The 57,671-nt window shown below is 60.1% G+C and carries 41 protein-coding genes and 2 riboswitches (2 of these 43 running past the window's edge); of the genes, 22 read left to right on the top strand and 19 right to left on the bottom strand.

Going from position 1 to position 57,671, the window contains the following annotated elements:
* The 4 genes in view from PspR84_RS16835 to PspR84_RS16820 are tightly spaced (at most 2 nt apart) and all read right to left on the bottom strand, a layout consistent with a single transcriptional unit that may run on beyond the window.
* Positions 1-90 carry the 5' end (the start) of an ATP-binding protein gene (locus tag PspR84_RS16835; RefSeq protein ID WP_160060108.1) on the bottom strand. 921 nt of this gene lie to the left of the window's left edge, so the window shows 90 of its 1,011 coding nt (coding positions 1-90); it begins with the start codon at positions 88-90; its stop codon lies beyond the left edge, outside the window.
* Complete coding sequence (locus PspR84_RS16830) at positions 87-491, bottom strand: anti-sigma regulatory factor (RefSeq protein ID WP_008084828.1); 405 nt, start codon at positions 489-491, stop codon at positions 87-89. The genes PspR84_RS16835 and PspR84_RS16830 overlap by 4 nt, the downstream gene beginning before the upstream one ends.
* Positions 488-850 (bottom strand): STAS domain-containing protein, encoded by a 363-nt coding sequence (locus tag PspR84_RS16825; RefSeq protein ID WP_160058309.1) that lies wholly within the window; start codon positions 848-850, stop codon positions 488-490. The genes PspR84_RS16830 and PspR84_RS16825 overlap by 4 nt, the downstream gene beginning before the upstream one ends.
* Positions 851-852: 2 nt before the next feature.
* Positions 853-1,704 carry an STAS domain-containing protein gene (locus tag PspR84_RS16820; RefSeq protein ID WP_160058307.1) on the bottom strand — a complete coding sequence of 284 codons (852 nt, stop codon included), beginning with the start codon at positions 1,702-1,704 and terminating at the stop codon, positions 853-855.
* A 249-nt stretch (positions 1,705-1,953) separates the two neighbouring features.
* On the opposite strand from PspR84_RS16820, the gene PspR84_RS16815 reads away from it, so the two are divergent.
* A complete protein-coding gene (locus tag PspR84_RS16815; RefSeq protein ID WP_160058305.1) occupies positions 1,954-2,217 on the top strand; it encodes a hypothetical protein in 264 nt (87 codons plus the stop codon).
* Between the two features lie 265 nt (positions 2,218-2,482).
* Here the strand turns inward: PspR84_RS16815 and PspR84_RS16810 are convergent, their stop codons facing one another.
* On the bottom strand, positions 2,483-3,004 hold the full coding sequence (locus tag PspR84_RS16810; protein ID WP_016983387.1) for a DUF4142 domain-containing protein: 522 nt from the start codon (positions 3,002-3,004) through the stop codon (positions 2,483-2,485).
* Positions 3,005-3,208: 204 nt separating this feature from the next.
* Between PspR84_RS16810 and PspR84_RS16805 the strand changes: the two genes are divergently transcribed.
* Positions 3,209-3,451: a DUF465 domain-containing protein gene (locus PspR84_RS16805; protein ID WP_038368920.1), complete on the top strand. Its 243-nt coding sequence runs from the start codon at positions 3,209-3,211 to the stop codon at positions 3,449-3,451.
* Positions 3,452-3,560: 109 nt separating this feature from the next.
* On the top strand, positions 3,561-3,725 hold the full coding sequence (locus PspR84_RS29490; protein ID WP_007912545.1) for a hypothetical protein: 165 nt from the start codon (positions 3,561-3,563) through the stop codon (positions 3,723-3,725).
* Between the two features lie 149 nt (positions 3,726-3,874).
* On the opposite strand, the gene PspR84_RS16800 is transcribed toward PspR84_RS29490, so the two are convergent.
* From PspR84_RS16800 to PspR84_RS16785, 4 genes are all read right to left on the bottom strand, one after another.
* Positions 3,875-4,951 (bottom strand): SMP-30/gluconolactonase/LRE family protein, encoded by a 1,077-nt coding sequence (locus PspR84_RS16800; RefSeq protein WP_160058303.1) that lies wholly within the window; start codon positions 4,949-4,951, stop codon positions 3,875-3,877.
* Complete coding sequence (locus tag PspR84_RS16795) at positions 4,948-6,093, bottom strand: SRPBCC family protein (protein ID WP_160058301.1); 1,146 nt, start codon at positions 6,091-6,093, stop codon at positions 4,948-4,950. Before PspR84_RS16795 ends, PspR84_RS16800 begins: the two co-directional genes overlap by 4 nt.
* Positions 6,094-6,204: 111 nt before the next feature.
* A complete protein-coding gene (locus PspR84_RS16790; RefSeq protein ID WP_077573167.1) occupies positions 6,205-7,068 on the bottom strand; it encodes a LysR family transcriptional regulator in 864 nt (287 codons plus the stop codon).
* A gap of 245 nt (positions 7,069-7,313) precedes the next feature.
* Positions 7,314-9,032, bottom strand: a complete 1,719-nt coding sequence (locus PspR84_RS16785) for a hydrogenase maturation protein (protein WP_160058300.1) — start codon at positions 9,030-9,032, stop codon at positions 7,314-7,316.
* 296 nt (positions 9,033-9,328) lie between these two features.
* Here PspR84_RS16785 and PspR84_RS16780 point away from each other — a divergent pair, with 296 nt between their 5' ends.
* From PspR84_RS16780 to PspR84_RS16735, 10 genes are all read left to right on the top strand, one after another.
* Complete coding sequence (locus PspR84_RS16780; RefSeq protein ID WP_034152323.1) at positions 9,329-9,835, top strand: sigma-70 family RNA polymerase sigma factor; 507 nt, start codon at positions 9,329-9,331, stop codon at positions 9,833-9,835.
* Entirely contained in the window at positions 9,832-10,779 is a 948-nt protein-coding gene (locus tag PspR84_RS16775; RefSeq protein WP_160058298.1) for a FecR family protein, read from the top strand. The genes PspR84_RS16780 and PspR84_RS16775 overlap by 4 nt, the downstream gene beginning before the upstream one ends.
* Positions 10,780-10,870: 91 nt before the next feature.
* Positions 10,871-13,780: a TonB-dependent receptor gene (locus PspR84_RS16770; RefSeq protein ID WP_160058296.1), complete on the top strand. Its 2,910-nt coding sequence runs from the start codon at positions 10,871-10,873 to the stop codon at positions 13,778-13,780.
* A gap of 270 nt (positions 13,781-14,050) precedes the next feature.
* Complete coding sequence (locus PspR84_RS16765; protein WP_174244514.1) at positions 14,051-14,527, top strand: antitoxin Xre/MbcA/ParS toxin-binding domain-containing protein; 477 nt, start codon at positions 14,051-14,053, stop codon at positions 14,525-14,527.
* Positions 14,524-15,027: an RES family NAD+ phosphorylase gene (locus PspR84_RS16760; protein WP_160058294.1), complete on the top strand. Its 504-nt coding sequence runs from the start codon at positions 14,524-14,526 to the stop codon at positions 15,025-15,027. The genes PspR84_RS16765 and PspR84_RS16760 overlap by 4 nt, the downstream gene beginning before the upstream one ends.
* A gap of 118 nt (positions 15,028-15,145) precedes the next feature.
* The gene (locus PspR84_RS16755; protein WP_160058292.1) at positions 15,146-17,800 is read left to right on the top strand and encodes a TonB-dependent receptor; all 2,655 of its coding nucleotides are present in this window, start codon (positions 15,146-15,148) and stop codon (positions 17,798-17,800) included.
* A gap of 225 nt (positions 17,801-18,025) precedes the next feature.
* Entirely contained in the window at positions 18,026-19,867 is a 1,842-nt protein-coding gene (locus PspR84_RS16750) for an extracellular solute-binding protein (RefSeq protein WP_160058290.1), read from the top strand.
* Entirely contained in the window at positions 19,854-20,918 is a 1,065-nt protein-coding gene (locus PspR84_RS16745) for a microcin C ABC transporter permease YejB (RefSeq protein ID WP_160058288.1), read from the top strand. The genes PspR84_RS16750 and PspR84_RS16745 overlap by 14 nt, the downstream gene beginning before the upstream one ends.
* Positions 20,918-21,940, top strand: coding sequence for an ABC transporter permease (locus PspR84_RS16740; protein WP_160058286.1), 1,023 nt, complete (start codon positions 20,918-20,920; stop codon positions 21,938-21,940). Before PspR84_RS16745 ends, PspR84_RS16740 begins: the two co-directional genes overlap by 1 nt.
* 1 nt (position 21,941) lies before the next feature.
* Positions 21,942-23,516: an ABC transporter ATP-binding protein gene (locus PspR84_RS16735; protein ID WP_160058284.1), complete on the top strand. Its 1,575-nt coding sequence runs from the start codon at positions 21,942-21,944 to the stop codon at positions 23,514-23,516.
* A gap of 159 nt (positions 23,517-23,675) precedes the next feature.
* Here the strand turns inward: PspR84_RS16735 and PspR84_RS16730 are convergent, their stop codons facing one another.
* Both PspR84_RS16730 and PspR84_RS16725 read right to left on the bottom strand, forming a co-directional pair.
* Positions 23,676-23,993 (bottom strand): SCP2 sterol-binding domain-containing protein, encoded by a 318-nt coding sequence (locus PspR84_RS16730; protein ID WP_053120860.1) that lies wholly within the window; start codon positions 23,991-23,993, stop codon positions 23,676-23,678.
* A 50-nt stretch (positions 23,994-24,043) separates the two neighbouring features.
* A complete protein-coding gene (locus PspR84_RS16725; RefSeq protein WP_160058282.1) occupies positions 24,044-24,754 on the bottom strand; it encodes a histidine phosphatase family protein in 711 nt (236 codons plus the stop codon).
* Between the two features lie 204 nt (positions 24,755-24,958).
* Between PspR84_RS16725 and sohB the strand changes: the two genes are divergently transcribed.
* Entirely contained in the window at positions 24,959-25,990 is a 1,032-nt protein-coding gene (gene sohB, locus PspR84_RS16720) for a protease SohB (RefSeq protein WP_160058281.1), read from the top strand.
* 68 nt (positions 25,991-26,058) lie between these two features.
* Here the strand turns inward: sohB and PspR84_RS16715 are convergent, their stop codons facing one another.
* Together PspR84_RS16715 and PspR84_RS16710 are read right to left on the bottom strand one after the other, a co-directional pair.
* Positions 26,059-26,553 (bottom strand): DUF934 domain-containing protein, encoded by a 495-nt coding sequence (locus PspR84_RS16715; protein ID WP_160058279.1) that lies wholly within the window; start codon positions 26,551-26,553, stop codon positions 26,059-26,061.
* Positions 26,537-28,195, bottom strand: a complete 1,659-nt coding sequence (locus tag PspR84_RS16710) for a nitrite/sulfite reductase (RefSeq protein ID WP_034152311.1) — start codon at positions 28,193-28,195, stop codon at positions 26,537-26,539. Before PspR84_RS16710 ends, PspR84_RS16715 begins: the two co-directional genes overlap by 17 nt.
* A gap of 524 nt (positions 28,196-28,719) precedes the next feature.
* Here PspR84_RS16710 and PspR84_RS16705 point away from each other — a divergent pair.
* Entirely contained in the window at positions 28,720-29,793 is a 1,074-nt protein-coding gene (locus PspR84_RS16705) for an ABC transporter substrate-binding protein (RefSeq protein ID WP_160058277.1), read from the top strand.
* Positions 29,794-29,798: 5 nt separating this feature from the next.
* Here PspR84_RS16705 and PspR84_RS16700 read toward each other — a convergent pair whose 3' ends face one another.
* Positions 29,799-30,017, bottom strand: coding sequence for a DUF2970 domain-containing protein (locus tag PspR84_RS16700; protein WP_016983294.1), 219 nt, complete (start codon positions 30,015-30,017; stop codon positions 29,799-29,801).
* A 168-nt stretch (positions 30,018-30,185) separates the two neighbouring features.
* On the opposite strand from PspR84_RS16700, the gene PspR84_RS29675 reads away from it, so the two are divergent.
* The 3 genes from PspR84_RS29675 to PspR84_RS16690 all read left to right on the top strand — a co-directional run bounded on the left by PspR84_RS29675 (position 30,186) and on the right by PspR84_RS16690 (position 44,945).
* Positions 30,186-31,445, top strand: coding sequence for a DUF6543 domain-containing protein (locus tag PspR84_RS29675; RefSeq protein WP_238785130.1), 1,260 nt, complete (start codon positions 30,186-30,188; stop codon positions 31,443-31,445).
* The gene (locus PspR84_RS16695) at positions 31,406-37,423 is read left to right on the top strand and encodes an NEL-type E3 ubiquitin ligase domain-containing protein (RefSeq protein ID WP_238785129.1); all 6,018 of its coding nucleotides are present in this window, start codon (positions 31,406-31,408) and stop codon (positions 37,421-37,423) included. The genes PspR84_RS29675 and PspR84_RS16695 overlap by 40 nt, the downstream gene beginning before the upstream one ends.
* 145 nt (positions 37,424-37,568) lie before the next feature.
* Positions 37,569-44,945: an NEL-type E3 ubiquitin ligase domain-containing protein gene (locus PspR84_RS16690; protein WP_160058275.1), complete on the top strand. Its 7,377-nt coding sequence runs from the start codon at positions 37,569-37,571 to the stop codon at positions 44,943-44,945.
* 53 nt (positions 44,946-44,998) lie between these two features.
* Here PspR84_RS16690 and metH read toward each other — a convergent pair whose 3' ends face one another.
* Complete coding sequence (metH, locus tag PspR84_RS16685; protein ID WP_160058273.1) at positions 44,999-48,709, bottom strand: methionine synthase; 3,711 nt, start codon at positions 48,707-48,709, stop codon at positions 44,999-45,001.
* A 154-nt stretch (positions 48,710-48,863) separates the two neighbouring features.
* Here metH and PspR84_RS16680 point away from each other — a divergent pair, with 154 nt between their 5' ends.
* From PspR84_RS16680 to nfuA, 3 genes are all read left to right on the top strand, one after another.
* On the top strand, positions 48,864-51,170 hold the full coding sequence (locus PspR84_RS16680) for a fatty acid cis/trans isomerase (protein ID WP_160058271.1): 2,307 nt from the start codon (positions 48,864-48,866) through the stop codon (positions 51,168-51,170).
* A gap of 185 nt (positions 51,171-51,355) precedes the next feature.
* Positions 51,356-52,378: an acyltransferase gene (locus tag PspR84_RS16675; RefSeq protein WP_160058269.1), complete on the top strand. Its 1,023-nt coding sequence runs from the start codon at positions 51,356-51,358 to the stop codon at positions 52,376-52,378.
* A 57-nt stretch (positions 52,379-52,435) separates the two neighbouring features.
* Positions 52,436-53,020: a Fe-S biogenesis protein NfuA gene (gene nfuA / locus PspR84_RS16670; protein WP_007912592.1), complete on the top strand. Its 585-nt coding sequence runs from the start codon at positions 52,436-52,438 to the stop codon at positions 53,018-53,020.
* Positions 53,021-53,183: 163 nt separating this feature from the next.
* Here nfuA and cobM read toward each other — a convergent pair whose 3' ends face one another.
* The 4 genes from cobM to PspR84_RS16650 all read right to left on the bottom strand — a co-directional run bounded on the left by cobM (position 53,184) and on the right by PspR84_RS16650 (position 55,332).
* Positions 53,184-53,930, bottom strand: a complete 747-nt coding sequence (cobM, locus tag PspR84_RS16665; RefSeq protein ID WP_160058267.1) for a precorrin-4 C(11)-methyltransferase — start codon at positions 53,928-53,930, stop codon at positions 53,184-53,186.
* 81 nt (positions 53,931-54,011) lie between these two features.
* Positions 54,012-54,425, bottom strand: a complete 414-nt coding sequence (locus PspR84_RS16660; protein WP_137219332.1) for a cobalamin biosynthesis protein — start codon at positions 54,423-54,425, stop codon at positions 54,012-54,014.
* Positions 54,422-55,123 (bottom strand): CbtA family protein, encoded by a 702-nt coding sequence (locus tag PspR84_RS16655; RefSeq protein WP_160058265.1) that lies wholly within the window; start codon positions 55,121-55,123, stop codon positions 54,422-54,424. The genes PspR84_RS16660 and PspR84_RS16655 overlap by 4 nt, the downstream gene beginning before the upstream one ends.
* A gap of 11 nt (positions 55,124-55,134) precedes the next feature.
* Entirely contained in the window at positions 55,135-55,332 is a 198-nt protein-coding gene (locus PspR84_RS16650; protein WP_160058263.1) for a CbtB domain-containing protein, read from the bottom strand.
* A gap of 123 nt (positions 55,333-55,455) precedes the next feature.
* Positions 55,456-55,678: riboswitch (cobalamin riboswitch) on the bottom strand.
* 1,019 nt (positions 55,679-56,697) lie between these two features.
* Positions 56,698-56,910: riboswitch (cobalamin riboswitch) on the top strand.
* A gap of 98 nt (positions 56,911-57,008) precedes the next feature.
* Here PspR84_RS16650 and cobW point away from each other — a divergent pair.
* A protein-coding gene (gene cobW, locus PspR84_RS16645) for a cobalamin biosynthesis protein CobW (protein WP_034154301.1) crosses the window boundary here: on the top strand, positions 57,009-57,671 show its 5' portion. The gene runs 411 nt beyond the window's last position; 663 of the gene's 1,074 nt are visible here — the first part of the coding sequence; its start codon is at positions 57,009-57,011; its stop codon lies off the right edge, out of view.

The raw sequence follows: 57,671 nt of genomic DNA, 5'->3' as shown, positions 1-57,671 counted from the left end.
AGCGAGTTGCTGCGCGGTGCGCCGGGCATGACCGATCTGACTGCTGTCCTCGACCAACAGAACCTGGGTCAGCGACCCGACGATATTCATGTCCATCGGGTAATCGTTATGCGCGTGCCTTTGCCGGGCTCGGTGTCCAGTTCGAACTCTTCGACCAGACGTTTGGCGCCGGTCAAGCCCAGGCCCATGCCGCTGCCCGAGGTCCAGCCGTCGGTCATCGCCAGTTTCAGGTCGGGAATGCCCGGGCCTTCGTCGCGAAAGGTCAAGCGCAGACCGACTTTGTGATCCTCATCGAGAATCTGCCAGTCCATGTCGCCGCCGCCACCGTAAACCATGGTGTTGCGCGCCAGTTCGCTGACCGCCGTGACCATTTTGGTCAGGTCGATCAGACGCATGCCGCACTCCGTCGCCAACTTGCGCGCGGTCTGGCGCGCGAGCACGACATCCTGCTCGATGTGGATGGGTTGAGTACCGCTGCTGCGTACGGTCATTGCAGCGCTACTCGTTCCCGGAGCAGCTTCATCCCGCGCTCGACATTCAGTGCGGTACTGACGCCGGGCAACGTCATGCCAAGTTCCACCAAAGTAATCGCCACTGCCGGTTGCATGCCCACCAGTACAGTTTCGGCGTCCATGATTTTCGACAGGCCGGAAATCGTGCCGATCATCCGGCCAATGAACGAGTCGACCATGTCCAGCGCGGAGATGTCGATCAGCACGCCCCGCGCCGAGGTCTTGCTGATGCGCTCGGACAAGTCATCTTGCAGGGTGAGGGCGAGTTGGTCATGCATGTCGACCTGAATGGTCACCAGCAGAAATTCGCCCATTTGCAGAATCGGGATACGTTCCATGTTTAAACCGTCTTGACGAGGCTGACACCCAGACGGGTCAGGGCCAGTTTCAATGCATCGGCCAGATTGGCTTTGGTCACCACGCCTTGCAGGTCGAGGCCGAGGTGGACGATGGTTTGTGCGATTTGCGGACGTACGCCGCTGATGATGCAGTCGGCGCCCATCAGGCGGATCGCGGTGACAGTCTTCAGCAGGTGCTGGGCAACCAGAGTGTCGACGGTCGGCACGCCGGTGATGTCGATGATGGCGATTTCCGAACCGGTGTCGACGATGCGTTGCAGCAGCGATTCCATCACCACTTGCGTGCGTTGCGAGTCGAGGGTGCCGATCATCGGTAGCGCCAGCACGCCGTCCCACAGCTTGACCACCGGGGTCGACAGCTCCAGCAGTTCTTCCTGTTGACGCTTGATCACCGCTTCGCGGGATTTCTGAAAGGTGCGGATGGTGTGCATGCCGAACGCGTCGAGCAGCTCGGACACTTCCCAGAGTTGTTCGGCCAGCAGCGCCGGTTGGTCTTTGTAATGACTTTGGAGCAGGTTAAACAGCGGGCCTTTGAGGGCGAAGATGAAACTCGCGGTCTGCTGCGAGTCCTGGCCGAGCAGGGCGCGGCTGTGGGAGAGCTTTTCGAGGAACTGGCGGGTGGTTTCCCAACCCGGCGCGGCCACATTGGTGCCGTTGTCGTTTTGCAGACCATTGATCACCAGTTGCAGGAATTCGCCGGTTTGTTGCTGTATGTCGTGGCCTTTCAGATTACGCGTGGCACCGCTGGTTTCCAGTCCGTTGACCCATTCACTCAGCAGTTGTGCTTGTTTGTTTTTCATCGCATCGAGTGTGCTGTTCTGCAGTGCTGCCATGTGCCTGTTGCTCCGTCGCGAATTGGGGGGCGATCGCTATAAATGAACGCCGCGGAATGATCGACATTTGCCGTTCGAAATAGTTGTTCGTTCACGCACGTATATTTTTGATCTGGCGCAAGGAACGTCCCGGTAACTCTAGTCGGCGTGGCCGGGTGCGGTGAAGTTTTGAACGTTGACGCAGGGCAGGCTTCGAATCTTTGACACCCGGCGGATGTGTGCCGGGGGTGTTTGACCAACGAGGTGGCCATGAACGAGCAAACGAAGCAGAGCCAATCTGGCGAACCGATCAATCGCAATGATCCGGCCATTGACCCGCAGGTGCCGGGGCAACCGGCTCCGACGCAGCAGCAGGGCGAGGATGATCAGGCGCAGAGTGCCGATCCGGCGGTGGATCAGAAGAACCAGCATACGGACAACGACAACGAGTTCAGCCCGGGCTTCAAACCGCAGCCGGATCGGGCGAAGCCGGGGGAGGAGACGGATGCCGATATTGATACCGATGGCGGTTGATTTCGGCGGATATGACAAGGCCGCATCTATTTGGATGCGGCCTTTTTTACGCTTGAGTCTGGTGGTGTGGCTGATATCGATCCCCCTCACCCCAGCCCTCTCCCCCAAGGGGGCGAGGGGAAAGGGAGCCGATTGGGGAATGTTCAAAACCTGCGTTCAACTCGAGACTGTCAGGTCGGCGTAACTCGAACATCCACCTCGGTCGGCTCCCACTCCCTCGGGGCGGTCCGACGTTTCGGGAGGGCTGGGGTGAGGGTAAGGCTTTTTACTTGCTCGGATGCTTGGCCTGCAATTCTTTTGCGGCGGCCAAATGTTTTTCCAGCCCCGGCAGCATTTTCTGCGCAAACGCTTTCAGTTCAGTAGCGCCTTTAACCTTGTCATCGGTCACGGTATTGGCCTGTTTCTTGAACAGTTCGATGGTCTCTTCGTGCGCCTTCACCTGATTGTTGGCGTAAGCGGCATCAAAGGACTCATCGCGCACTTCGAGGATTTTTTCCTTGGCCTGTTTGACCAGGGTTGTGGTGTCCGGGACTTCGATGTCATTGGCCTTGGCAATGGTCGCCAGTTCGTCATTGGCCTTGCCGTGATCGGTGATCATCATGTTGGCGAACGCCTTGATGTCTGCCGATTGGCTTTTTTCCAGGGCCAGACGGCTGGTTTCGATTTCGGCGATGCCACCGGCTGCGGCGTTATCGACGAAGTCATTGTCCGTCGCGGCGAAAGCACTGCCCATGCCGCTGCTCAAAGCGACAGCCAAAACCAGATGACGCAGGTTGAATCCGTCCATTGGTGTATCTCCACGCAGTTTTTGTTGGGGTTATCCAATGGAGGCAACGCGGCGAGTAAAGGTTTTATCGCATTTGCGACAGGGCGACGAACGGGCACCGCTGGTCTGACAGGTGGTCGACAGAACCGTGCAACCAAGGCCATTCTGATAACTGGCAGCGCAATCGGTCGCGTTGGCCAGCCGATCAACTGACGGAGGTGTTCCATGCCGGTTCCCCATGACCTGTTTCAGGACTTGAGTTGCACGAAGGAAGAGATCCAGCAAAAACGCACCCAGGATCCACGACTGGATTCACTGATCAACAAGTATTCCCAAGCCGACGCCGAAGTGGTCAAGGCCGAAACGGCCACTTCAGATGCTCCCACCGACGACGCATTGAAAAAGCTCAAAGAAAAGCGCTTGAAGGTCAAAGACGAAATCGTCAGCCATTTGCAGGCCCCGTCCTGACTCGACAATGATCCGCCGACCTGCGGTTGCGGATTGACGGGAACGACAGCCACGACCGGCACCTCGAATGTACAGAGTCTTCCATCAGCGACTCTTTGCGAGGTGCCTTATGAACGATCCGAAATTCCCCAGTGAAGAGCAGGGCGCATTCGACCCGGTTCCCACCCATCCTGAACCCAACAGCCCGGCGCATACCACCGCTAACCCCGAAGAGCCGGATGAGGATCTGCCTGAAGACGAAGATCCGGACAAGTTCGACAAGTCCAGCAACTGACAGACCGTCTTCGCGAGCAGGCTCGCTCCCACAGTGGATTGTGTTGACCACTAATGCTGTGGTCAGCAAAGAACCCCTGTGGGAGCGAGCCTGCTCCGGGCGGCGTTCCGACGAAGGCGTAAGTCCATGCAACACAAAAAACATCAGGCTCACTTCAGGGCCGCATCCAACGGCATCCGCGCCATATGTGTGGCCTTCAACGAGCCAAAATACAACCACGGCCCATACTCGCGCACCGTGGTAATCGGCGAGTAATTGCCACTGCTCGCATCCTGCAGATTGGCAATCACCTTGCCATCCAGGTCCAGGCCCAGCACAAACCCGCGTTTCTCCACCGGTTTCGGTAAAACCCTCAGCGCCCGCACGATCATCTTGCGCACGAACGGATGCCCCGCAGTGCCATCCAGCAGAGCATTGCGCGGCGCATACAACGCCACCCAGAACCGGTTGCTGCCATTGAATGCCAGGTTGTCCGGCAGCCCAGGCAGATTGTCGATGAACAGGTCGTGAGTGCCGGCTTTCGGACCGGTCAGCCAGTAACGGCTGATGCGATAAGCGCCGGTTTCGTTGACCAGCACATAGGCGTCATCGGGGCCGAGGGTCACGCCGTTGGCGAACTCCAGTCTGTCCAGCAGCACACTGGTTTTACCGCTCTGGAAGTCATAGCGCAGCAGACGTCCGTCGCCGCCGTGCTCGATGATTGCCTCGCCGTCATGGCCATAACCCCAGCGACTGGATGCATCGCTGAAATAGGCGTAATGCCCGGACTTGTCGATGGCCACATCATCGGTGAAACCGAAGCCCAGACCATTGGCCTCCGTGGTCAAAGGAATCAACTGACCTTGCGCATCAAGGGACAGCAAGCCCTTGACCCCATCAGCGATCACCAGCATGCCGTTCGGATGTCGGGCCAATCCGAGCGGACGGCCACCGGTGTCGGCGAGTACTTTGCGTTGCTGGCCGTCGAGGCTGGTACGGATCAGTCGGCCGTCGTGCAGTCCGGTGATCAAGAAGTCACTTTCCAGCAGCAACGCTTCCGGCCCTTCGATGTCGCTCGGCCCGACCTGCGCTGCGCCTTTGAGTTTCTGATTCTCGGCGTAAATGCCTTCTTTCAGCGATGGCGCAGGCGACGGCGTCCAGGCCACGGGTTCGACTTTGGTTGGCATCAACAATAAGAACGCGATGACGATAAGGATCAGCAGCAACAACAGATGCCGTAGCTTCACGCGCTGGCCCTCGCCGATGACAGGTACTGGGCGGCCATGTCGCGCAGCGCCAGCATCGACGCGGCAGATTCGCGCTCGATGCGGCGCTTGAGCAGCAGGTGATTGGCGATGCGCATGCCCAGACCGGCGAAGCGATAATCCAGTGTGCGCACAAATCGCGCGCCGCTGCCTTCGGCGCTGCATTCATAGGTCAGCAGCAACGACAATCCATGATCACCTTGCGCCCGCGCGCACCAGCGCCGACCGGGCAAGTACTCGGTGACTTCCCAACTCAAATGGCCTTCACGGCCGCCGGCATGAATGTCTTCTTCAAAGCGCGCGCCGGCATGCAGCGGGCCGTGTGGGCCGTCGATTTTCAGCGACGAGGGGTGCCACTCAGGCCAGCGACCGACACTGGCGGCGTAGGCCAGTACGGCAATGGGATCGCCAGCGATATCGATGCTGTGCTGCATGCGGGTCATGGGCATTTTCGAATAGCTCAAAGGGGTGGTTTCCGGCTCCCAGTACAGGGTGCCGAACAGGTAGTCCATCAGCGGCAGGACGATGTTGAAATTGCGCTCCTGCATGCGTTCGCGGCGGTGATGCAGCTCATGCAAACGGCGCATCTGGCGGATCCATGGCAGGCGTGCCAAAGGGTTGTCTGCCGGCAAATGCTCGCAGGCATGAAACACTTCGTAAGTCAGATAACCCAGCACCATGCAACCGCCGAACAACCCGGCAACGTTGGCGTTTACCGGTGCCAACAGCCACCACAACGGTACGGTGATCACCAGCGTATGCAGCACAATCAGCCAGGCGGGGAACAGAATCACCCGCCAGTCACGCGCACTGTCGTAGGTCATATGGCCGGGAGTGAAGAAGCTGTGATGATCGCCCGCGTGCCGGGCGTAGAACATTTTCGCGAAGGTTTTTTTGTGGTGGCCGAGATGGCGATGGACCATGTACACACCGAAATTGAACAACAGCAGGGTCAACGGCACCGTCAGCCATTCCAGCAGACTGACCTGCTGCACGCTGGCCGAGAACGCAGCGATGGCCAGCACACCGAACAGCAGCACGAAGGCACCGTGCAGCCATGGGTTGTACAACGGGTGAATGGCCGCACGGTAGCGACTGCGGAATGCCTCGGTGGTCTGCCTCACTGCATCACCTGCGGGGATTGTTGTTATACCCGGCAGATTAGCCGATCCGGCCGTTTGTGCAGGCCGGACCTCGGTGTCACTTGCGCCATGCTCCGGTGCAAAGCCGCCGCTTCAGCTCAGCGGGTTCCAGCGTTGCGACCAGTCGTCATCGGTGCGGATCACTTCGCGCAGCAGATGGAAGGCTTGTTGCAGCGTTGCCGAATCGCGGTCGCGTGAGTAGACAAGATAAGTCGGGTAGCCGAATTCCGGGGCTTTGGTCACTGCTTCCAGGGCGCCGCTTTCCAGATACGTGCGTACCACACGGGTGCGGAAGTAGCCGCTGCCGCCGTGTTCGAGGATGTATTGCAGGGCTAGCGGGCCGAGGTTGAAACTCAGCGCCGCTTTGGCTTTTTCCGGCAGGGCGGCGTCATGCTGGCGGCGAAAGTCCGGGCCCCAGTCGATGTAGACGTAGGGATCGGGGCGCTCGGGCGCACGCACCAGAATCAGTTTTTCTTCCAGCACTTGCTCGACCTGCAATCCCGGCCAGTATTCCGGCTGATAGACCAGCGCCGCGTCGAGCACGCCGAGTTCCAGTTGGCGCAGCAGGTTTTCGCCATCGCGGATTTCCATGCGCAGGGCGTGCCCGGGAATCTTCTCGCGCAGCTCCGCCGCCCAACTCAGCATCAACGGGTTGCACAGGCTGACTTCGCCGCCGATGTGCAGCACGTTGTGATAGCCCTCGGGCAGCGGCAGATCACGGCGCGCGGCTTCCCAGGTCTGCACCAGTTGATTGGCGTAGATCACAAAGGCCTCGCCATTGGGCGTCAGCTTTGCCCCGGCACGGTTGCGCACGAACAGTGTGCTGCCCAGTTGGCTTTCGAGCTTCTGCACCCGGGCGGTGATCGCCGTTTGTGTGACGAACAACTTCTGCGCGGCAGCGGCGAGGCTGCCGTGACGGACGATTTCCAGAAAGGTGCGAGCGAGATCGATGTCCATGGGCGGGCCGGTGTTTGAGGTGTCGGGCATTGTAAAGGCAAAAGCCCCTCACCCTCACCCTAACCCTCTCCCGGAGGGAGAGGGGACTGATTGGGGGATATTGAAGAAATGCACTGACTTGAACGATCAGCGTTGAATCCATAATCGACACGTTTTTTCAGGTCGATGCAGGGCGCCAGACACCTCGGTCAGTTCCCTCTCCTTGGGGAGAGGGCTAGGGTGAGGGGAAAGCAGCCACCGCTAAATCAACTGGCCAACTCGGTCAAACGCACCCGCGCCCACTCCTCAATCAACCGCGCCGGCGTGCCACAGACCTTGCGCTTGTACACGAAGTTCCGGCACTTCTCGGCAAACTGATTGCGGTTGTAAAGCATGTCCTCCTGCATCTCCTGCAGCTCGGTTTCGCGGCATTGCTGGATCAACACCTGATCAAACCGCGCCTTGCGCTCACGCACCGCGGCATAGGTCGGATCGCTCACCGCACCGTTGGCCCGTTGCAGCAACCACAACGAAAACTCGTCCGGGCAGCGCGGGCCGATTTCCTGGACCATGCCCAGTTGCCACGCCTGTACCGCGCTCACCGGCAGACACGCCTGGGTCAATTGCTCGGCCATGGCCGGGCCGACCGCGCGGGGCAGGCTGTAGGTCCAGTATTCGGAACCATACAAACCCATGCTCTTGTAATGCGGGTTGAGCACGATATCGGTGCGGGCAAACACAATATCGGCCGCCAGTGCGAGCATCACACCGCCGGCGCCGGCATTGCCGGTGACACCGCTGACCACCAGTTGCCGGGCCGTCAGCAGTTCTGCGCAGACATCGTCGATCGCCTGAATATTCGCCCAGGCTTCAGCTCCGGGATCCTGCGCGGCTTGAATCACGTTCAAATGCACGCCGTTGGAAAAGCTGCCGCGTCCGCCCTTGATCAACAGCACTTGAGTATCACGGGACTTGGCCCAGCGCAGCGCGGCGACCATGCGCTGGCATTGCTCGGTGCTCATGGCGCCGTTGTAGAACTCGAAGGTCAGCTCACCGACGTTGCCGGATTCGCGATACCGCAGCGGTTGATAGGCTTCGTCACTGAACGGCTGTGTGGCGATCGACCAGTCGAGCACCGGCACGTCGGCCAATTGCTCGGCCAACAGGTGCCGCGCCGGTTGCTTGAAGGTTTCTTCGCCGGGTTGCGGTTTGCGTCGCAACGAACCAAGCCACAAACTCTGATCACCAGCCGCGACCAGCACCGCATCGTCATGCACCGCGAGAATCTCGCCGGGCATGCCGCTGCGCGAATCGAGGTGCGCGTCGTACACGTAATACTGACCGCCGGCCAGGCTCGCCAGCACGCCGGGCTGGCCATCGGCGGCATCGATGCAGCGTTTGATGAAGCGCGCGCAGTCGTGCCAGCTGAAGCTGCGGTCGACCTGTTTCATGTTCGGTTGCAAACGCCCACGTACTCGCGCATCGGCATAGTCCAGAGCCACTGGCGCGAAGCCTTCGATGAATTTCTCCACCACTTCGCGAATGCAGCGAATCGCCGCGTCACTGACCCGACCGTTGTACAGCTCGGATTTGCGCAGGCCCGCCGGCAGGTTGAATTCGCAGGTGGCCCACACCGGGCCGGCGTCCATCTCCTCAACGGCCTGCAACGCGGTAACGCCCCAACTCGGCAACTCATTGGTAATCGCCCAATCGAGGGCGCTGGCGCCGCGATCGCCGACGATGCCGGGATGAATGATCACCACCGGACGCTGGGTATTGCTCCACAGTGCTTCGGGCACACGGTCCTTGAGGAACGGGCAGATCACCAGATCGGCGCCGCTGTGTTCGATCTGCTCGCACACCACTTGTTCATCGGTAAACAACACGACGCTCGGCGAGTGCCCGGCCTCACGCAGTTCCAGCCAGGCGCGTTGGGTCAGGCCATTGAACGCTGACGACAGCAGAATGATGTTGAGTGGTCGCATGCTTGCTCTTCCTTGAGTGGGTTCGCCGTGGGCTCTCGGTGAGCCGTCCCTGGCTTTCGATGGAGCCGCGAGATTAATCAGTGGCCGGCCACGCGCCAGTGATCGAGGTCAACGTTCTGTCAGCCAGTGTTTCTGCGGCGACCAAGTGCCTTATGCTTAATGGTTTGCTTGTGCTGATTTTTTATTACTTCAAATGTCTTCGAGGCTATTGCACAGTCGCGCCTGATCAGAGCCGGACGATCCCGGCAGAACGATGGTTTTTCGCAGCGGGTGGGACCCGTTTCAGGGAGCAAGGCATGGGTGGGTACAACCCGCATTACCAGATCATCGGGCAGATGTTCCAAAAGGACTATCGCTGGCTGTGCGCTGCCGTTGGCCGCACGCTGGGTTGCCCGCACAGTGCGCAGGACATCGCCTCGGAAACCTTTCTGCGGGTGCTGGCATTGCCGGACCCGACGGCCATTCGCGAGCCACGCGCGCTGCTCACTACCATCGCCCGGCGGCTGGTCTATGAAGGCTGGCGTCGCCAGGACCTGGAACGCGCCTATCTGGAAAGCCTGGCGCTGGCGCCAGAACCGGTGCATCCGTCTCCGGAAGAGCGGGCGCTGGTGATCGAAGCGCTGCTGGCGGTCGATCGTTTGCTCAACGGGTTGTCGGCCAAAGCCAAAGCGGCGTTTCTCTACCACCAGCTCGACGGCTTGACCTACAGCGAGATCGGCGAGCGCCTCGGGGTGTCCACCAGCCGCGTGCAGCAATACATGGTCGAAGCGTTCAAGCGTTGCTATCAGGCGATGCAGGCATGAGGCCGGACGAAGCGGTGATCGATGAGGCCGCGCAATGGCTGGCGTTGTTGCAGTCGGGCGAGGCGGGCATGGCTGAGCGGGCCGCATTCGAGGCTTGGCGCGTTGCCGACCCACGGCATCAGCAGGTCATCGAGCAAATGGGCGGCGGCCTCAATCTGCTACGCAACCCGACCCTGCGCACCTTGCCGCGCAGCAGTCTGCTGCACAGCCTTAACGCGCCATCGAGTCGGCGACGCTTTATCAGCGGCAGTCTGAGTGTGCTCGGCATCGGGCTGTTGGCCGGGCTGCTCGGGCGGCGTTACGGCTGGCTGCCGGAGGCGGGGGAGTTGTCGACCGGGACCGGCGAGCGACGTGACTTCACCCTGGCCGACGGCAGTGCGCTGACCCTCAACGCGCGCAGTCGTGTGGTGCCTTTGTTCGATAGCCAACAGCGCCTGCTCGCCTTGCGCAGCGGTGAGTTGTTGGTGGATGTGGCGAAAGAGCCGGCGCGGCCCTTTGTGGTCGAGACCGAGCACGGTCGCCTGCGCGCGCTGGGGACGAAGTTTCTCGTGCAGTACCGCGAGGAGGCGACGCGTTTGGTGATGCTCCATTCGCAGGTCGAAGTGGTCACCGCCGGCGGTGCGCGGCAAGTGGTGCAGGCCGGCGAAAGTCTGTTGTTCAACGGCGCTGGAGTGCTGTCGCTGGAACGTAGCAACGGCCAGGAAAGTGCATGGGTGCAAGGTCGCCTGGAAGTCCGCGACCGGCCTTTGTACGAAGTCATCGACAGCTTGCGCCGCTACCGTCGCGGCATCTTGCATCTAAGCCCGGAAGTCGCCGACCTGCGCCTCAGCGGCCTCTATCCGCTTGACGACAGCGATCGCACGTTGCAACTGCTGGAACGCTCGCTGCCGATCCGCATCACCTGGCACAACCCGTACTGGGTCAGCATCGACGCGCGGTTATAAACCCATAACTTCTTGGCCTAATCGCCGCCCTATAAAAAGCGCCGGCCCGCTGCTCATTCCCTGCAGATGCCTCCAACAGGGAAACCCTTCGATGTTCTCAATCAAACAAAAATTACCTCGATTGACTCTTGCTGCTGCATTGGCGATGGGCATCAGTCCATGGGCGGCGGTGGCCCAGGAATCGGCAGCGGCGGTGTTCACCTTCGACATCGCCAGCGGACCGCTCGACGAAGTGTTGCTGGACATCTCGCGGCAGAGCGGTGTACCGATTTCTTTCAGCCAAGAACTGGTGAAAGGCAAACACAGCGCGGCGGTGCGTGGGGCATTGGGCGGTCGTCAGGCGGTGGAAAAGGCCTTGCTTGGCAGCGGTCTGCAAGTCGAACAAAGCACCCAGGGTTTAACGGTTCGCGCGGCTGATGTGCCGGCGAAAGTCACCGCTGTGGCGCCGGTCACCAGCGCCGATTACCGTATGGAAAAAGTCACCGTGACCGGTTCGCGCATTGCCCGCGCGCAGAGCGATGGCGCCACACCGGTCAACGTCATTACCCACGAAGAAATGGAAGCGCGCGGCTACAAAAACGTCTACGACGCCCTGGCGACGCAGACGCAAAACACCGGAATGACCCAAGGCGAAGATTACGGCAACACCTGGCAACCGGCGGCCAGCGCACTCAACCTGCGCGGCCTCGGCCCGAACCATACGCTGGTGTTGATCAATGGCCGTCGCGTCGCCGACTACCCAACGCCGTACGACGGCAAGGTCAATTTCACCAACCTGGCGAACATTCCGTCGGCGGTCATCGAACGCATCGAAATCCTCAGCAGCGGCGCCTCGGCGATTTACGGCTCGGACGCGATCGCCGGGGTGGTCAACATCATCCTCAAGGACAAGATCAACGGTGTCGACGTCAATCTCAAGGGCGGCACCAGCGAGCGCGGCGGCGGTGACAACCAGCGCTTGCAGATCAGCGGCGGCGGCAGTTGGGGGGATTTTGACGGCTTGTTCGGTCTGGAGCTGACTAACCGCGATCCGATCTGGGCCGATGACCGTGGCTTTATGCAAAACGGCCCGCTGGCAGATGTCGGTTACCGCCGCGACCTGAGCAACAATCGTTATCGGGGACCGGGTTGCGGTGCTTATCAGGGCACCTTCGACAACAAACTGGTCAACAGCGGCGGGCGCTGCCGCACCGATCAGATGTACAACGATTACTGGACCGTGCAGACCCAGAAGGAAAACTACGACGGCTATACCCGTGGCACCTGGCATTTCAGCGACAGCGGCCAGGTCTTCGCCGATTTGATGTACGGCCTCGACCATATCCAGAACAACACGCGCGGGCCGACCTTCACCTCACCGGATTTCATCAACCAGAACAGCGGCAATCTGGAGCGCTGGTATCGACGCTTCGGCGAAGAGGAAATCGGTGGTCGCACCAGCAACAACAGCAAGTGGCGCGACACCTCATGGACCGGCACCCTGGGGCTCTCGGACAAGATCGCCGACACCGGCTGGAGTTACGATCTGGCAGCCAATCGCTCGGAATATCGCAGCGTCAGGACCACGCGCTACACGCCACTGTCATCGATTCAGGATTTCTACCTTGGCCCGCAACTCGGTGTCAGCGGCGGTTATCCAGTATTCGCCCCGGATGCTTCACGGCTCGACCGGCCGCTGACGCCGCAGGAGTGGCAGCAGTTTCGCGGCAACCTCACCCAGAGCAGCAAGTCGGTGTCGACCAGTTACAACGCCTCGGTCAATGGTGACCTGTTCGACTTGCCGGCGGGTCCGGTGGGCTTCGCCGGGGTGCTGGAAGCGGGCAAGCAGGAATACCGCGTTGACCCGGACGATGGCCTCAATGACGGCATTTTTTACGGCGTGAGCCCACAGCAGAGTTCCGGTGGCTCGCGCAAACGCTACGCGGCGGGTGGCGAGTTCAGCATTCCGCTGACTGACACGCTGCTGGCGACCGCCGCCGGACGCTGGGATCAATACAAATTCAGCGGCCGCACCGAACAGCAGAAAACCTACAACCTGGGACTGGAATGGCGCCCGGTCACCAGCCTGTTGCTGCGCGGCAGTTACGGCACCAGTTTCCGCGCGCCGGATCTGAATTACATCTATCAGTCCGACAGCAACGGCTACTACCCGGCGCAGATCGATTACTACGGTTGCAGCCAGGGCGTGGAGGGTGCCTGTGATCGTGGGCGGGTCGATTACACCCAGAGCGGTACAGCGAATCTGGAGTCCGAACGTGGCAAATCGTGGACGTACGGGTTTGTCTGGTCGCCGTCGCGCAACTTCGATTTCTCCACCGATTTCTGGCGTGTCGAGATCGACGATCTGCTGACCACTGTCGATGAAAACCGACTGCTACAGCAGGAAAACGAATGCCGCAATGGCACGCAGGACATCAACTCGGCCAATTGCCAATCGACCCTGGCGCGCATCGATCGCAACGCCGGCAATGCGGCGGTCGATCCGAACCAGTTGAACCGCGTGCGGGTCAATGCGATCAACGCCGCCAGCGAGCGGGTCAGTGGTCTGGATTTCAAGAGCAACATTCGCTGGGGCGCCGGGCAGTACGGCGCGTTCAGTTCTGCGCTGGGTTACACCCTGGTGTTGTCGCATTACTACAAGGAGTCGGAAGAGGCACCCACGCAAGACTGGCGCACCTCACGCACCAACTACGACTGGCGCAGCAAGGTCAACGCCAGCCTGACCTGGGATTACCAGAAAGCCACGGCGACTCTGATGGGCATTCGTTACGGTTCGGTCACCAACGGCGCGGGGGACGGTCGCCTGTCACCGTGGACGGTGTTCAACGCCAGCGCGCGTTACAAGCTCAATGACCGGGCGAGTGTCGGGCTGACCGTGAACAACGTGCTCAATCAGGTCAAACACGATGACTCGGCGGGGTGGCCGTATTACCCGACCGGCAACTATGACCCGTACGGACGGCAGTGGTGGCTGGATGTGAGTTATCACTTCGGCGGCTGAGGGCAGGAATCTCGCGTTTACGTCCTACGGAAAATGGCAGGTTTTGCGGCAAGCAGCGGATATTTCCGACGACTTTTTCAGGTTGGTCGTCGGAAGCGCGATCTATAGCATCGGACCTGACATTGAAGTCGCTGAGTGGCTTGAACGCTCAGGCTCCCAGATAAAGGATCGATTATGCGTACCCCACACATCGAGCATGAAACCTCTGTTTATTCCCTGCGCAACTTCTGGATCGACGATCGCGCCAGATGCCCCATGGAGGATGTCGCGATGCCCACAGCAAAAGTGCCCCGGCTGACGGGGCTGAAGAAGGTCGCGGGCAAGCCTGTCGATTTGCTCGTGCATGGCCAGGACCTCGGTGACGACGCCATGCTGATTGTCCGCCTTACCGAGGAGGGCTTTGAGCTGAGCGACGTCGTCAACATGCTTTCAACTTCCGAAATGTACCTGTGCGAGGACATGGTCAAACGCATCACCGGCAAATCTGTCAGAACCGTGCAGCGGCTGTTGAAGGAAGGCAAATCGGTGCGGCTTGACTCGCAACAGAGTGTCGTCGCCTACCAATATGCGCTGGTGCTGGAGATGGCCACTCGGGCGTTCGGGGGGCTGCCACAGGCGGAAATATGGATGCAGAAGTCCACCCCTTACCTGAACGGCTACGTACCGTTGGAATTGACCCGTCATCCACTGGGCTTCCAGATGGTCGAGCAATACTTGTGTCGGCTCCTGTACGGGGGTTACCCATGAATCCCTTGCCCTGGGAAGGACACTGGTATGGCTGGCGCCTGGATCAGGAGGCCTACGGAGATACGTGGGACAGCGGGATGGGTCCAAAACTGAAGGGCGGTCGATGGAATGCGCCTGGCCGGCGAGTCGTCTATGCATCTGTCGACCCGTCCTCGGCCATTCTGGAGGTGGCCGCCAATAATAGTTTCGATGTACTGGACAGAGAACCTTATGTGCTGACGTGCTTTGAGGTCATCGGCGATGCACGGGTCAAAGTCGTTCAGCCCGAAGAGGTCCCGAATCCTTACTGGTTGAGTCCCGCTTGGCCGTCGCCCAATCAACAGCGGTTTGCCGACGCTTTACTGGATGAGCATCCGTTTGTCCTGATCCCCTCGGCGGCAACCCGCCACTCGTGGAATCTGCTGGTGAGCTGCGACCTGGCACAGGGGCAGTTCAAAATGGTTTCTCAAGAACGTTTTGGCCTGGATACAAGGTTGCTGAGGGAGATGGCATCGGGTTGATATCGAGGCATGGATTTTTTTGCATAACCTCAGCACCCAACAGTCTAAATCGGCCTCTATAAATCCTGATTCGTCATCGCACATCCCTGCATAAACCAAAACGCAGGGATGGCTGTTCATGATTCAGTTTTCACCCGTCAAATCACCTTTGAGCCTGGCCTTGCTGCTGGCAATCAACACACTGCCGGCGATCGCCGCCGATAGCACGGCAACCGAACCGACCACTCAACTGCAGCGTGTCGAAGTCACGGGGACGGCAATCCGCCGGGTCGATGCGGAAACCGCAGTGCCGGTCACCATCCTGCGCGTCGAAGAGCTGCGCGAGCAGGGTGTTACTACCACCGAGGAGCTGGTCAGCCGTATTTCCGCTAACCAGTCTTCGGTTGGCTCCGGGCGTTCGGTGGGCTCGAGCAGTGGCGGTGCGTCTTATGCGGATCTGCGCGGCATCGGCGCCAACAAAACCTTGGTGCTTCTCAATGGTCGGCGCCTGAGTAACAACGCCACCAATGCGATCAACGGCTCCGGTGTCGACCTCAACACCATCCCGTTCGCGGCCATCGATCGTGTGGAGGTGCTGCGCGATGGCGCCTCGGCGCTGTACGGCACCGATGCGATTGGCGGGGTGATCAACTTCATCACCAAAACCAGTCTCACCGAAGGGCAGATCAGCACGAGTTACGACACGCCGACGCATTCGGGTGGCGGTGAAAGCCGTAACTTCAGCGGCAGTTGGGGTTTCGGTGATTTGCAGGAGGATCGCTTCAACGTGTTCGGCGTGGTCAGCTACGACAAGCAGCAACGCCTGGCCGCCGAAGATCGCGGCTACACCTACAACTATCAGCCGAACCGCGGACTCGATTACACCTCCGGCACCGCCTCGCCGGCCAACTGGAGTCAGGGCAGCAACGCCACCAACCCTTTGGCCGGTTCCGGCTGCAACGCACCGGGTTTGCTGGCACGCAACGGCATCTGCCGGCAGAGCCTGTGGAACTACCTTGATCTGGTGCCGGAAACCGAAAAGACCTCGGCCTTCGCCAAAGCCACCGGCAAGCTGTCGGACGATCACAACGTCAGCCTCGAATACTTTTGGGCACGCAACGAAAACCGCACGCAAATCGGCCCCGGCACATTGATGGGCAATCAGGTCAATCCCGGCACGGCGTTCTATCCGGGTAACGGCATCACGCCAGGGCCGAACGGCTTCGCCCTCGACCCGACGCAAGCGGTTGACGTCAACTGGCGTGAAACCGCCGTCGGTGCGCGGCAGCATGAGGACGACAACACCAGTCAGCGCTTGCTCTTGAGTTTCGATGGCACGCTCGCCGGCTGGGATTACAACCTCGGCGCTTCGTACAACCAGAACAAAGTGATCAACAGCATTCAGGACGGCTACGTCAACGATCGTGCGGTCAGCGCCGGCATTGCCAACGGTGTGATCAACCCGTTCGGTCCGCAGACGGCTGCCGGTTCCGCGCTGTTGGCGGCCAACGCGGTGGACGGTGATTACGCCACGGCGGTCGGGCGGGTGAAGGCCATCGACGGGCGCATCAGTCGTGAAATCGGCGACTGGTTCGGCGCCGGCCCTTCAGCATTGGCACTGGGCGGCGAGTATCGCAAGGAAGACTTCCATCAGGATTTCGCCGCATTTGCCGGAGACGTGCAAAGCCTCGGTGTTGATCCGAACGGCAGTGTTGCCGGGGATCGCAGCGTCTCGGCCGAATACGCCGAGGTCAATGTGCCGGTGCTCGACAGCCTCGAACTGTCCGCCGCCGTACGCCACGACAAGTACAGCGACTTCGGCAGCACCACTAACCCGAAATACTCGTTCCGCTTCCAGCCATTCAAGGAACTGGTGGTGCGCGGCGCCTACAGCGAAGGATTCCGTGCGCCGTCGTTGTATGAGTTGTACAACCCGACGTTCAGCAGTTTCACCAACGCCAACTACAACGACCCGCGTTTGTGCGCAGGCGGTAATCCGAGCAATGGCGGCATCGCCAACCGCGATTGCGCGCAGCAGTTCAATCGCACCAGCGGCGGCAATACTGACCTGAGCCCGGAAACCGCGCGCAACGTCACCCTCGGGTTTGTTTATCAGCCGTTCGAGCGCCTGAGCGCCGGGTTGGATTTCTGGTGGATCGACATCGCCAACCAGATTGCCGAGTTCCCCGAATCGGCGGTGTTCGAGAATCCTGAGCTGTACCCGGATCGCCTGATCCGCAAGCCGGATGGCTCCATCGATCACATCGTCACCGGGTTGGCCAACCTCGGCAAGATCAAGACCAATGGCGTCGACGTCAGCTTCGATTACCGTTTGCCGAGCACACCGTACGGCAACTTCGGCATCGGCCTGCAAGGCACCTACGTCACTCGTTATGACTACCAGCAACAGCTCAAGGGCGACTACATCGACAAGCTCGGCGATTTCCGTGGCGGTGATTTTGCGTCGGCGGGTGCCGTGGCGCGCTGGCGCCACAGCCTGACTGGCAGCTGGAATTACGGCCCGTTCGGCGCCGCGCTCACCAACCGCTACACCAGCGGTTACCACGACTCCGATCGCGACACCCACGATTACGTCGGCTCGTACAACGTCTGGGATCTGGCCGGCACCTACACCTGGCGCAAGACCCTGAGCGTGACCCTCGGCGCAAAAAACCTGTTCGACCGCGAACCGCCGTTCAGCAACCAGACCTACACGTTCCAGAGCGGCTACGACCCGAAATATGGCGATCCGTTCGGGCGGACGCTGTACACGCGGGTCAGTTACAAGTTTTGAAAATGCTCAGAGATGGCGGGTTTTAGTCACCTATTGATCTAAAGCACGCCCTATAAAAATCGCCGGCCTGTTGCACATCACAGGTAGGCAGGATGTGTGGTGACTGGCCCGGCGTTATCGCGAGCAGGCTCACTCCTACATTGGATTTGTGTTCACCGCAGTCCCGGTAGGAGTGAGCCTGCTCGCGAAGAGGCCAGTAGCAGCACCGTGTAAAAGGATCTGCCCATGTTCTCAAGGCTCATTTTATTCAGCGCTTTCGCGCTTCTAACACCGCTCAGTTGGGCCGCCCCGCAACCGGCGTTAACGGTTTACGGCGAACCCGCCAAATACGCTCCCGACTTCCAGCATCTGGCCTACGCCAACCCCGACGCGCCGAAGGGCGGCAGCCTGCGCCGTTCTTCGCTGGAAAGCGGCCCGTTCGACCACCTGATTCCCTACACCGACAAAGGCACCGGCGTGGCCGATATCGATGGCTGGCTCTACGCGCCACTGGCCTATCGCAGCAAGGACGAACCCTATAGCGTCTACGGTCTGGTGGCGCAGCAGATGGAGCTGGATCCGGATCGTCGCTGGATACGCTTCTACCTGAACCCGAAGGCGCGTTTCGACGATGGCACGCCGATCACCGCCGAAGACGTGCGCTACACCTTCAACCTGTTCACCACTCAGGGCAGTCTCAAATACCGCCAGCAGTTTCGCGATGTCGCCGAGGTCGTCGTCGAGTCGCCGACGCAGGTGCGCTTTCTCTTCAAGAACAACGACAGCCGCACCTTGCCGCTGGACCTGGCGACACTGCCGGTGCTGCCCGAACATTGGTGGCGTACGCGGGACTTCGCCGAGGGCGGCGGTTTCGAGATTCCGCCGGGCAGCGGCCCGTACCGCATCAGCGCGGTGGATGCCGGGCGTAGCGTGCAATTTCAACGGGTGCAGGACTGGTGGGCCAAGGACCTGCCGATCACGCGCGGCCTCTACAACTTCGATCAACTGAGCGTGGAGTTCTTCGCCGACACCGACGTGTCGCGGCAGGTGCTCAAGGCCGGCGGCTTCGATTACAACCGCGAGTTCTCCGCCACCAGTTTCACCATCGGCTACGCGGGCGCTGCACTCGAGCAAGGCAAATTGCTCCGTGAGCACCTCGCGCCCGGTGCTGCGCAAGGTGCGCAGGGTTTTGTGTTCAACCTGCAAAAACCACTGTTTCAGGATCGTCGCGTGCGTCAGGCGATCGCCATGCTTTGGGATTTCGAATGGAGCAACCGGCAGATGATGCGCAGCATGTACCTGCGTCAGCGCAGCTACTTCTCCCACAGCGCACTGGCGGCCACTGCGTTGCCGGATGCCGAAGAGCTGAAGATTCTTGAGCCGTTGCGCGGGCAGATTCCCGAGGAAGTGTTCACTACGGTGTTTGAACCACCGAAAACCGACGGCAGTGGCAACATCCGCGCCGAACAATTGCAGGCACTGAAACTGCTCGAAGCCGCTGGCTGGAAACCTCAGGGCGATCAGTTGGTGAATGCCGGTGGCGAGCTGCTGCACTTCACGTTTCTCAATGGCCAGAAAGGTTTCGAACGGCTGTTGTTACCGTTCAAACGCAACCTGGCGCAGATCGGCATCGGCTTCGATATTCGCCAGGTCGACACCGCGCAATACACCAACCGCGTGCGCAATCGCGACTACGACATGATCGTCGCCGGTTACCCGGTGAGTCAGGCACCGGGGCGCGAGATGTTCAATTACTTTGGCTCCGACGGCGCCGCTGATCCCGGCTCGAACAATTACATGGTCCTGCGTGATCCGGCTGTCGATGCACTGCTCGAAGGGCTGGTGCAGGCCGACAATCGCCAGAGTCTGCTGCGTCATGCTCATGCGTTGGATCGGGTGTTGCAGTGGGGCTATTACTGGGTGCCCAACTATTACCCGCCGGGGATTTCCACGGTGTGGTGGAACCGCTTCGGCCGACCGGCGATTGCGCCGTTATACGACGCTGGCCTCGACACCTGGTGGGAAATCAGCCCGACCGCACTGACCACAACTCAGAAGCCCAAGGAGTACAGCCATGTGGGGTTATAGCCTGCGCCGCCTGCTGCTGATCGTGCCGACGTTGCTGGCGATCCTGCTGGTCAATTTCGTTATCGTGCAAGCCGCGCCCGGTGGCCCGGTCGAGCAGGCCATCGCGCGCTTGCAGGGGATTGGCGTGGGCGCGGCGGTGGGTTCCAGCCATGTCGAAACCGTTGGAGGTGAGTCCCGCGCGACCCGAGGGCTGGACCCGAAACTGGTGGCCGATATCGAGCGCCAGTACGGCTTCGATAAACCGGCCAGCGAGCGCTTGTGGCTGATGCTCAAAAGGTATGCGCAACTGGACTTTGGCCAGAGTTTCTTTCGCGGTGCCAGCGTCACCGAATTGATCTGGCAGAAACTGCCGGTGACCTTGTCGCTGGGCCTGTGGGCGACACTGATCACCTATCTGGTGTCGATTCCGCTGGGCATTCGCAAAGCGGTGCACAACGGCTCGGCGTTCGATGTCTGGAGCAGCGTGGCGATCATCATCGGTTATGCGCTGCCGGGATTTCTCTTTGCGCTGCTGCTGATCGTGGTGTTTGCCGGTGGCATGGCGCTGGACTGGTTTCCGGTGCGCGGGCTGGTCTCGGACAACTTCGCCGAACTGTCACCATGGGGCAAGGTGGCCGACTATTTCTGGCACTTGGTGCTGCCGGTGATCGCCTTGGTCATTGGCGGTTTTGCCACATTGACCATCCTGACCAAGAACAGCTTTCTCAACGAGATCTCGCGCCTGTATGTGGTGACGGCGCGCGCCAAGGGCCTGAGTGAAAAACAGGTGTTGTACGGCCATGTGTTTCGCAATGCGATGCTGCTGGTCGTCGCCGGATTGCCGCAAGCATTGGTGACGGTGTTCTTCGGCGGTTCGCTGCTGATCGAAGTGATCTTCTCGCTGGATGGCCTCGGCCGCCTCAGTTATGAAGCGGCGGTGGCGCGCGACTATCCGGTGGTGTTCGGTTCGCTGTTCATCTTCACCTTGTTCGGCCTGCTGATAAAACTGCTCGGCGACCTTTGCTACACACTGGTCGACCCGCGCATCGACTTCACCGCGAGGGCTGCCTGATGCTGACGTTATCTCCAATCGGCCAGCGCCGCTGGGCGCGCTTCAAGGCACATCGGCGCGGCTGGTGGTCGCTGTGGCTGTTTCTCTTGTTGTTTGGCGCGAGCCTCGGCGGTGAGTTGGTAGCCAATGACAAACCGCTGCTGGTGACGTATCAGGGCGACTGGTATTTCCCGGCGTTCAAGCGCTACACCGAGCAGGACTTCGGCGGCGAGTTGCCGTTTCAACCGGACTATCGCAGCGCGCAGGTGCGGCAGTTGATCGAGGGGCAGGGCGGGCGGCTGTGGTTTGCGCCGATTCCGTTCGCTTTCGACACGGTCAATTACGACCTCACGGAGCCGGCACCGAGTCCGCCCAGTGGCGACAACTGGCTGGGCACCGATGATCAGGCACGCGACGTGCTGGCACGGGTGATTTTCGGCACGCGCGTTTCGCTGCTGTTTGCCTTGGCGCTGACGGCGGCGAGTGCGCTGATCGGCATCGCCGCCGGCGCATTGCAGGGTTACTACGGCGGTTGGGTCGACCTGATCGGTCAGCGCGTGCTGGAGGTCTGGTCGGGACTGCCGGTGTTGTACCTGCTGATCATTCTGTCCGGGTTTGTCGAGCCGAATTTCTGGTGGTTGCTGGGGATCATGGCGCTGTTTTCCTGGTTGAGCCTGGTCGATGTGGTGCGGGCCGAGTTCCTGCGCAGTCGCGGTCTGGAGTACGTGAAAGCCGCCCGGGCACTGGGGGTTGGCGATGCGCAAGTGATCTTTCGGCACATCCTGCCCAATGCCATGAGCGCGACGCTGACTTATCTGCCGTTCATTCTCACCGGAGCGATCGCGACCTTGTCGGCGCTGGATTTTCTCGGTTTCGGCATGCCGGCCGGCAGCGCTTCGCTGGGTGAGTTGATCGGCCAGGGCAAGAGCAACCTGCAAGCGCCGTGGCTCGGTTTGACCGCGTTCTTTGCTTTGGCGCTGATTCTTTCGCTGCTGGTATTCATCGGCGAAGCCTGCCGCGATGCGTTTGATCCGAGGACTTGATATGCCTGAACATCTGATCGAAATACGCGACCTGCGTGTCGCCTTCAATGGCCAGCCTGTGGTGCATGGCATCGACCTCGATATCCGCCCCGGCGAGTGTCTGGCGCTGGTCGGCGAATCCGGCTCGGGTAAATCGGTGACGGCGCACAGTATTCTGCAATTGCTTGACCCGGCCATCACCCGGATCGACGGCAGCATCCGTTATGCCGGCGAGGAGTTGCTGGGCGTACATGAACGCTATCTGCGGCAACTGCGCGGTCACCGCATCGCGATGATTTTTCAGGAGCCGATGAGCTCGCTGAACCCTTTGCACACGATTGAGCGACAACTGGGTGAAAGCCTCGCCCTGCACAAAGGTCTGGCCGGCGCGGCGGCGCGCCAACGGATTCTGCAGTTGCTCGAACTGGTCGGCATTCAACGCCCGCGCGAACGGCTCAAGGCCTATCCGCATCAGCTCTCGGGCGGTCAGCGACAACGGGTGATGATCGCCATGGCGCTGGCCTGCGAGCCGCAATTGCTGATCGCCGACGAGCCGACCACCGCGCTGGACGTGACCGTGCAACGCAAGATTCTGCTGTTGCTCAAAGAACTGCAGGAGCGGCTGGGCATGGCGCTGTTGATCATCAGTCATGATCTGAATCTGGTGCGAAACATCGCTCAGCGGGTGGCGGTCATGCGCGGCGGGGTGATTGTCGAACAGGCGTCGTGTGAACAGTTGTTCAACGCACCGCAACATCCTTACAGCATCGAGTTGCTCAACGCCGAACCGGGTGGCGAAGCGTTGTGCCGGGAGCCTGCGGAGGATTTGCTGGAGGTGCGCGATCTCAATGTGCGCTTCCGTTTGGGCGGTGGTTGGCTGCGCGCGAAGTCGTACTTGCACGCGGTCAACGGCATTGACTTGAAGCTTCAGCGCGGCAAGACCTTGGGGATTGTCGGTGAATCCGGTTCCGGCAAGTCGACGCTGGGCCAGGCGATTCTGCGTTTGCTCGATGCGCAAGGCAGTATTCGCTTTCAAGGCGAGGCGCTGGAGCACTTGAGCGGCAAACAACTCCGGCCGCTACGCAAACGCCTGCAAGTGGTGTTTCAGGATCCGTTTGGCAGCCTCAGTCCGCGCCTGTGTGTGGAGCAGATCATCGCCGAAGGACTACAGGTGCACAGCGATTTGGATGCCGCTGAGCGCGAACGGGCGGTGATCGATGTGTTGCGTGAAGTCGGTCTCGACCCTGCCACACGGCATCGCTATCCCCACGAGTTTTCCGGTGGTCAGCGGCAACGCATCGCGATTGCCCGGGCGCTGGTGCTCAAGCCCGACTTGATCCTGCTGGATGAGCCGACGTCGGCACTGGATCGCACGGTGCAAAAGCAGATCGTGGCTTTGCTGCGGCGTTTGCAGGCGGAGCACGGCCTGACCTATCTGTTCATCAGCCACGATCTGGCGGTGGTGCGAGCACTGGCGCATGACTTGATCGTGATGAAGGACGGTGAAGTGGTGGAGCGTGGCGAGACGAATGCGCTGTTTGATGCGGCGCAGCATCCGTATACCCGAGAGTTGCTGGCGGCTTCGTTCACTGGGTAACCCTGTAGGAACTGTCGAGTGAAACGAGGCTGCGATCTTTTGACTTTGCGTTCTAAAAAAAACAGATCAAAAGATCGCAGCGTGCCGCAGCTCCTACAGGGCCGAAACGCAAAAATCCCGCCACTGGGGGCGGGATTCTTGTGTCACTGAACGTCGCTATTACGCCGGGAACAGCTCGGACAGTTTCATCGACAGCATCATGTCGCCTTCAACGCGCAGCTTGCCGCCCATGAAAGCCTGCATGCCGTCGGTTTCGCCGCTGACGATACCTTTCAGGGTTTCGCTATCCAGTACCAGCGTGCAGTTGGCGTCCGGGTTTTCGCCTTCCTGGATGTCGCAGGTGCCGTCTTTGACAATCAGCGAGTACTGCTTGTCTTCGTCGGTGATGTTGAAACCGAAAACCAGATCCAGACCGGCAGCAGCGGCTGGGTTGAACTTGGCTTGCATTGCTTTTACGGCATCGGCTACGGAGGTCATGGTTCGATCCTTATGAGGTTGATTACAGCAAGGTTCACAGTTAACCGGACTCAACGGAAAGTGATGAGTTCCGGAGCCTTCAACAACTGCAAATGTGCATGACTGTTGAAGGAGGCCAAAGCCACCTCGCGACCGCGGAACTTCAGCTGGTTGAGCGAGGTGTTGACGATTTGCCAGTTCAATTCAAAGGCCTGTCTGGCAGGCATTTGCGTAATGAGGTGGAGCAGGGCGGTGATGGTGCCGCCGGAGGTGAACACGGCGATTTTCTGGTTTTTATCGGCCAGATCAAGAATGCGGTGCAGCCCGGCCTGGACGCGTTCGACGAAACCCAGCCAGCTTTCCAGCCCCGGTGTGTCGTAAGTGCCGGCCAGCCAGCGCTCGATGATCAGGGCGAAAATGCGTTGGAATTCGCCACGGTTCTGCGCGGCGTTGCGCAGGATGTCGAGGGCTTCCGGCTCGTCTGCCAGCATGTCCGGGAGCAGCGCGCGAATGACCGCGTCGGCATCGAATTCGTTGAACGCAGAATCGGTTTCCAGCGTCGGCACCGGCAGGCCTTTGGCGGCGTACTGCGCCAGCGCGCTGGTGGCCGTGTGCTGTTGGCGACGCAGGTCACCGGCGAGGCAGCGATCGAAGCTGATACCCAGTTCAGCGAGGTGCTGACCGAGGATTTCTGCCTGGCGCACACCGGTCGGCGACAGGACGTCATAGTCGTCTGCACCAAAGGAGGCCTGGCCATGTCGAATCAAGTAGATACTGCCCACGTCCGCGTCATCCCGGTACGTTGAAGGTTTGGCGAGGTTATGAGGATGGCGGGGAGCTGTCAATGAAAAAACATACGCTTGTTTGAAATGCCCGTTACAGGGGTGTTGCCAGAGGTTTCACGGCTGGCCGATGAGCCGGCGCATGGGTATGCTGGAGCCATCCCGCGTGTGTTTCACATCCACGCACTGTTCTAAGGAGTCTCTGTGGAGTTTTTCACCGAATACGCCAGCTTCCTGGCCAAGACCGTCACTCTGGTGATCGCCATTCTGGTGGTGCTCGCCAGTTTTGCCGCATTGCGCAGCAAGGGCCGGCGCAAGTCGGCCGGTCAGTTGCAGGTCAGCAAGCTCAATGATTTCTACAAGGGCCTGCGTGAGCGCCTGGAGCAGACCTTGCTCGACAAGGATCAGCTCAAGGCTTTGCGCAAGGGCGAAGCCAAGTCCGAGAAAAGCGAGAAGAAGCAGAAGAACAAGCCCGAGGCCAAACCTCGTGTGTTCGTGCTGGATTTCGACGGCGACATCAAGGCCTCGGCCACCGAAAGCCTGCGCCATGAAATCACCGCGCTGCTGACCCTCGCTACAGCCAAGGACGAAGTGGTCCTGCGTCTGGAAAGTGGCGGCGGCATGGTCCACAGCTACGGCCTGGCGTCGTCGCAACTGGCGCGTATTCGCGAGGCCGGTGTGCCGTTGACCGTTTGCATCGACAAGGTCGCGGCCAGCGGCGGCTACATGATGGCGTGCATCGGCGAGAAGATCATCAGTGCGCCGTTCGCGATCCTCGGTTCGATCGGTGTTGTGGCGCAGTTGCCTAACGTCAATCGCTTGCTGAAGAAGCACGATATCGACTTCGAAGTGCTGACGGCTGGCGAATACAAACGCACTCTGACGGTGTTCGGCGAAAACACCGAAAAGGGCCGGGAGAAGTTCCAGGAAGACCTCGACATCACTCATCAACTGTTCAAGAACTTCGTCGCCCGTTATCGCCCGCAACTGGCGATTGACGATGTCGCCACCGGTGAAGTCTGGCTCGGCGTCGCGGCGCTGGATAAACAACTGGTTGATGAACTGAAGACCAGTGATGAATACCTGGCGGACCGGGCAAAAAAAGCCGAGGTCTATCACCTGCACTACGCCGAGCGCAAAAGCTTACAGGAGCGTATCGGCATGGCCGCCAGCGGCTCGGTCGACCGCGTACTGCTGAGCTGGTGGAGTCGTCTGACTCAGCAGCGCTTCTGGTAACACGAGCAGGCATAAAAAAACGCCGGTCACATGACCGGCGTTTTTTTGTCCGCGCTAAACCTGAAGACTTAGCGGCGACGGAACAGCGGCAGCGGCTCGTCAGTGGCGGCCTGATAGGTCACCGAGAAGTCCTTGAGGCCTTCCAGCGCTTCGTACGGGTCTTTGTCCGCGCGAATGGCAAAGGCGTCGAAACCGCAGCGATGCATATAAAACAGCTGATCGCGCAGTACATCGCCAATCGCCCGCAGTTCGCCTTTGAAACCGTAACGGTCACGCAGCAGACGGGCGTTGGAATAGTTGCGGCCGTCGGTGAACGCCGGGAAATTCAGCGCAATCACCTGAAACTCGGCGACGTCTTCACCGATTTCTTCGGCTTCTTCGTCGGCATCCAGCCAGATGCCCAGACCACCGTCGCGGGCCTTGAGCATGCGGCTGTGTTCGCGCCACAGTTGCAGTGGCACGATCAGATCGTCGCAGTTGCTGATCTCGTCGATGTTGAAATCCTTGGGCAGCAAGTGCCAGGTTTCGTCGACGACCTCGTTGTTTTTAATGATTCGCTGCATAGACGCGTTCCTTGAAGAGGTCGATGCCAATACGCTGGTAGGTGTCGATGAAGCGCTCGTCTTCGGTACGTTGTTCAACGTACACGTCGATCAGCTTCGAGATCACGTCAGGCATGGCTTCCTGAGCGAAGGATGGGCCGAGGATCTTGCCCAGGCTCGCATCACGGCTGGCGCTGCCGCCGAGGGAGACCTGATAGAACTCTTCGCCTTTCTTGTCGACGCCAAGGATACCGATGTGGCCGACATGGTGGTGACCGCAGGCGTTCATGCAACCGGAGATATTCAGATCCAGCTCGCCGATGTCGAACAGGTAATCGAGGTCGTCGAAGCGGCGCTGGATCGATTCGGCAATCGGGATCGACTTGGCGTTGGCCAGCGAGCAGAAGTCACCGCCAGGGCAGCAGATGATGTCGGTCAGCAAGCCGATGTTCGGCGTGGCGAAACCGCCTTCACGCAGTTCGCCCCACAGGGTAAACAGCTGGCTTTGCTCGACGTCGGCGAGAATGATGTTCTGTTCGTGCGAGGTGCGCAGTTGGCCGAAGCTGTAGCGGTCGGCCAGATCGGCGACGGCATCGAGCTGCTTGTCGGTGATGTCGCCCGGGGCAACGCCGGTCGGCTTCAGCGACAGGGTCACGGCCACATAACCCGGCTTCTTGTGCGCCAGAGTGTTGCGGGTGCGCCAGCGGGCGAAACCCGGATGTTCCTTGTCGAGATCGGCCAATTGCGCGGTCTGGTTGTCCAGCGCCTTGTAGTCCGGATCGACGAAGTGCTTGGCCACACGCTGCAGCTCAGCGTCGGTCAATGTGGTCTGGCCACCGCGCAGGTGTTCCATTTCCGCATCGACTTTCTGCGCGAACACTTCCGGCGTGAGGGCTTTGACGAGGATCTTGATCCGCGCCTTGTATTTGTTGTCGCGACGGCCGTAGCGGTTGTATACGCGCAGGATGGCGTCGAGGTAGCTCAACAGGTCCTGCCATGGCAGGAACTCGTTGATGAACGCGCCGACTACCGGGGTACGGCCAAGGCCACCGCCGACCAAGACACGGAAACCCAGTTCGCCAGCGGCGTTGTGCACCGGCTCAAGGCCGATGTCGTGGACTTCAATGGCGGCGCGGTCAGCGGTCGAACCGTTGACGGCGATTTTGAACTTGCGTGGCAGGTAAGCGAATTCCGGGTGGAACGTGGTCCACTGACGGACGATCTCGCACCATGGGCGCGGATCGATCACTTCGTCGGCCGCGACACCGGCGAACTGGTCGGTGGTGACGTTGCGCAGGCAGTTACCGCTGGTCTGGATCGCGTGCATCTGCACGGTGGCCAGTTCAGCCAGAATGTCCGGGATGTCTTCCACCGCCGGCCAGTTGAACTGCACGTTCTGCCGCGTACTGATGTGGGCGTAGCCCTTGTCGTAGTCGCGGGCAATCTTGGCCATCATCCGCGTCTGACGCGAAGTCAGCTGGCCGTAAGGCACCGCCACCCGCAACATCGGCGCGAAGCGCTGGATGTACAGGCCATTTTGCAGGCGCAGGGGGCGGAATTCTTCTTCGCTCAGCTCACCTGCCAGATAGCGTCGGGTCTGATCACGGAACTGCTTGACGCGGTCCTCGATGATCCGCTGATCGTACTCGTCATATACGTACATATAAGTCCTGTTCTCAGGCTTTGGGCTACTCGGAAAACGCTGCGTTTTCGCGTGCTGGAGTCCGATTTTGCCTCTGCAATTCTGCGCGCACGGCCGCGCACTCCCTAGAGGAGCCGGGGCAATATACCCGTTTGCAGTTATGCGCAAAAGTGATGTTTGAGTATATGTAAAGAACCAAATCGCCTAACGAGAATGGCTGTCAACTAACCCACATTTGTCGTGCCGACAATCATCGTCTTAACTGTGGTCGAGTCTTTCTGCAATCACCGATAAAACCGACAAGAGGCGATGCAATGAGCAACCCGACCAAGGCAAGAAAAAGCGACAGCAGTGTCGATGCGTGGGCCATTCTGTTCCTGATCATTCTCGTAGTAGGGACAGCGGTATTCTGGGTCAGCCATCAGTAAACGACCCGTCCGGGCCCGTGCCCGACGAATTGTCGGACAAAAAGTGGGATCAGGCATCAATAGCCGGGGATGGATGGCTATAATGCGCGGCCATTTTTCCTTGGGCCCGGATGTTTCATGTTCAAGTTTTTCCACCTCAGTCTTCTGTTGTTCGGCGCGCTGTTTCAGACCAGCGCGCGGGCGGAGTCTGTGCTGTTTTTAAACCCGGGTTCGACGCAGGAAGCCTTCTGGGTCAGTTATTCGCAATTCATGCAGGCGGCCGCCGAGGATCTGGGTATCGATCTGCAGATTCTCTATTCCCAGCGCCAGCCCGAACTGACCCTGGCTCAGGCGCGCCTTGCGTTGCAGGGGCCGAATCGTCCCGAGTATCTGATTTTCGTCAACGAGCAATACGTCGCGCCGCAAATCCTGCGTCTGGCCGAGAACAGTGGCGTAAAACTGTTTATGGTCAACGCCGCGCTGACCCCGGACCAGCAGGCGTTGGTCGGTGAGCGTGCCGACCGCATCGGCAGCCTGGTGCCGAACGACGAGGAGGGCGGTTACTTGATGATGAAGGAGCTGATCCGCCTGCATTCTTCGGCGGCAAACGCTGAGCCGATTGAAGTGTTGGCGTTCTCCGGCCTGAAGGTCACCCCCTCGGCGCAGTTGCGCGAGCGCGGCATGCAGCGGGCGTTGGCCGAACATCCACAAACACGCTTGCGACAGCTGGTTTACAGCGGCTGGACGCAAGAGCGCGCCTATGAACAAGCCAGACAGTTGTTTGCGCGTTATCCGAAGGTGTCGCTGGTGTGGTCGGCCAATGATGAAATGGCCTTCGGCGCGATGCGCGCGTACGCCGAAACGGGCAAAGTCCCCGGCAAAGATGCCTTGTTCAGTGCGATCAATACCTCACCGGCGGCCTTGCAGGCGTTGGTTGACGGGCGCCTGAGCGCATTGGTCGGCGGACACTTCACCCTGGGCGGTTGGGCGCTGGTCGAGTTGCATGACGTTGAGCAGGGCGTCGATTTGAATCGCTACGGCGGCCGTGACCGGCAGATTCCCTTGTTGCCATTGATCGACAAAGCGCATGCCCGGCAAATGCTGGCCATGGGCGCGTCGCCGGACTACGGGGTGAATTTCCGCAAGCTCTCGGCCAAGGGGCAGCCGGAGTCCTATCGCTATCCGTTTACCTTGCAAACGCTGATGCGCTGACCGCGTCAGACACCGGCGAAATGCAGCACCAGTTTGACGATGGCAAACAGCGTCAATGCAAACACCGCGGTGAACAGAATGCCCAGCATCACGAAATGGCTGGGCTTGCCATGGGTGAAGTCCCTTGCCCGGTTCTTGCCGCTCTGCACTCCGAACGCCGCTGCCATCACGCTGTGCAGCATCTGCCAGAAGGTCGGTGGTTTGTTGTCGACTGGATCGTCCATAAATCCCCCTTCGAAATCGTGCCTTAAAGCATAGTCAACGCGGCCGGCAGTGCCTGACTTTTCTCGACCAGATGAGTCGTTACAACTGTTCCGTGGCCGCTATAACTATGTATCGCAGTACCGAGGGACTGAGATGGTGTCCTGTCGCTCCATTTACAGGAGCGATCTATGTCCCCCAATTCCCTTACTTCCCAGGTCGATGCGCCGAGCAAACCTCTGGCCACGGACAGTCTTCATGCGCAGTTCCTTGAAGCCTCTGTGCCGCAATGGCTGATCGATGCCAGCGGCCCGAGAAAAGCCGCGATCAAACGCGCCGGGACGACCAGACCGGGCTGGTACACGAGTGCGTCGGTGCAACAACGGCAGCATCTCGATGCCCGTTTCAAGGACAGTGTCACGGCGCAGATTCAACTGGACAAAACCATGTCCACGTTCAAAGACATCGACGCCTTTGCCCGGCCTTTACTGATTGAGGCGTTGAAAAGCCGGCATCAGGTCGATGTCGACGTCGACAAGACCTTTATATGCCTGAAGCGCCCTTTGTCCATGGGGGTTCTTGCGGTGGAAATCGGTTCTTTCGAAGTCTTGAAGTTGCCGATGCTGCAGGCTGCGCTGCACAACTTCGAAAGTCGGGAATGCGAGTACGGTGCCTTTCACCGCAGTTCCGGGTTTATCGTGGAAACCGCAACCCCCGGCACTTACACGTCAGTGCCCGTTAACGTGTCGGTCAGAGGCTTTCTGAGCCTGTGCAGAGATCTCGACATCGGGGCGAAATACCAGGCATATCTCAAGTCGTTTTTCCACCCGGAGGACACGGCGACTGAAACGACCTTGCGCGAGCATTTCATTGCCAGCCAGAAAGCCGCCCTGAGGGCCGCCGCCGAACGAGCATTGCTGGCCAAGGATATCGAGCCGGAAGATCACGCAATGATCCTCTCGGTCATCAAGGGTGAAAAACGCCCCAGAGTGGGAGGGAAACCGGTCTGGTTTCGTGACTTGGGGCTGATGCGGGAAAGACTGGTCGGCTGCGTCGTCTTCACGATTGCTGAAAAGCGTCGTTCGTTCGAGGCGGTGATTCTCTATGTGCCCAATGATCCTGAACATCCGCTCAAGCGCTACACCGGCAAGCAAGTCAACGACACGTTCAAGCGCCTGTTTACCGCCCGCGATGCACGACAGGCACAGAGCGCCGAGCCGACGCCTTACCAACGGTTTTTCAGCCAGTTCATGCCTTATGACAAACGCCCTATTACTTCAGCCAGTTCGTCAAGGAAGCAGACGACGCACCTGCGGATGTGCTGTGGTCGCCGTGGCGCCGGATCATCGAGGTCATCACCCCGGCTTTTCCGTTTATCGAGATTCGGGAACTGCCACCCAAGCGCACGAAAATGCAGCCGGACCCTGACCCTTACCTCGGCGCCTCGCTGATGCTTCACGAGGGCAATGACCCCTGGGCCGACAACACCGACCTGTGGGTCTATCTTTATGAACAGCATCGTGACCGGGTGCTGGCGGATGCCCGCAGCCATGCGGTGCCGACTGCCGACGTCAACATCAAGACCCGCGATGCCAAACTGGCGGCCCTGCTGCAAGTCGGGCTGCTGGCGCTGAATATGGTGTCGATGTTCGTTCCGGTGCTGGGCGAGGTCATGATGGTGATCATGGCCGGGCAACTGTTATACGAGACCTTCGAGGGCGTGAAGGAGTGGAGCGAAGGGGACAAGCACGCGGCGAGGGCGCATCTGGTGGATGTGGCAGAAAACCTTGCGCTGATCGGCGCGATGGTCGGTGCGGGCGCGGTGTTCAACCGCCTTGCTGCCGTCAAGCCGGAGCCGGTGATCGAAAATCTGCACCCAGTGACATTGCCCAACGGCGAAACACGCTTGTGGAATGCCGATCTGCGCGGCTATGAGCAGGCTGTCACGCTGAGCGAGTCGACCGGACCGAATGCTCTGGGGCAGCACCAGGTCGATGGCAAAACCTGCATCCGCCTCGGGGGCAAGGTTTACGAGCAGATTCTTGATCCAGCGACGTCGCAATGGCGCCTTCGGCATCCCACTGACCCCGATGCTTACCAGCCTGTGCTTGAACACAACGGTCAGGGTGCCTGGCGCCACACGCTGGAACGCCCCATGTCCTGGGACACCCTGACGCTCCTGCGGCGCATGGGCCATACAACCGACGGCCTCTCGGATGAGACGTTGCTGATGCTGGCCGAGATCAGCGACCTCAGTGACAGCACCTTGCGCAAGATGCACATGGACCATTTGCCACCACCGCCCGAATGGCGCGACGCCTTGCGTCTGTTCAAGGCGGACGCGGCGGCAGGGCAGGTAATCGAGCAACTGCGGGGGACGGCGCGAATTGATGAGCGCTACCTGTTCGCGCTTGCGTTGGTCACCGAGATGCCACGCTGGCCGCGTGGGCGGGTGCTGGAAGTGTTCGAAGGTGTCGAGCTGTCGGGGCCGTCCATCCAGTATGGCGCCGGGAAACAGCTGCCTGGCACTCTCACCAGACCGGTCATCCAGCTCAATCGGGCCCAGGTGTTGAACGGGGAAATGCCGGCGCGGATTCTGGCGGCACTGGACGAAATCGAAATCAACTATTTGCTCGGCAGGGACGCCGCGCGAACGGCTTCAGCGAGGACTGACGCATTCCGGCAGCAACTGGCCGAGTTTGCCGATACGCGCCAGCCAGAGATCTTTGCCAGCCTCTACGCGGGCACTGACCCGGCCAATGCGCGCGTGCGCATTCTGCAGGGCGAGTGTCCCGGCCTCAGCGATGCGGCTGCGCAGGATGTGCTGGATCATGCCACAGCGGCTGAGCTGGCCCGTCTCGATCATACGCGGCGTTCGCCCTTGAAGATGCTCGAAGAGGCTCGCTGGCATGCCCGTCAGGGACGCCAGACACGCGCCTTCGCCGGGTTGCGCAGTGCCAACCTGGCCACGGCGGACAGTCGACGACTGGCCTTGCACGCCTTGCAGCAACTGCCGGGCTGGCCGTCTACGCTGCGTCTGGAAGTTCGCGAAGGCAGCATCCGCGGCGCACTGCTCGACAGCATCGGTGAACACACCGCGCCCGAAAAAAGCTACCTGGTCAAGAACGGGGCTTTTTATCGGGCATTCAATGAGCGCGGGGAAATGCTCAATTTTACCTCCGGCCCGGGCGACAACTTCTACCGCTCGCTCATGCATGCGCTGCCGGATGACGCACGTTCGGCGATCGGTTTGCCCGACGTCAGTCGCAGCCGTGAACTACAAGCGAAAATCATCGAATACGCCCATATTCATCGTCGTGAGGCCGCACAACTGTTGGCGCCGCAACCCAAATGGTACAAGCCTCCGGTACGAATCAGCGCGACGCTGAAGGGCTACTACGCGAGCGGGCGTGGCACGAACCTGCATGCTTCCATCGTAGCGAGCGTCACGGAGCTGTACCCAAACCCGCAACAGGCCGAGGCATTTCTGCGTCAGCAGCGGGGTCAGACCGACAGACAGATTTTCACCGAACTGGGCAAGCGTCGGCAGGACTGGGAGGTGCTCAACGCCACACTGGAGCGATGGCAGGACAGCCCGACAAACAGCCAGGAAGGACAGCATCGCGGGCAACTTTCCCAAGCGCTCAGGGAGGCTTGGCGCAATGGCCCGCTGGCGGAGCACTACGCCGAGGCGACGCGGCTGTCGCTGGTTTGTGAGACGCCTTTACCGGTGATCACCAGCCGTTTTCCCCATGTGCGCGAGCTTTCGGTGATGGGCAACGGCATCACCGACGCCGATGCTGATGCGCTCCTGGAACTGTTCCCCAATGTCACCTGGCTGACCCTGGGAGATCGGGGGCACAGCTACGGCCAACTGTCCGTCAGGCCTCAACCACTGACCTCATTGCCCGAGTCGGTCAGCCGGTTGTCCGGGCTGACCCATCTGCGGTTCTCGACCCATGCGCCTGCTCTGGCGGAGAGTTTTGCGCGCAGGCTCGGTGCGCTGACGTCTCTGCAGGCGCTGCGCATCGACTATTCGGGATTCGACTCGACCACCCTGCATACGCTGGACCTGTCGGGATTGAGTGGTTTGCGCACGCTGCGAATCAACGCTCCCTACGCTATGCGGCAATGGCCGGAATTCGTCGAGCGACTTGGACAGCTTGAACGTCTGGATTTGACACACACCTCGATAGACACATTGCCCGATTCCCTCTACAGCGGACACGAACGGCTCTGGGCCGGGCTGTCGCTGGACTGGTCGAAACTGAACCGGGCGGCGTTCATGCGCACCTTCGAATACATCAAAAACGCCTCAGGCGCCTTCGGTCATCTGGTCGATCTGAATCAAATGGTGAGCGAGTATTGCCACGCAGAACTGGACTTCATGGCGCTGATGCCGAACTTCAGCGATCCGCTGCCGCAGCGATTCAATGAGGTCTGGACAACGCCCGAAGCGAGACTGATGGCGATTGATCAGGTCAGGGCCGAACACGATGAAATCTTTGCCCAGTTCTACGCCCCGTCCCAGCAGGGTGGACCGCGCAACCCCGCGCTCCGGTGGCAATGGGCGACGGGACGCAGCGCCGGCATCTTGAGGGCCCTCAAGAACAACTGGAATGGCGCGCTTCGTCAGCGTTACGGCGTGGCGGCAGACCTTTCCACGTTTGCCCTGCCTGAGTCGGGACCCGACCTCGGAGGATCGGCATCGGTCGAGAAAATCCTTACGCTGCCGCCATTGCCGGCGGGCAGTTTCCCCCACGTTCACACGTTGCGTCTGAGCTTGCTGGATATTCCCGTCGCACAGGCCCGCGGATTTATCAGGGCTTTCAGCGGTGCCGAAGTCCTCGATATCAGTGGCAATGCGTTCTCCGAATTGCCGTTCGCCGCCGAGGAGCTGCCGGCGTTGACCGAACTCGACGTGTCCAGTAATCAGCTCGTCGTCACACCGCCAGTGCAAGCGCAATTCAATGCGTTGCAGCGCATCGAGAAGCTCAATCTGGGGCAGAACCCGTTGCACCATCTGGATGTCAGCGCGATGACCGGGCTGCAGGCGCTGAACCTCAGATCGACGCAGCTGCAATCCTGGCCCACAGGGGCCGAAAGCCTGCCGCAGTTGTCCTGGCTCGACTTGCGTGACAATCAAATCGCCTCGCTCTCGGCCCAGGTACTGTCTGATCCCGATGCGCTGTTGAAAGTCAATCTGACAGGCAACGCTTTCAGCGCTGAAGGTGAGACCGCGCTGAACACGGCATTGCGCCGCATCGAAGCAGCCAAAGGGCTGGGGCAAGGCACACTGGCGCGATTCGCCGCAGAGCCTGTGCCCGCGCAGTTTCCGCCGACGGAAACGGGGACGTCCCTGGCGCACCTGTTGCTACCCCTGCCTGAGCGGGGCGCCTTGATCCCGGACGAGGCGGGGAGACTGGCGCACTTGCAGCGACTGACCCCCAGCATGACCCCTGAGCGCGCCCGGCTGGCATTGCGCAGGCTGCGTGCAGCGGGGCAAAGCGATGCGCAGATAGACGCGCAAATAAGCCAATGGCATCAAACCAGTGAGGCACTGATTCGCCCGTTGAATGACTGGCTGTATACCCGGGAAGTACGCATTGTCAGGACGCACATATCGGCGCAAAGTCGCTCGCTCGCAGCATTGCGTATCTGTGAAGCCTGGCTTGAGGGGCAGACGCGAGGCCCCGCTGGCGAAGGCCTGGAGCTCAGGTTGCAAGGGTTGCAGACCGGCGATCTGCCGCCCCTGAATGCGCCGCTGGCAAGGGTGACGACATTGAATCTGCGCGGTGTGCGAATGACCGCACAAGGCTCGAACGATTTTCTGCGGGCATTTCCCGACCTCAGTACATTGATCATCAGTGGCAATGACCTGACCAGCGTTCCAGGCGCGGTGCTGCACCTGCCTGAATTGCAACAACTGGAAATGCAGCACTGCAACCTCTCCAGCGCCACGAGTGTTTACCCTTTGCTGGGCCGCAATCGTCTGCGCAGACTCGATCTGGGCTACAACACGCTGCAGTCCTTCAACCCGCCAGATTTCGGCACCCTCGAAACCCTGGACCTGCGCTACAACGCATTGAACGATTGGCCCGCCGGCGTTTTGCAGAGCCGATACCTGCGCCGGCTCGACTTGCGCAGCAACAACATCACGCGACTTCCCGAGTCTCTTTTCGATGGCAATCACGCGCGGCTGGTTGCAGGCACTGATTTGTCCGCAAACCATGACCTGACACTCTCCGCACTGCAGCGGCTCAGGTACTACAGCCGCGTGCATGCGGCCTCTCACGTTATAGGCATTTCACGCGCAAACATTGACGAGATGATTCGCGCTCAGCTTTTTGGCGCCGACGTCAACCCTGTCGCCGAACATGCCGGGGAAGTAAACGAAGGCGCCGCAGGCGGTGAAGGTGGCCATGCCACTGGGTTTGACCCCCATGCAGCCGTGCTGCCTGCCGAAAGCATTTTGGATCCGGCCAATGATGTCTCGCCGAGGGCACTGAGTCCCTGGCTCGAAGGGGCTTCACCGGCATTGGCCGAAGCGCGAAGAGTGCGCTGGACGCAATTGGCGCACGAGCCGGACCATGAACGGTTTTTCCAGTTGATTCGACTGTTGCGCGATACCCGCGATTACCGACTGGCGCAGGCCGATCTGACGCGCAGGGTTTGGGGTGTCATGGATGCCGCGAGCGAAAACACCGAACTGCGGGAGTTGCTGTTCCAGAACGCTGAAACCCACGGCACCTGCACTGATGGACGCATTCTGACGTTCAGTGAACTCGAAGTGCATGTAGCGGTGTATCAGGCCCTGCGCGATATTCCACCGAATCGAGTGTTGGTCAGGGGACGGGCGCTGTTGAGGTTGTCCCGACAGTTGTTTCGTCTGGAACGGGTAGAGATTCTCGCCGAAGCCGCAGGGCAGGGCCATGATCGCGCGGAAATACGCTTGCGTTACCGGATCGGTCTGACCAGTGGCTGGGGCGATGGTCTGGATCTGCCCGGCCAACCGGCGTACATGCTTTACGGCACGCCGATCAGTGATGACATGCTGGTGCAAGCCCGGGCGTCGATTCTGGAGGCGGAGCAAACCGACGCACTGCTGGTGAGCATGGCGTCGCGCGATTACTGGAACGAATATCTGCAAACGCGTCACCCGCAAGACATGAACGCGATCAGCACCGCCGTCACCGAGCAACGCCATCAACGTTTGAGCGAACTTGAGGATCTTCGGTCAGCCGGGGAAATCGATACCGATCAATACAATCTGGAGCTGATTGAAGTGAGCAAGGCGATTGATACCCAGCGCGTGCAGAAGGTGGTCGAGTTGACTCGTCGAGAGATCAACGATCTGCGCAGCCTGGCCGATGAGTCGGAACGTCCGGGCACTCTTCCACCCATGCCCGGGCCTTCCCGGCGCCCGTAACCGCGTTTTGGCAGCGGGGCAGCGTACCCGGCCCCGCTGCAACTTACATACGCGGTTACCAACTGCGGGTCGGGCGATACAGGGATACCGCAGTCGGGATGCTCCTGAGTGGTCTGCTTTTCACTCCATCAACCAAGGAGTGACCATGATCGCTATCCCACCCGACCCGGTATCGGCGCAGCCTGTTTCGCCGACTCCGCCCGCAAACGAAAACCGGCCCGTGAAGCTGGCTGCGACGCGCAGCCTTCACGGCGTCTTCCTCGAAAAAAACGCACCACAATGGTTGACCGACGCAACGACGCAACGACGCGATGCGCTCAAGAACGTCTCGACGGTGCTGCCGTCCTGGTATCAAGACGCCACGCCCGCTCAGCGAACGGCGTTGAGTGACAGCTTCAAGGCCAGTGTCGATGCGCAGAACCGCCTGGACAAGCGCATGTCGACGTTCCAGCCGGTTGAAGCGTTCGCCAAACCCCTGCTGATCAAGGCCTTGAAAGACCAGTACCAGGTGCAAGTGGATGTCGAAAAGACACTCTTGTGCCTTAAACGTCCGGTAGAAATGGGTGTTCTGAAGATTGAACTGGCATCGTTCGAGCTCTTCAAACTTTCGCTGCTGGACGCCGCGCTGCATAACTTTGAAGCCTACGAATGCGCGGCAGACGCGTTTCACAGCACCTCCGGTTTCGTTGTCGCGACGACCACGCCGGACACCTACGAGTCCGTGAGCCCCGGCTTGACCGTCAGCCAGTTTCTGGGCTTGTGCCGCCGCCTGGATATCGGCAAGCAATACCAGACCTATCTGCAGGGCTTCTTTCATCCGACGGACGCGGCGGCTGAAGCCGAACTGCGCGAGCGATTCATCAGCAGCCAGAAGGCGACCCTGCGCGCCGCGGCCGAACAGGCACTGTTGCAGAAGGACATCGAACCGGCGGATCACGCCATGATTGTGTCAGTGATCGATGGCCAGATGCATCCGTGGATTGGCGAAAAACCGGTCTGGTTTGCCGATCTGGGGGTGATGAAAAAAAGAATGACCGGCTGTGTGGTTTTCGATATTTGTGAAAAATACCGCTACAGCGATGAGGTGATCGTGTACATCCCCCACGATCCGGAGCATCCGCTAAAGCGCTACAGCAGTGCGCAAATGCGCGACGAGTTCAAGCGCTTGCTCACAGCGCGCGATGCTGCACAGGCTTCGAGTGCGCAGCCGACGTCCTACCAGCGCTTCCTCAGTCAGTTCCTGCCCTATGACCAGCGCCCATACTATTTCAGTCAGTTCACGAAGAAGGCCGACGACTCTCCGAACGATGCCTGGCGCCTGAAGCGCAATCCATGGCTGGCATTTATTGAATCGATCACCCCCGGTTCGGTGTTTTCGCGAATCCGGGAGCTGCCGCCGGAGCGCAATGTCAAGCTTGTGCCTGAGCCTGATCCGTACATCGCCGCGTCGACGGTAAGTCGCGAGGGGCGGGGTATCTGGGCGCCCAACCAGGATCTTTGGGAGTACCTGTATAAACAGAACTGCAAGAAGGTCCTGGCCGACGCCCGAAGTCACGCCGTGCCGACGGCTGACGTCGATGTGAAAGCGCGTGAGGCCAAGCTGGCGCACTTGATGCAAATCGGCATGCTGGGATTGAACATGGTGTCGATGTTTGTGCCGGTGTTGGGCGAAGTCATGATGGTGGTGATGGCCGGGCAATTGTTGTACGAGACCCTGGAGGGCGCGATCGAGTGGAGTGAAGGCGATCGCAGGGCGGCCAAGGATCATCTGATCGACGTCGCCGAGAACCTGGCCCAGATCGTGGTGATGGCGGGGGTGGGCGTGGGTGTGCGCAAATTCTCAGCCGCCAGTGCGGTTCCGGTCATCGAACAACTCAGCCCGGTGAAGCTGCCCAATGGCCAGACGCGACTGTGGAAGCCCGATCTCGGCGCGTACGAATCCACGGTGACGCTGGAGGCCAGTCCTGGCCCGAACACGCAGGGACAGTACGTGATCGATGGCAAAACCTTTATTCGTCAGGACGGTAAGGTTTACGAGCAGTTTTATGACGAATCGATCAGCAAGTGGCGCATCAGGCATCCCACTGACGCCAGCGCCTATCAGCCTGTGCTCGAAAGCAATGGCCGGGGGGCCTGGCGTCATTCACTGGAACGGCCTCTGGCGTGGGATCGCCTCACCCTGTTACGGCGCATGGGGCATGTCACCGACGTATTTTCCGACGCCGAACTGATCAAGGCTGGCGATATCAGCGGCGTCAGTGACAATGCGTTGCGCAAGATGCATCTGGATAAAGCCGCGCCGCCGCCAGAGCTGACTCAGGCCATGCAACTGTTCAAGGCTGATGCGGATACGGCGCGCGTCATGGAGCAGTTGCAGGGGACGCAGCCGATCGACGAAATGTACTTTTATGCGTTACCGCTGGTGACTGAAATGCCGCGCTGGCCGGCGAACCGGGTGCTGGAGGTCTTCGAAGGGCCGCAGATGTCCGGTAAATCCGTCAAGTACGGATCCGAACGCCGGGTTCGGGGTGTGAGCGTCAAGGTACCGATCCAGGTCACCCGGCCCGAGATCCTGAGCGGGGATATGCCAGCGCGAATTCTGGCGCAGCTCGACGAGTCCGAAATCACTCGACTGCTAGGAGGGGAAGGCGCGCGCGTGCATGACGCGAGGCCGGCAGAATTTGGCAAGCAAATGGCCGCTCACGCGCAAACCCGTCAACCAGCGATTCACGACAGTATTTACAAGGGCACCGAACCCGTCGACGCCAGGGTCACGCTCTTGCAGAACGCCTGTCCGGGACTCAGCGACGCGGCTGCGCAAGAGATCCTTGCACACAGTCACACCGATGATCTTGCGCGGCTGGGCTCTCCCCATCGAGTCCCGTTGCGGATGCTGGAGGACGCTCGTTGGTACGCGCGGCGAAGTCGGCAAGTCACGGCCTATGCCGGCTTGCGCAGCGAAAACATCGCCTCGGCGGACAGCCGCCACCTGGCGCTGCGCACCCTGGAACGTCTGCCGGGCTGGCCAGACAACGTGCGGCTGGAAGTCCGCGAAGGCAAGGACAGTGGCACGTTGCTCGACAGCATTGGCAGCGAGACGGCCCGCGAAAAAAAATACCTGATCAAAAAGGGCCCGCAATTCCAGGCATTCAATGATCGCGGTGAAGAACTCAATAGCCTGCCTCGAAGCGCAGGCAACTTTTACGCATCGATCATGCACGCCTTGCCCGATGATGCGCGCCGTAGCCTGGGCATGCCGGAGGTCAGTCAGTGGCCCGAACTGCAAAAAAAGATCATCGAATACGCCGATCAGCATTACAGCACCACGCTGGCCTTTCTGGAGCCGCAGGGCAAGTGGTTCAAGGCACCTGTGCGGGTCAGCGAAACCTTGACCGGTTACGCCGCCAGCGGAAGGGGGCCCAGGCTCAATCCGGCGCTGAGTGCACGGGCGCGCGATATCTATCCCGATCTCACCGAAAGGCAGGCTGACGACTTCATTCTGGGACGAGTGCGGGCGGGCGATAACGAGAGCCAGATCGCTCAGATGTTGCAGGACCGCCTGCTTGAATGGAACAACCTTGAGACGACACTTGATCAATGGGTGGAGCATTCGACGGCTGCGCGCGGCGAGCAGGGCCACCGGTTGCGGGCTGCGCAAGCGCTGAAGGCGTGCTGGCGCAAGGCACCGTTAGCCGCCGAGATGCCCGGGGCAGACCAGCTCGCGTTCATCACCTACGATCCTTTGCCGGCACTTGCGGCGGATTTTACCCATGTGCGCGAACTGACCATTGGTGGCAACGGTATGACCGACGGCAATGCCGAAGCGTTTCTGGCTCTGCTGCCCAATGTCGAGAAATTGTCGCTGGGGCAGCGGAGCAATCACTATGGCATCTATGCGCTGCAACAAATGGCATTGACCACCTTGCCCGAGGCGGTGACCAGAATGGCCTCGCTGAAAAGTCTGAAGTTCAGAACAGCGGCGCCTGCATTGGCGATCTCTTTTCCAGCCAGATTGCGAGCATTGACCGGGCTTGAAGAGCTTCACCTCAACTACGCGGGATTGTTCACTCCCGCCCCGGTGCTTGACCTGGCACCACTCACACACCTGGAAAAAATCAAGATCGAAGGCTTGAGCCTGGTGCAGTGGCCTGCCTATGTGCAAGGGCTTCCTGCACTGCAGCGTCTGGACCTGTCGCGCACCGCCATCAGTTCCATTCCTGACTCGCTCTACACCGGACATGAACGACTCTGGGCGGGGCTATCGCTGGACTGGTCGAGGTTTTCCCATGAGGCGTTCAAGCCCGCTTATGAGTACGTCAAAAAGTACATGGGGGAATTCGGACATCTGGTTGATCTCGACTTGATGGTTCGCCGCTACTGTGCCGGCGAGCTGGAGTTTCTCACGGGGGAGGCCGGGCATATCAATCCGTTGCCTGCGCGCATCATGAACCTGTGGAACACCCCCGAAACCAGACTCAACGCCGTCGAGGCTTTACGTGCAGAGCACGCCGGGATCTTCCGGCAGTTTTATCACCCCACGGCGTCCGATGGACTGAGAACGACCATGCTATTGCCGCGCTGGCAGACGCAACCCAATGTCCGGGTGCTGCGCGCACTCGAAAAAAACTGGCGTGCTGCCATACGCAAGCGCTATAGCCTGGACTCCAATGTGCAACCGCCTGGCCCACTGGAGCGGGAACTTCCCGTGAACCGCGACGATGCCGGCGTATTCGAGCTGTATGACTCGACCTGGACGCAGAACGAAATCACCGTCAGCGAGCTACCCCGGTTACCGGCCGGCACATTTTCCCACGTGCGGACCGTGCGCTTTGACCGTATGGTTGCGCCGGTCGAGCAGGTTCGCGATTTTCTCATGGCCTTCAGTGGCGTGCGTAACCTGGAAATCACTTCGAGCGTTTTGACTGAGGTGCCGTTCAGGCCGGGCGACCTGGCGCAACTGACGCGACTGGACCTCTCCTTTAACCAGATCGAATCCACCCCTGCGCTGCAGAGCCGGATCAATGGTCTGGTAAACCTTGAACATCTGAGCATGCGCCTCAATCGGCTGACCGAACTGGATGTGTCGGGCCTGACCCGCCTCAAGACATTGAACCTCAGCTCGAATGCACTCGGTGCGTGGCCAAGGGGCGCTGAAAACCTTCCACAATTGAAATGGCTGGACCTGCGCTACAACAACATCGCTGCACTGCCGAAATCCGTGCTCGGCCACGCAGACATGCTGCTGCGCACCAGCCTGATGACCAACAATCCTTTCAGTGTTGAAGGGGCGGCGGCCTTGACGGCGGCGCAAGGGCGTATCGAAAGCGCCAGAGGTCTGCCCATCGGTGCCTTGGGGCAATTTGACTTGCAACCTGTACCGCTGCTGATGCCTCCGGGCGAGATGCCGGCCGAGACAGCGTTTTCTCTCGTTGAACGCCTGTTGCCGCCGCTTCTCGAGACCACCGTGGTTGAAGGTCCCACAGGTTTTGCACAGCGGGTGCAGGATCTGAACCCGATCATTTCCCCGGAAGAGGCGCAGCAATGCGTGGCCCGATTACGTCTGGAGGGGCTGACTGATGCAGGGATCGATGCCCGGTTGCGCGAATGGCAAGAAACCGCCGTATCAATGACCCGCGAATTGAATGGCTGGATCTTTGCCCGTGAGGCCAATGTCTACGGCAGTCTGGTCTCGGCGTACAGTCGAGAAATGGCTGCGCTGAAAATCCGTGAATGCTGGCAGGATGGCGTGACCGGTCATGCCGATGGCGCAGGGCAGACACTGAATCTTACCGGGGTGCACACAGGCGATTTACCGCCACTGTCGACAGTGCTTTCCCATGTCCGCACGCTCAATCTGACCGGTACCCGATTCACGTTGCAAAGTTTCAGCGGGTTTTGCCGCGCTTTCCCTGAGGTGACCACGCTGACGCTCAATGGCAATGCGCTGGAGGTGCTGCCGGGGGGCGTCGGCAACCTGAGCCAGTTGTCGCGGCTGGAGTTGAGCGGCAATCGCTTTGGGGATGCGCAAAGCCTTTATTCCCAGGTCGGAGGGGATCGCCTGCGATGGCTGGACCTCAGTCACAACCGTCTGGACGACTTCAACGCCAGCGCGTTCAGCCGACTGGAAACCCTCAATCTCGCCAACAATGGTCTGCAGCATTGGCCAGACGGAATAATGGAGCTGGAACATCTGCAAACGTTGAACCTGACGCTCAACCGCATCATGAACATACCTGGCTGGTTGTTGGGGGGCGCGCATCAACCACTGGTTGCCGGCACTGACCTGTCCGAAAATCCACTGCTTCTCAATAGTCTGGAACAGCTCAGGGATTACAGCGTGGCCAACGATGGCCGCCCTGTGATGGGACTGTCGCGAGCCACTCTGGATCATGAAATCGTGCAGCGCCAGTTACATGCCGACAGCGAGTCCGATTTTGACTATGAATCGGGGTCCGGGAGCGATGACAGCGATGACAGCGATGACAGTGATGGCGGGGGGGCCGGTGGCGGCGCAGCGGTTGTGCCGGGTGCAGATGTGCATGCGGGTGTCGAGGCACTTGAGGTTATTGCCAACCCGCAACACGACGTGGCTGCGCCGGCCATGGAAACCTGGCTGACTTACACACCCGTCGATGCGCGCTCCGCTCGGCAAAAGATGTGGCAGCAATTGGCGCAAGAAGCCAATCATGAGTCGTTCTTTCATTTGCTCTCGACGCTGCACGATACCGCCGAGTTCAGGCTGGCGGGTGGCGATCTGACTCACCGGGTATGGCAAGTCATTCAGGCAGCGAGTGAAAATACCGAATTGCGCGAGCTGTTATTTGCCAACGCCGAGACCCATGGCACCTGTCCTGATGGCCGCATTCTTTCTTTCAGCGAACTGGAAACACGGGTTTATGTGTACACCGCTTTACGCGATATACCTCGTCATCGTGCGGATCTGCGAGGCAGAGCCCTGTTGGATATGACCCGACGCCTGTTTCGACTTGACAGGGTCGACAGGCTGGCTGAAGCCGTTGCCGTTAACCAGGACAGAGCGGAAGTGCGACTGCAGTATCGCATCGGCATGATCCGCGGTTGGCCGGACGGGCTGGAATTACCGGCACAACCGGAGCATATGCTGTACGGCACGCCCATCCGGGGGCGGCGATTGATCAACGCACGCGCCTCTGTACTGGCGGATGAGGCGTCGAACATATTCGTGGAGGATCTTAGTGCGCGTGATTACTGGGGTGTCTATCTGCAAGAACAATATCCCGCCGAGTTCCAGGCGCTTGAACAGAACGCCGCAAGGCGCATGGAAGAGGTTGAGGATGCACATCCCGACAGAAACGACAGTGCAGAATCGCTCCAGACGTATCTCGATGCGATGCAAGCGTTAAGGATCGAACTGGCCGATGCGCGTTCCGCGACGCTGCAGGCGCTGACCCGCCAGGAAATGCAGAAATTGGCAGGAGCGCATGAAGAGGGGCCGCAGCCGGGCCCTTCGTCACCGCAACCGGGGCCCTCGTGGCGGCCGTGACGCAGTGATGGGGCGGGCCTGGGAGCAGAAGGTTCCCAGGCCCTTGGCCAGACTCAGTTGTCGTAACCCAGATTCGGCGCCAGCCAGCGCTCGGTCACGCTCAATTCCTGGCCTTTGCGCGAGGTGTAGCTGGCGACCTGATCCTTGTCGACCTTGCCCACGGCAAAGTACTGCGCCTGCGGATGGGCGAAGTACCAGCCGCTGACCGCTGCGGCCGGGAACATCGCGTAGTGCTCGGTGAGAAACACACCGCTGCGGCCGGCGCGCATTTCTTCGGCTTGCGGATCAAGCAGCGCAAACAGCGCGGCCTTCTCGGTGTGATCCGGGCAGGCCGGGTAACCCGGAGCAGGGCGGATGCCGCTGTACTGCTCTTTGATCAACGCTTCGTTGTCGAGGGTTTCGTCCTTGGCATAACCCCAGTGCTCTTTACGCACTTGCTGGTGCAGCCATTCGGCGCAGGCTTCGGCCAAACGGTCGGCCAGCGCCTTGACCATGATCGAGTTGTAATCGTCGCCAGCGTCCTGATAAGCCTTGGCGACTTCTTCGGCGCCGATGCCGGCGGTGGTGATGAAGCCCCCGACGTAGTCAGTCACTTCGCTGTCTTTCGGTGCGACGAAGTCGGCCAGCGAAAAGTTCGGCTTGCCGTCGGTCTTGATGATCTGCTGGCGCAAGTGATGCAGTTTGGCCAATGGCTGGCCGTCATCGCCGTACAGTTCGATGTCGTCGTCATGCACCTGATTGGCCGGCCAGAAGCCGAACACTGCGCGGGCGCTGATCAACTTCTCGTCGATCAGCTTGGCGAGCATTTCCTGCGCATCCTTGTACAACGAAGTCGCGGCTTCACCGACTACTTCATCTTCGAGGATGCGCGGGAACTTGCCGGCCAGATCCCAAGAGATGAAGAACGGCGTCCAGTCGATGTATTCGGCCAGCACCTTGAGGTCGATGTTGTCCAGCACCTTGCTGCCGGTGAAGGTCGGTTTGACCGGCTGATAATTCGCCCAGTCGAACTGTGGTTTCTTGGCGATCGCGGCGGCGTAGCTCAGGCGTTCGGTGCGGGCGCTGCGGTTGGCGGTGCGTTCACGGACTTCAACGTATTCGGCGCGGGTTCTTTCAACAAAACCGGCTTTCAATTCTTTCGACAGCAGCTGCGTCGCCACGCCGACCGCGCGGGAGGCGTCGGTTACGTAAACCACGGCATCGTTGCTGTACTTCGGCTCGATCTTCACCGCGGTGTGCGCTTTGGAGGTGGTCGCGCCACCGATCATCAGCGGCAGGTGGAAATCCTGACGCTGCATCTCACGGGCAACGTGGACCATTTCATCCAGCGACGGTGTGATCAGGCCGGAGAGGCCGATGATGTCGCACTTCTGCTCTTTGGCCACCTGCAGAATCTTCTCGGCCGGCACCATCACGCCGAGGTCGACGATGTCATAGCCGTTGCAACCGAGCACCACGCCGACGATGTTCTTGCCGATGTCGTGGACGTCGCCTTTCACCGTAGCCATGAGGATCTTGCCCTTGGCTTCTGGCTTGTCGCCCTTTTCCAGTTCGATGAACGGGATCAAGTGCGCCACGGCCTGCTTCATTACGCGGGCGGATTTCACCACCTGCGGCAGGAACATTTTGCCGGCACCGAACAGGTCGCCAACGATGTTCATGCCGGACATCAGCGGGCCTTCGATCACTTCGATCGGGCGCGCAAACGACTGACGGGATTCTTCGGTGTCTTCAACGATGTGCGTGGTGATGCCTTTGACCAGCGCATGTTCCAGACGCTTGTTGACCTCCCAGCTACGCCACTCTTCGGTCTCGGCTTCCTTGACGCTGCCGTCGCCCTTGTACTTGTCGGCAATGGCGAGGAGGGCGTCGGTGCCGTTTGGCGTGCGGTTGAGTACCACGTCTTCGACGGCGTCGCGCAGTTCTTGCGGGATCTGGTCGTAGATCTCCAGTTGACCGGCGTTGACGATGCCCATGGTCAGGCCCGCACGGATCGCGTACAGCAAGAACACCGAGTGAATCGCCTCGCGCACCGGGTTGTTGCCCCGGAACGAGAACGACACGTTGGACACGCCGCCCGAAGTCAGCGCATACGGCAGTTCGTCGCGGATGTAGGCGCAGGCGTTGATGAAGTCGACCGCGTAGTTGTTGTGTTCTTCGATACCGGTGGCGACGGCGAAGATGTTCGGGTCGAAAATGATGTCTTCCGGCGGGAAGCCGACTTCGTTGACCAGAATGTCGTAGGAGCGTTTGCAGATTTCTTTCTTGCGCGCTTCGGTGTCGGCCTGGCCGGCTTCGTCGAAGGCCATCACCACCACCGCGGCGCCGTAGCGCTTGCACAGTTTGGCGTGATGGATGAACTGCTCGACGCCTTCTTTCATGCTGATCGAGTTGACGATGCCCTTGCCCTGAATGCACTTGAGGCCGGCTTCGATCACTTCCCATTTGGAGGAGTCGATCATGATCGGTACGCGCGAGATGTCCGGTTCACCGGCGATCAGATTGAGGAAGGTCACCATGGCCTTCTTCGAATCGAGCATGCCTTCGTCCATGTTGATGTCGATCACCTGCGCGCCGGCTTCGACCTGCTGCAGGGCGACTTCCAGCGCTTCGGTGTAGTTGTCTTCACGGATCAGGCGGGCGAATTTCGCCGAGCCGGTGATGTTGGTGCGCTCACCGACGTTGACGAACAGCGAGCTGCGATCGATGGTGAAGGGTTCCAGACCCGAGAGGCGGCAAGCCTTGGGAATGTCCGGAATCTGACGCGGCGCGTAACCGGCAACAGCTTTGGCGATGGCTTCGATGTGCCCCGGCGTGGTGCCGCAGCAGCCGCCGACGATGTTGAGGAAGCCGCTCTGGGCGAATTCTTCGATGACCTTGGCGGTTTCCGACGGCAGTTCGTCGTACTCGCCGAATTCGTTCGGCAGGCCGGCGTTCGGGTGCGCGGAAACGTGGGTGCTGGCCTTGTTCGACAGCTCTTCCAGGTACGGACGCAACTCGCTGGCGCCGAGGGCGCAGTTGAGGCCGACCGAGATTGGCTTGGCGTGTGCCACCGAGTTCCAGAACGCTTCGGTGGTCTGGCCCGACAGGGTACGGCCGGAGGCGTCGGTGATGGTCCCGGAAATCATGATCGGCAGTTCGATGTGCAGCTCTTCGAACACGCCTTGCACGGCGAAGATCGCCGCTTTGGCGTTGAGGGTGTCGAAAATGGTTTCGATCAGGATCAGGTCGGCGCCGCCCTCGATCAGGCCTTTGGTGGCTTCGGTGTAGTTTTCCACCAGCTCATCAAAGGTGACGTTGCGATAGCCCGGGTTGTTGACGTCCGGTGACAGCGAGCAGGTGCGGCTGGTCGGGCCCAGCACGCCGGCGACGAAACGCGGCTTGCCCGGGTTCTCGGCGGTCTTGGCGTCGGCGACCTTGCGCGCCAGACGTGCGCCTTCTACGTTTAGTTCGTAGGCCAGTTCTTCCATGCCGTAGTCGGCCATGGAAATGCGCGTGGCGTTGAAGGTGTTGGTTTCGAGGATGTCGGCGCCGGCATCCAGGTAGGCTTTTTCGATGCCGCCGATCACATCGGGACGGGTGAGCACCAACAGGTCGTTGTTGCCCTTGACGTCACTCGGCCAGTCGGCGAAGCGTTTGCCGCGATAGTCCTGTTCTTCGAGCTTGTAGCTCTGGATCATCGTGCCCATGCCGCCGTCGAGTATCAGGATGCGCTCTTTGAGAGCTTGCTTGAGAGCTTGAAGGCGGACGCTGCGATCGGACATTTGGACTACTCGGAAAGACCATTACGAAGGAGCGGGATCATAGCAAACCTGTGCGCTTTTAGAGCATGTTGGGCTTTTGCATGAATATCGCTCATGTTGGTACGGGCGTCATACTGTAGAATCGCGGCGTTTTTTAACAATCGGGATCAGCAGCATGTCTTACCGCGTCATTGGTTTTGTGTTGCTGTTTCTCAGCTGGGGCGCCGTGGCGCAAGAGCCAGCGACTGTGCCGGCCATTTCTCAGTCGATTTCGTACGTCCGCGACATCCAGCCAATCTTCACCGAGAAGTGCGTGGCCTGCCATGCCTGCTACGACTCGGCCTGCCAGTTGAATCTGGGCAGTGGCGAGGGTGCGGCCCGTGGCGCGAGCAAAATGCCGGTCTATGACGGCGAGCGCACACAAGCGGCACCGACCACGCGACTGTTTTACGACGCCTTCGGTAAACGCGCCTGGCAGCAGAAAGACTTCTATTCGGTGCTCGATGCGCAGGGCAGTCAGGCGGCGCTGATGGCGCGCATGCTCGAGCTCGGGCACAAGACGCCGCTGACGCCCAACGCCAAACTCCCGGAAGAGATTGTGCTGGGCCTGAACCGCGAGAACATGTGCTCGCTGCCCGCCGAGTTTGAGGGCTACGCCGGCGCCCATCCGAAAGAAGGCATGCCGCTGGCGGTGACCGGGCTGACCGATCAGCAATATCAGACGCTGCAGCGCTGGCTGGCCTCGGGTGCCCCGATTGACGAACAAGGCCTGGCGCCGAGCGCGAAAGAGGCGCTGCAAATCGTCCAGTGGGAAAATCTGCTTAATACTCCCGGCGCCCGGCAGAGTCTGGTCGGACGGTGGCTTTACGAGCACTTGTACCTCGCGCACATCTATTTCAAGGATGGCGAGCCGGGGCATTACTTCCAGTGGGTGCGTTCGCGCACACCGAGCGGGCAGCCGATCGACCTGATCGCCACCCGTCGTCCCAACGACGATCCGGGCACCCAGGTGTATTACCGCTTGTGGCCGGTGCAAGGGGTGATCGTGCACAAAACCCATATCACCTATCTGCTGAGCGCGGCGAAGATGGCGCGGGTGAAAAGCCTGTTTTACAGCGGCAACTGGCAGGTCAATGCCTTGCCGGGTTACGGCCCGCAGAGCCGCGCGAATCCCTTCGCGACATTCGAGGCGATTCCGGCGCAGGCGCGTTACCAATTCATGCTCGACAACGCCGAGTACTTTGTCCGCACCTTTATTCGCGGCCCGGTGTGCCGTGGGCAGATTGCGACCGACGTGATTCGCGACAACTTCTGGGCGCTGTTCCAGGCGCCGGAGCACGACCTCTACATCACAGACCCGAACTATCGCGGCCAAGCCACGCCTTTACTGGCCATGCCTGGGCAGAACGACGATGTCGGCAGCGTGTTGAGCCTGTGGCGCAACTACCGCGACAAGCGCAATGAATATGAGGCTCTGCGCCGCGACAGCTACGCCGATCTCCCCGAACCGAGCTGGTCGACCCTGTGGGCCGGCAACGACAACGCGCTGCTGAGCATTTTTCGCCACTTCGACAGCGCCTCGGTGACCAAAGGCCTGATTGGCGAGGTGCCGCAGACAATGTGGCTATTCGACTACCCCTTGCTCGAGCGCACTTATTATCAGTTGGCGGTCAATTTCGATGTGTTCGGCAATGTCTCGCATCAGGCGCAGACCCGCCTGTATTTTGACCTGATCCGCAACGGCGCTGAGCAGAATTTCTTGCGCCTGATGCCCGCCGACTCTCGTGAGGATTTCCTCGACGATTGGTACCAGAGCGGCGGCCAGTTCAAGATGTGGCTCGATTACGAGGCGATTGACGACGATAAGCCGACTGCGCTGAAACTCGACGAGAAAGACCCGAAATACGATTTCGCCATGCAATTGCTCGCGCGTTACGGTGATCTCAATGCGCGGCCGGATCCGATCAATCGTTGCGCCGGCGCTTACTGCTCACGGCCAAATATCGACCCGGCGCTGCAAAATGCCGAACAGGCATTGAGTCGCCTGACATCGCGCCCGGCGGCCGGATTGCAGGTCATCGACCAACTTCCGGAAGCGACCATGCTGCGTGTCGAAACCGCCGGTGGCAAACGCGAGGTGTACAGCCTGTTGCGCAACCGCGCGCACAGTAACGTGGCGTTCCTGCTCGGCGAGTCACGGCGTTATCAGCCCGGGCTGGATACGCTGACCATTTACCCGGGCGTGCTCAGCAGCTATCCGAACTTCATCTTTAATGTCCCGGCCGATCAGGTGCCGGCGTTTGTCGATGCAATGGAAAACGCCAAGGATGCCAACCGCTTCGAGAAAATCGTCGAACGTTGGGGGATCCGCCGCAGTCATCCGCAATTCTGGTTCTATTTCCACGATTTGAGTCAGTACATTCACGAAACCGATCCGGTGGAAGAGGGCGTGCTGGACATGAACCGCTACGAGAATCTTTGATCGTTTGAAGCGAGGCTGCTGTCCCAACTTCAAGCGACACCGCAAAACCCCTTGTAGGAGTGAGCCTGCTCGCGATAGCGGAGAATCAGGCACTGGAGATGTTGAATGTGCCGCCGCCATCGCGAGCAGGCTCACTCCTACAAGGGGTCTGCGGTGGTTTCAGGAATTGTGATCGGGAGCGGCCGATGTTGATTTCAGTGCAAGCCCTGCGTGCGCTGGCCGCGTGGACGGTGGTCTGCCACCACTTCATGCAGATTTTCTTTGACTTCAAATCACGCGGGCCAATCGGGCAGCTTTTCATCGACAAGGGCGCGGTAGGCGTCGATATCTTCTTCGTCATCAGCGGTCTGGTGATTTTCCTCTCGACCGAAAACAAACCGCTGCCGCCCGCGCGCTTTCTGTTGTATCGGCTGTTTCGCATCGTCCCGGCGTATTGGCTGTATACGCTGCTGATGGCGCTGCTGGTGGTGTTTGCCCAGCCGTTGCTGCCGGACCAAACCGTGGATTGGGGCCATGTGTTGTTGTCGTTGCTGTTCATTCCGACTGAGAACCCCGGCGGCTACGGCATTTATCCGACGCTGAATGTCGGCTGGACGCTTAATTACGAAATCCTTTTTTACGTGCTGTTCGCCTGGGCGCTGCTGTTTCGCTTGCAGGTGCGCCTGCTGGTAGTCGCGGCGTTGCTGTTTGCAGTGAGTCAGGCATGGACCGGGTTTGGCTGGATCAGCGAGTTCTATCGGTCGGACATCGTCTATGAGTTTCTGCTGGGGATCGGCATCGGCATGCTTTATCGCCGGGGCTGGATCGGTGCGGGACTGTGGTTGCCGCTGGCGGCCATCGTCGCGGCGTTGCTGGCGATTTATCATTGGGCACCGGCGCCGAGGCTGCTCAACTGGGGGGTGCCGAGTGCGGTGCTGGTGATGGCGTGTATCTCACTGGAGCGTTATGTCGAACGTAGTCGTGTCCTCAAACTGCTCGGCGATTGCTCGTATTCGGTGTATCTGATGCACGTTCTGGTGTTGTCGGCAGGCGGTTATCTGGCCCGCCGCTACGGCATCAACCCGTATTTGATGTTTGTCGTGTGCGCGCTGGCCATCGCTGTCGGCTCCTGGTTGAGCTACGAATGGGTGGAAAAACGCAGCTATCGCTGGCTCAAGACGCGGATCGACGACGGGGCGGACGAGAATCTTTCCCGACAAAAATACTAGGACTTTGTCCGGCGCAACGATTGGCGTAAACTGCGCCCAAGCCTGCGAGGAGTTTCCATGACCGCTATTACCATTACCGACGCCGCCCACGATTACCTGGCTGATCTGCTCTCCAAGCAGAACACCCCGGGCATCGGCATCCGCGTCTTCATCACCCAGCCTGGCACCCAGTACGCCGAAACCTGCATTGCCTACTGCAAGCCGGGCGAAGAAAAACCTGAAGACACCGCGCTGGGGCTGAAAAGCTTCACCGCCTATATCGACCACTTCAGCGAAGCGTTTCTCGACGACGCCGTTGTCGACTACGCCACCGACCGCATGGGCGGCCAACTGACCATCAAGGCGCCAAACGCCAAAGTACCGATGGTCAACGCCGACAGCCCGGTCAACGAGCGCATCAACTACTACCTGCAAACCGAAATCAACCCGGGGCTGGCCAGCCACGGCGGTCAGGTCAGCCTGATCGATGTGGTTGAAGACGGCATCGCCGTTCTGCAGTTCGGTGGCGGTTGCCAGGGCTGCGGCCAGGCGGACGTGACCTTGAAGGAAGGCATCGAGCGCACCTTGCTCGAGCGCATCCCTGAGCTGAAGGGTGTTCGCGACGTGACCGACCACACGCAGAAAGAAAACGCCTACTACTAAGTAAGGTGTTCACTGCGGACATGAAAAACGGCGCCCCGTGAGCGCCGTTTTTTTATGGGTGAGTTTTTTATGGATGAAATGTACCGACGCCTTCGCGAGCAGGCTCGCTCCCACCTTCGATCGCATTCCCAATGTGGGAGCGAGCCTGCTCGCGAAGGGGCCTTCATGGGCGATAGAGGTGAGCATGCCCAGCGCGATACAACGATGACTCGCTAAACACCTCACTACCCAACACCCGGCCCACCAAAATTAACGCCGTACGCCGAAACCCTTTGGCCTCGACCTTTCCGGCGATATCCGCCAGCGTCCCGACCACCCAATCCTGATCCGGCCACGTCGCCCGGTGAATCACCGCGATCGGGCAATCGGCGCCGTAATGCGGTAGCAGTTCCGCCAGAATCTTCTCCAGATGGTTGACCCCCAGATGAATCGCCATGGTCGCGCCGTGCTGCGCCAGACTGCCGAGTTCTTCGCCTGCCGGCATGGCGGTCTTGTCGGCGTAACGGGTCAGAATCACGCTTTGCGACACGTCCGGCAGGGTCAGTTCCGCACCCAGCAACGCCGCACACGCGGCGGTCGCGGTCACGCCGGGAATGATCTCGAACGGAATATTCAGCTCACGCAGGTAACGAATCTGCTCACCAATCGCACCGTACAGACTCGGGTCGCCGGAGTGCACCCGCGCCACATCCTGGTCATTGGCATGCGCGGTTTTGATCAATTCGATGATCTGTTCCAGATGCAATTCAGCGCTGTTGACCACCGTTTCGGCTTGATGGCCGGCGAGCACCGCCGCGGGCACCAGGGAACCTGCGTAGATAATCACCGGGCAACTGCGGATCAGCCGCTGGCCTTTGACGGTGATCAGTTCCGGGTCGCCGGGGCCGGCGCCGATGAAGTAAACGGTCATCGTTAAATCCTGAGTAAAAGAGGGCACGACCGCGTTGCAGATGAACAACGCTCATGATCAATGGTGGGGATTATCGGGAATTTACGCCGCGCCGGCCAATGCCAACGTGGCCTGAGCGTATTTCTGCCGGGAAATCAGCAGTTTTGCCGGGGCCTGAATCAGCTGTTCGGCGAGTGCCAACGCTGCACTTTCCGCCACGCCGTAGCAACCGGTGCGTTCGTAGGCAATTTGCGAATGGTGGCTGAGTCGTTGTTGATAACTGGCCAGTTCTTCGCTGCTGAAGTACAGCAAGGGCAGGGCGAGTTGCGTAGCAAGTTCTTGCAGCCCCGGCTCGTCGCGCTTCAGGTCGATGCTGGCCAACGCCTTGACCGTTTCAAGCTCTATGCGGTGCGCCTGTAAGGCTTGGTCGAGTAACGCGCGCAGCGTGCTGGCCGGGCAGCCGCGCTGGCAGCCCAGGCCGACTACAAAGGTCGGCGCTGCGCTGTCATCGGTCATGAGTGGTATTGGCCAGCACTTTTGCGGCGGAACAACCAGGCGCTGATCAGGCCCAAGGCCAGCCAGAACGCCACGTTGGTCAACTGCGAAGCGATTTTGAACTGAGCTTCCAATGCCTCGGGGGCGAGCATCGAATGCACTTCCGGTTGCGGCGCGCCGATCACGTGCGGCACGGCGAGGATGGCCACGCCGAGGATCTTCATCAGCCAGTGACGACTGAACGCGATCAACGACAGGCCGACAGCGGTCGAAGCGGCGGTGCCGATCCACCACGTCTGGCGTGAGGCCAGATCAGCAGCGGCAGTGCCCGGCAATTCAGGTGGCAGGCCCATCGTCGGTGCCAGTACGAATGTCGCGTAACCGGCCAGGCCCCAGAGCAGGCCTTGCGAGGTTTTGGTCGGCGCGCGCAGGGTGTAGAGACCTGCGAGCATCAGGGCGAAGCCGACAGCCACCACCAGATTGCCGCCCGTGGTCGAGACCACACGTTGCCAGCCGTCTTCCGGCTCCCAGGCTTCAGTGTCGTGGGTGTGCGCAGCGGTGCCGGCGGCGTGCTCGTGAACTTCGGCAACCGGTTCGGCTTTCTCGAACGTCTCGGCCTGAAGAATCAGTGGCGATACCCAGAAACTTTGCAGCAGAGTGAGGAGCAGAGCGGCCAGCAGTCCGGTGAAACCTGCGGTTTGCGCAATTCGCTTGATCATGTCGGCAGGTCTCAGTGGCACGGGAACGCGGCGCTGTGGCGGGTATCGTGGGCGGCGTTGTGCACCGCTTCGATGTGCGAGAAGCCGGCGAAATAAACCAGGCAGGCGCCGAGGATCGACGCGAAGACGGCGGCGGTCAGGCGTTGGCTCAGAGTCGTGGTGCTGGTGATTTTGTCCGTGTTGCTGCCGGTGCTGCTGATGATCGACATGGCGCTTCCCTCTGGAATGTCAGTGGGTGAATCGAGCGCATGAAAACCCCTGCGGGTCGGGCTCGCAGAGGTTCGAACAGCGCCCGCCCACCGCGGGTTTGTTATGTTCAGCGACGCACAAGGTGCGGGCTGTGTGTTGCGGGCCGGTCTCCGGGCTCACGAGGGGTTGGCGTCAGGCCGACCTGCAAGCGTCTCCTTCCCATGCCGCACGGGCACAGTGGTTTTGACGCTTCGCTCGCTTACCGTTGCGGGGGCAGCACCGGACTGACATGGGCTTGAGTAAAGCACATGATTCACCGGTTTCCCGTTTCACCCTGTGAAGGGCACCCGTAACAAGTTGTGTAGGAGAGCATGGGGGTGGGGTTTTGGTCAATTTTTGGGTGTATATCCGTTGCTGCGGGTGTTGCTGATTAGGGTTCCGCCCTTACGGCGGGTCACTTTTTCCAGACGCCGAAAAAGTAACCAAAAAGGCTTGCTCCTGCGTGCGGCCCGCTCGCTGGGGCTCGGGGTTCCTTCGCTCCGGGATCGATCCGGGCGCAGCGTCTCCGGTTTGCTTCGCTGCACCTACTCCCGCTGTGTTTGGCTGCGCCAAACGGTCGCTGCGCTCCCACCCCCGGATCAATCCCTCCACTCAGCCTTCCGATGTCGCCCGTGGATCAAGATCAAGAGCAGGCGAGCTGACACTCGGCCTATTGAGTGGTGAGGAGCGGGGCGCGTTCGGCTTTTGATTTGCGTTGTTGCTGCCCCTCACCCCAGCCCTCTCCCGAGGGAGAGGGAGCCGATTGGTAGGTGCTTCAAAATGTGCGTTCCACTCGGTATTCCACGTCGGTGTACCTCTTCCATTCCACGCAATCAGTCCCCTCTCCCTCCGGGAGAGGGCTAGGGTGAGGGGCTTTTGATCTGTTTCAGAATCTGAGTTCGACTCGGTATTTCAAGTCGGCGCATCTCTCCTAAACACCACGATCAGTCCCCTCTCCCTTTGGGAGAGGGCTAGGGTGAGGGGCTTTTGATTTGGCTTGTGATCTTGCTTTGGCTTTGGTTTTTGATCTTTTACCCCTTCGGAAGGCCGAGCGAAGGTGTTCATCCGGGGTTAGGCGCGCAGCGCCGTTCGACGAAGTCGAACACATCGAGAGGAGGTGCAGCGAAGCAAACCGTAGGCGATGCCCCCGGATGGACACCGTAGCGAGGGAACACTGAGCCTCAGCGAAGTGCCGTACGCCGGGGCAAAGCCTTTTGGGTTACCTTTTCGGCGTTTGGAAAAGGTGACTCGCTGTAAGAGCGAAACCGCCAGCGGCAGCACCCGCAGCAACGGATATGCCCCCAAAACCAAAACTCAACGCCCATTGACCCACCCTTCGACGATGCGTAGCCTTGCGCATTCGAGGTTCTTCGGCCGTTGCCGAAGCTAAGAAGGGAACGCGGTCAATGCCGCGGCTGCCCCCGCAACTGTGAACGGTGATGTTCGCTGCCACGCCACTGCCAGCTCAATCGATGAGCCCGCGGGAAGGCGCAGCCAACGCCAGGCCCAGCGCCTGAACGCCGTCAGCCAGGAGACCTGCCTCGTCACAGATTCTCAATTCAACCGGGCGGGGTGATCCGGTGGCGAACTCTCCGGGCGCGCACGTGCGTTGCCGGTTCTCGTCCCGTATGCCCGCCGCTTGCCAAAGGGCATACCGATGAAAACACTGGCCAAACTCCCCGTCACCATCGTCACCGGCTTCCTCGGCTCGGGCAAGACCACATTGCTGCGGCACATGCTCGACAACGCGCAGGGCCGTCGTATCGCGGTGATCGTCAATGAGTTTGGCGAGTTGGGCATCGACGGTGAAATCCTCAAGCAATGCACCATCGGCTGCACCGAAGAAGAAGCCACCGGCCGCGTTTACGAACTGGCCAACGGCTGCCTGTGCTGCACCGTTCAGGAAGAATTCTTCCCGGTGATGCGCGAACTGGTCGCGCGTCGCGGCGACCTCGACCACATCCTCATCGAAACCTCGGGCCTGGCCCTGCCAAAACCACTGGTGCAAGCGTTCCAGTGGCCGGAAATCCGCAGCGCCTGCACCGTTGACGCGGTGATCACCGTGGTCGACAGCCCGGCCGTAGCCGCTGGCACCTTCGCCGCGTTCCCGGATCAGGTCGACGCCCAGCGCAAACTCGATCCGAATCTCGATCACGAATCGCCGCTGCACGAACTGTTCGCTGACCAACTGGCCAGCGCCGACCTCGTCATTCTCAACAAGGCCGACCAGACCAGTCCGGAAGATCTCGCTCGCGTGCGCGCTGAAGTCGCCGAAGAGCTGCCACCGGCGGTGAAAATCATCGAAGCCAGCAACGGCCGT

The organism is Pseudomonas sp. R84 (genome assembly GCF_009834515.1).
Classification (GTDB): domain Bacteria; phylum Pseudomonadota; class Gammaproteobacteria; order Pseudomonadales; family Pseudomonadaceae; genus Aquipseudomonas.
This window is presented reverse-complemented; position numbering and strand designations above follow the sequence as displayed.

Coding starts and splice junctions, on each gene's coding strand:
- PspR84_RS16830 (WP_008084828.1), bottom strand. CDS start 491: ATGACCGTACGCAGCAGCGGTACTCAACCCATCCACATCGAGCAGGAT.
- PspR84_RS16825 (WP_160058309.1), bottom strand. CDS start 850: ATGGAACGTATCCCGATTCTGCAAATGGGCGAATTTCTGCTGGTGACC.
- PspR84_RS16820 (WP_160058307.1), bottom strand. CDS start 1,704: ATGGCAGCACTGCAGAACAGCACACTCGATGCGATGAAAAACAAACAA.
- PspR84_RS16815 (WP_160058305.1), top strand. CDS start 1,954: ATGAACGAGCAAACGAAGCAGAGCCAATCTGGCGAACCGATCAATCGC.
- PspR84_RS16810 (WP_016983387.1), bottom strand. CDS start 3,004: ATGGACGGATTCAACCTGCGTCATCTGGTTTTGGCTGTCGCTTTGAGC.
- PspR84_RS16805 (WP_038368920.1), top strand. CDS start 3,209: ATGCCGGTTCCCCATGACCTGTTTCAGGACTTGAGTTGCACGAAGGAA.
- PspR84_RS29490 (WP_007912545.1), top strand. CDS start 3,561: ATGAACGATCCGAAATTCCCCAGTGAAGAGCAGGGCGCATTCGACCCG.
- PspR84_RS16790 (WP_077573167.1), bottom strand. CDS start 7,068: ATGGACATCGATCTCGCTCGCACCTTTCTGGAAATCGTCCGTCACGGC.
- PspR84_RS16785 (WP_160058300.1), bottom strand. CDS start 9,032: ATGCGACCACTCAACATCATTCTGCTGTCGTCAGCGTTCAATGGCCTG.
- PspR84_RS16780 (WP_034152323.1), top strand. CDS start 9,329: ATGGGTGGGTACAACCCGCATTACCAGATCATCGGGCAGATGTTCCAA.
- PspR84_RS16775 (WP_160058298.1), top strand. CDS start 9,832: ATGAGGCCGGACGAAGCGGTGATCGATGAGGCCGCGCAATGGCTGGCG.
- PspR84_RS16770 (WP_160058296.1), top strand. CDS start 10,871: ATGTTCTCAATCAAACAAAAATTACCTCGATTGACTCTTGCTGCTGCA.
- PspR84_RS16765 (WP_174244514.1), top strand. CDS start 14,051: ATGCCCACAGCAAAAGTGCCCCGGCTGACGGGGCTGAAGAAGGTCGCG.
- PspR84_RS16760 (WP_160058294.1), top strand. CDS start 14,524: ATGAATCCCTTGCCCTGGGAAGGACACTGGTATGGCTGGCGCCTGGAT.
- PspR84_RS16755 (WP_160058292.1), top strand. CDS start 15,146: ATGATTCAGTTTTCACCCGTCAAATCACCTTTGAGCCTGGCCTTGCTG.
- PspR84_RS16750 (WP_160058290.1), top strand. CDS start 18,026: ATGTTCTCAAGGCTCATTTTATTCAGCGCTTTCGCGCTTCTAACACCG.
- PspR84_RS16745 (WP_160058288.1), top strand. CDS start 19,854: ATGTGGGGTTATAGCCTGCGCCGCCTGCTGCTGATCGTGCCGACGTTG.
- PspR84_RS16740 (WP_160058286.1), top strand. CDS start 20,918: ATGCTGACGTTATCTCCAATCGGCCAGCGCCGCTGGGCGCGCTTCAAG.
- PspR84_RS16735 (WP_160058284.1), top strand. CDS start 21,942: ATGCCTGAACATCTGATCGAAATACGCGACCTGCGTGTCGCCTTCAAT.
- PspR84_RS16730 (WP_053120860.1), bottom strand. CDS start 23,993: ATGACCTCCGTAGCCGATGCCGTAAAAGCAATGCAAGCCAAGTTCAAC.
- PspR84_RS16715 (WP_160058279.1), bottom strand. CDS start 26,553: ATGCAGCGAATCATTAAAAACAACGAGGTCGTCGACGAAACCTGGCAC.
- PspR84_RS16710 (WP_034152311.1), bottom strand. CDS start 28,195: ATGTACGTATATGACGAGTACGATCAGCGGATCATCGAGGACCGCGTC.
- PspR84_RS16705 (WP_160058277.1), top strand. CDS start 28,720: ATGTTCAAGTTTTTCCACCTCAGTCTTCTGTTGTTCGGCGCGCTGTTT.
- PspR84_RS16700 (WP_016983294.1), bottom strand. CDS start 30,017: ATGGACGATCCAGTCGACAACAAACCACCGACCTTCTGGCAGATGCTG.
- PspR84_RS29675 (WP_238785130.1), top strand. CDS start 30,186: ATGTCCCCCAATTCCCTTACTTCCCAGGTCGATGCGCCGAGCAAACCT.
- PspR84_RS16695 (WP_238785129.1), top strand. CDS start 31,406: ATGCAGCCGGACCCTGACCCTTACCTCGGCGCCTCGCTGATGCTTCAC.
- PspR84_RS16690 (WP_160058275.1), top strand. CDS start 37,569: ATGATCGCTATCCCACCCGACCCGGTATCGGCGCAGCCTGTTTCGCCG.
- metH (WP_160058273.1), bottom strand. CDS start 48,709: ATGTCCGATCGCAGCGTCCGCCTTCAAGCTCTCAAGCAAGCTCTCAAA.
- PspR84_RS16680 (WP_160058271.1), top strand. CDS start 48,864: ATGTCTTACCGCGTCATTGGTTTTGTGTTGCTGTTTCTCAGCTGGGGC.
- PspR84_RS16675 (WP_160058269.1), top strand. CDS start 51,356: ATGTTGATTTCAGTGCAAGCCCTGCGTGCGCTGGCCGCGTGGACGGTG.
- nfuA (WP_007912592.1), top strand. CDS start 52,436: ATGACCGCTATTACCATTACCGACGCCGCCCACGATTACCTGGCTGAT.
- cobM (WP_160058267.1), bottom strand. CDS start 53,930: ATGACCGTTTACTTCATCGGCGCCGGCCCCGGCGACCCGGAACTGATC.
- PspR84_RS16660 (WP_137219332.1), bottom strand. CDS start 54,425: ATGACCGATGACAGCGCAGCGCCGACCTTTGTAGTCGGCCTGGGCTGC.
- PspR84_RS16655 (WP_160058265.1), bottom strand. CDS start 55,123: ATGATCAAGCGAATTGCGCAAACCGCAGGTTTCACCGGACTGCTGGCC.
- PspR84_RS16650 (WP_160058263.1), bottom strand. CDS start 55,332: ATGTCGATCATCAGCAGCACCGGCAGCAACACGGACAAAATCACCAGC.